Below are 45,888 nucleotides of genomic sequence, written 5' to 3' on the forward strand. Positions count from 1 at the left end.
AACGACATTACCGACGAACTGGAATACCAAAGCATTCCCGAATGGGATTCCGTATCGCACCTGGTGCTGGTAACAGAACTGGAAGCCGCCTATGGCATCACCATCGAAATGGAAGATGTGTTGACCATGGGCAGCGTTGCCAAAATAAAAGAGTTGCTTAAGAAATACCATGTAGAACAGGTTTCCTGATCCTTTACCATTAACATTAATGCCATGTCATTATACGAACACATCCAACAAAACAAGGACCTGTTTTTCATCGATGCACAAACCGGGCACGCTGTTCCGGTGCGCGCCTTTCACCAATCCCTGCCGATCGACAACCGGCAGGGGCTGGTTTTTATTTACAGCGATAACGGCATCGGGTCAATAGAAGTGCTGTTGAATTTCCTGAACAGCCAATTCACCGTAGTATTGTTAAGCACCCAATTGCATCCATCGTTCAAACAAAACCTGGAAGCCCTGTATACCCCCTACTACATTTTTGATCCCGGGCGGGTGGCGGCCTTTGGTTACAACAGCGTTGCCGCCTCTGACAGCATTCAATTACTAAAGAGAAAAGTTCCGGCGGAGTACCTCATTCATTCCAGGATAAAATTATTGCTGAGCACTTCCGGCAGTACGGGTTCGCCCAAATTTGTAAAACTCTCCAACGACAACCTGGTACAGAATGCCTGGTCCATTCTCGATTACATGCCCATAAAAAAAACGGATGTAGTGCCGCTGAATGTTCCCATTGTATTTGTATTTGGGTTATCCATCTTCACTACCAATTGCATGGCCGCAGGCGCCATTCTTTGTACGAATAAAGATATTCTGCAACCTGATTTCTGGACCGACTTTACCAAATACAATTGCAGCACCATTGGCGGCGTACCCTATGTATATGAAATGCTGCAACGGATCGGGTTTTTTAAAAAAGATCATCCCGGGCTGCGGTATATGACGCAAACCGGCGGCATCCTTAACCAGGCATTGCGGCAGGAGATCGTGCGATACGTTACCACTTACAACAAACAATTTATTGCGCAATACGGACAAACCGAAGCAGCGGGCCGCATGGCCTGGCTGCCCCAGGATCAGCTGTTGACAAAAGCCGCTTCCATTGGCCGGCCTATTAAAAACGGGCGGTTCGAGATAGATGCGGAAACCAGTGAACTGATCTATTATGGACCCAATGTATTTGGCGGCTATGCCAATAGTCCGGCCGATTTAAGCAGCTGGAACGAAACAGACAAACTGTATACCGGCGATGTGGCCCGCCAGGATGAGGAAGGCTATTATTATATAACAGGGAGAATCAAACGCATCATAAAATTATTCGGCAGCCGCCTCAACCTCGACGAAGTGGAACTGATCCTGAAGAATGCGCTTGGTGGTCAAACTGTGGTATGCACCGGCATTAACGACAAATACCTGCTGGTGTCGCACGTAAATGACCAGCTGGAAGCCGAGCCCATCAAACAGATCTTAAAAGAAAAGCTGAACATTCATCCCACGGTTGTTCAGGTAAAATTCCTACCCACAATGCCATTGACACCGAATGGGAAGATTGATTATCCGGCTTTGATGCTGAATATTGTCTGAACTGGGATGGAATGGATGAATGGGATGTTTGGGATACCCTCCCACCCACACTACCGAATACACGCAGCTTCCCGAAGCCATCGCACCCATTGTATTACAGGAAATTACCAACTGGCTGAAAGCAATTTAACGCCGAGAGCTAAACGCGTAATCTGAACGCTTAATGCAATGCGTCTTTTTCAAGTGTATTTGCTTTAAGCGTTTTGCCCGTCCGAATGGATTCATCCTGGCGGACGTTCGGGGTTCAGCATTCTAACTCCTTATGCAGCAATTACCGGGGGGTAATTGTCTCCCATGAGAACACTACCTTCTTCCACTGCAACCTTCTTATTTTGACAAGATTGGGCAAATCCGCCTTGAAACTTCCGCAATATCCTCGTGTCTTTAATCCATTCCCCCTGCAAATGATCCAGGTATTTGGTATGCGATAGCTGCTGATCCATGCCCTCTTATTTATTGTTCACATCAAAATTACCAGCATGCAAAACTACAAACGATTGCTTCTTTTACTCTGTTTATCTGCTCCGGTATGGGTTTTTGCGCAAATCAGTGTGTCGGGAACGGTGGTTGATAGTAAAAATAATCCCATACAGTTCGCTTCTGTAAAGATCAGGAATTCCAACGCCGGCACTTCTACCGATGCCACTGGTAAATTCAGTTTAACCATACCCGGCAAAGGCGGGGTACTGGACGTTTCCTACATAGGCTTCAAAGCCACCTCCGTTAATGTAACCGCTCCTACAGCTGACCTTAGCATCACTATGCAGGAAGATGTAGGCCACCTGGAAGAAGTGGTGGTGACCGGTTTGGCCTCCTCTACCAAACGCGCCAACGTGGCCCATGCGGTAGGTACCATTTCGGCCAAACAACTGGTGGGCACAACGCCCCAGGCTACGGTTGATGCCGCCCTCTATGGCAAATTCCCCGGAGCTATCGTTTCCTCCAATTCAGGCGCTCCCGGCGGCGGCATCTCCATCAAATTGCGGGGGATCACTTCCCTGGTGGGTAACTCCCAACCCCTGTTCATTGTAGATGGTGTTTACTACGACAACTCCTCCATTAACAGCGGACAGAATTTTATTTCAAAGGCAGCCAATCAGGGTAGTACGGATTTCCAGGAGAACCCCAGTAACCGCGTGGCCGACCTTGACCCGGAAGATATTGAACGGATAGAAATTCTGAAAGGCGCCTCTACCGCCGCCATTTACGGGGCCAGGGCATCAACCGGTGTGGTGATCGTAACCACTAAAAAAGGGAAAACTGGGAAACCAAAAATTGAGTTAGGCCAATCCGTTGGCTGGCAAATGCAGTTGAGAAAGCTGGGGATGCGCTCATGGGATACGGCAAAAGTGCGGGCCATTGCCGGCGCCAACGGTCTTGCCATCTACAACGCCAATGGCGGCAAGACCTATAATTATGAAGATGAATTATTTGGTGTGCACGGATTCATGAGCAATACCCGGGTGGCTGTTAGCGGCGGAAGTGATAAAACCTCCTATTATGCGGGCATGACTTACCAGGATAATGCGGGCATTATAAAACATACCGGTTATCGCAAAACTTCTTTCCGCGTGAACCTTGACCAGGCCCTTACCAAATTCCTTGACCTCTCGGTAAACGCCAACTATATTGAATCGAGCGCTGACCGCGGTTACTTCAATAACGACAATACCGGCACCTCCATGGGTGTTGCCTATGTATCAACGCCTTCCTGGGTAAGTTTATATCCCGATGCCAACGGCAACTACCCTAACAATCCCCTGGCGCCCAGTAACTGGATGCAAACGCGCGATCTCACGAAAAATAATGAGACCGTAAACCGGATGTTACTGGGCGGAAGGGCTACCTGGAAAGTGCTCAAAAACAACATGCACGACCTTAAGATAATTGCATTGGGTGGCATTGACTATTACACCCTCAATACAAAAGACATCTTCCCGGCAGTATTGCAGTTTGAAAAAAATGGCAACGGCACCAATGGCGCCCTGCTTTATGGAACAACCGTGACCCATAATGATAATTATTCTGCCCTGGCGGTGTATGAATTGAATCCGAATAATGGCCTGATCTTTACCACTCAGGCTGGCCTGAACGCAATCAACAACAATCTCAATACGATCGTGAATACGGCCACCCAATTGATAGGCACCCAAACCAACGTTGACCAGGCCGGTGCGATACAGGTTGAACAAAACCGGGTCATTTCAAAAGACCGTGGCTTTTTCGCGCAGGAAGAAGTGAATTATAAAGACATGCTGATCGGGACCGTTGGGATAAGGGGCGATAAATCGAGCCGGAATGGCAATGCAGACAAATTATATTATTATCCCAAATTTTCGCTGGCATTTAATATGACGTCGCTGCTGGATGTAAAGGCACTAAGCCTGTTGAAAGTGCGCGGGGCATATGGCGAAGCGGGCAACTTTGCTCCTTTTGGCGCTATTTATTCATCACTGGTGCCGATCAATTTCAATGGCACCACCGGTTCCATCGTGGATGTTACCAGGGGCGACGCCAACCTGAAACCGGAAAGGCAAAAAGAACTGGAACTGGGTTTGGATGCCGGCATTCTGAATAATCGCGTTGGCGTGGAATTTACCTGGTATAAAAAAGATGTGGAAGACCTGATCCTGAAAGTACAAACGCCGACTTCAACAGGTTTTTCAACCGGCTGGAAGAATGTGGCGGCTATTCAAAATAAAGGTGTGGAAATTAGTTTGAGCGCTGTTCCGGTGCTCACCAAAGAATGGCGCTGGAATGCACAGGTAAACTGGTGGAAGAACACCGCCAAAGTAACCAGGTTGGATGTGCCGGCCTTTAACGTAGGCGCATTCGGCGCTTCCCTGGGCACCTATCGAATTGAAAAAGGCAAAAGCCCTACACAGATAGTAGGCATTGGCGACGCCAGTGATAAAGTGGATCCCGTCAGCAACCTGGCTGTATTCGGCAATTCAGAACCAGACTTCAACCTGTCATTCAACAACAACGTTACCTGGAAGAATCTTGAATTGAATGTGCTGATGCACTGGAAACAACACGGCGACAATATCAACCTCAGTTCTTTACTGAGTGATTTTGGGGGCACTTCGGCCGACTACGATAAAAAGTCGCTCGATCCCAAAGGAATATTGTCAAATGGCGATTACCGCATAGCTTCTTTTGGTAAAACTGCCCGCCCGTTTGTGGAGGATGCTTCTTACTTCAGGGTTCGGGAAATTGGGTTGAGCTATACATTCCCTAAAGAACTGTTCAAGGATATAGCCCGGGTAAAAATTGGTTTTTCGGGCAGGAACCTGATCAATGCATTCAAGTATAACAGTTATGATCCGGAAGTTTCCAATTTTGGTATCAATGCTATTTCCAGCAATGTGGAAGTAACCCCCTTCCCATCATCGAAGAGTTTCCATTTTAATGTATCAGTTACTTTTTAATCATGAACCCAAAAAGATCAAATATGAAATATCAACATAAATTAAAGCAGTTCATTGCCTTCACAGGTTTGTTTGTAATAGCTATGGGCTGGTGGGGCTGTAAAGTGGAACCCATTCTTGATCCCAATAACCCTAGTATAGGTAGTGTTACGCAAAGTGCGCAATTAGGAGAATTGCAAAACCTGGTGGTGGGAACCGAAGCAGGAATGAGAATTTATTTAGGCACCTACCTGGATGATGTGAGTATGATAGGCCGGGAATATTATCGCTTTGCCGCCAGCGACCCCCGGGTAACCGGTGACCTGTTGGGCAAAGGCGGCGCCACCCTCGATAACAATACTTTTTACACCACCAACCCGTTTGCCGGACGGTACCGGGTAGTGAAAAATACCAATGTTCTTATTCAGGCATTACAAAATACAAAAGCAGGTATTTCCGACGATCAGCGAAAAGCCGGTATCGCTTATGCCAAAACGGTACAGGCTTACGAATTGCTGATGGTCTTCAATCTGGAGTATGAGAACGGCATCCGGGTTGATGTGAACGACCCCGACAAACTGGGTCCTTTTCTTTCAATGAAGGAATCGCTGGACGCCATTCAGAATTTATTGAATGAGGCCAACAATGATCTAAAAGGCAATACAGCCGACCTGCCCTTTACCACCACGCTGTATAGTAAGAAAGCCAGTGATTTCTCCAAATTCAACCGGGCGCTGGCAGCCAGGGTGGCTGTTTACCGTCAGGACTGGGCGTTGGCCAATACCGCGCTTTCAGAATCGTTCCTGAGCCTCACCGGCAGCCTTACAGACGGTTCGTATTATCTATTCTCAACGGGTGGCGGCGACCTGTTAAACCCGGTGTTTTTTCCAACAAACACGCCGGCTGCCGAAGTACGGGTTACCCATCCTGGTTGGATAACCGATGCAACACCCGGTGATGCCAGATTGAGCAAAGCGCCCAAACGCACCACTACCGCCACGCAGGATAACCTGAACAGCGATTATGATTTTTTTGTATACACCACTAACGTTGCGCCGATCCCAATTATCCGCAATGAAGAACTGGTGCTGTTGTATGCAGAAGTGAAAGTGTGGCAAAACAGTTTTCCTGATGCGATTGTAGCCATCAATAGAATCCGTACGGCGGCGAACCTGCCTCCCTACGCAGGGGCTGTTACTCACGATGCGCTTATTACGGAAATATTGTACCAGCGGCGGTACTCCCTGTTTGGCGAAGGCCATCGCTGGATAGATATGCGCCGGTATGGTCTTTTAAATACATTACCTATCGACCGTGCAGGCGATGATGTGTGGCAGCAGTTCCCAAGACCGGCTACAGAAAATTAAAGAATAAACATAATATGTAAAAGACAGATGTGTAGGTCGTCCGCCGGCTGGCGGACGGCTCACCCTGGAATCAAAGGTGAGCCACTCTGAAAGAGTGACCCACCTTTGATTTTATTTCGATAATTTCAGTAAAACACCTTAACATGACAAGTAGCAACCCATCCAATTCATTTTTGGGCACCGACCAGGTACCTGCTTACACCCCCACCAGTGATGAAAGAACCCTGGCTCTCCTCAGCCATGTGCTGACCATTTTTTTCTGGATCTTTCCACCGCTGATCATTTATCTTATAAAGAAAGATGAATCGAAGTTTGTGGCAGAACACGCGAAGGAATCATTGAACTTCCAGATCACCGTAGGCATCGTTTTCATCATTCTATTCCTTACCATTATTGGTATCTTTTTATTGTGGATAGTTGGAATATTAGTACTGGTGCTGGTAATTGTGGCCACCGTAAAAGCAAGCGAGAGCAAATTATACCGCTATCCGTTTACGTTAAGATTGATCAAGTAATTGTTCAGGAATAAAAAAGTCCCGCTAGACAGCGGGACTTTATACTTACTCCTGACTACGTCAGGATTCATCACATGATCACATTTGGGGCCTATTAATGCGTTACTACGAATCGAATTGTTTGAATTCTTCCATCATCCCCTACTCCGCGCAGCGTGTACACGCCATTGGCTAAACCTGCCAGCGACACATTGATATCGTTTATGCCAGCACTTAACGAAGTAGTGAACTTTTTGACCTTGGCGCCGGTAGCATCGAGCACCGCCCAGGTCATCGTCATAGTACGCCGGCTGGTAATGCGCAGTTTTGCATTGCCTGTTGTAACCACCGTTGGTAATAACTGCACACTGAATTCATACACCGGCGCCTTCAACATTCCCTGGTTGGTGATCACGATGGATCCCAATTGAGTAGTTGATAAAGCTACCAGCCGTGCAGTGGAGGAACCTGTTGGCAGCACGCCGCCTGTGGGTGAAACAAGCGCCCAGGTTATCCCATTGTAAGCGCCCGCATCCATATTGGCGCTTGGGTTACAAGCGGCGTTGGCATCTGCATCTGCGTATTGCAAACTAATGTTCACCGGCGCTGCAGGCTCCCTGGTGGTAGTCACCGTCCAGGTTCGGTTAATGGCTTTGCTGTTATCAATAACCGAAGCGATCAATCCTTCCATTACCCGCACCGTATACGTCATTCCCTGGCCATTGCTGAGCATTACCGGGTTATAACTGGTGGCAGTAGGTCCAACCGGAACGGTGATGGCGCCGGTGCTATTGGTAACAATTGCCGAACCGGTTCCATTGGTGATGATATGGCTGGCCACACTGCCGGTGGTTGCATTTTGCAGATAGATATTGAATGAGCCAACTGTTATATTTCCATTGGTCATGGTTAATGTACTGCCTATGGTCAGATTGCCATTGAGCGTAACACCCGCACCGTTCACAATCACATTGCCAACCGACAAGGCATTGATGGTTTGATTGGCGGTACCGCGGAAGGCAATGGTACCTGTATTGGCATTCAGTGTTCCTGTGTTGGCGAAATTGCCATAGAGGTTTAAGGTGCCGGTTCCATTTATGGTAAGCGTAGCGCCTGTACCAATGGTAACCGAATGCGCATGGGCGGCGCCACTGATCACCGGACTAAACGGCGTGCCTGACGTAATGCTTACATCGGTAGTAGCCACGGGTACGCCACCGCACCAGTTGGCCGCCGTGTTCCAGTCGCTGCTTACTGCGCCCACCCAGTTGTTAGATGATTTCACAGCCAGTGTAGCCACATTAGAGATCACCAGTCCGCAGGCATTGGTGATCACCACATCATAATCACCCGCATCAGCGCCCACAGCGTTGGCAATAGCATATGTATCGGTGGTGGCATTGGTTATATTCACGCCATCCTTCCGCCATTGATAAGTTAAGGCTGAACCATTCGCCGCCACACGCAGATTAACCGCACTGCCCATACACACACTGGAACCGGCGGGTTGTGTAGTGATCGCGATCCGGCTGTTCACCGTTGCCACCACCGCCGTACGCGGGGTTGTACAACTACCTGCCACAGCCGATACATAATAAGTGGTGGTAGCAGAAATTGACGGTGTTGTATAGGTTGAACCAATACCGATCGGACTCGTTGTAGCAGGATCGGGATACCAGTACAGGGTTGAACCGGCAGAACCCGTTGCCTGTAAATTTACCACCCCGGCATTACAACGCGCTGCTGGTGTAGTGGCGGTCACCGCCGGACTGTTCACCTCTACTTTTATGGCAGGTGTAAACACAGTATCGGTGATACATACCGAAGCCAGGCGATAATAAAGGGTTTGTGTAGCCGCAGCCGTTGTATAAGGCGAAGTAATACCGCCGGTAATATTGCTATAGGTAGCGGAGTCGGTGCTTTGCTGCCATTGAATACCGGCGAAACCATCGCCACCGGTAACCGTTAACACCGGCGCGCCATTGAAGCAATAACTGGTTTGCGAAGCGTTGATGATGCCTGACACCAATGCTACCCGGGTACGGGTAACCATCGACATGGCATCGTTCGAGGCCTTTGCATCACCTGTCACTGTAGTTTTAGCGTTAAAGATATAAGTACCCGGCACGCTCATGTTCACCGAATCAGTTGTACCATTCAGCAGCACATTCATAGTGGCGCCGGCTGCCAGCGTACCGGTATTGATAATTTTTGTAATAGTAGCTGTAGCAGCACCCGTTACATTTACAGTTACCGTAACAGGGTTCACCGCAAAATCAATAATAGCAGCACTGTTGTTTCTTACTTTGATGGTAGCAGCTTCTTTGCCATAACATCCTTTTCCTGTCAGCGGAGTTTCCAGTGAAACCGCCTGCATATCTATGCCATTCAATTGCGAGAATTCATCGGCACCCACATCAGGCGTAGTGGCATTCCTCGCCTCGCCATCTATATCGTCTGTTACCAGCGTAAAAGGAACAGCAGCGCCATTGGCCGGCGACACTGCAGCCGTGGTAATATGCAGATCAACAGTTGTGGCAGCGCCGGTTGCATCAATAAACAACGGATCAGCTGCCTGACTGGCCAGATCGCCGCCTATATTCCAGCCACTGGTATAGGTAGCCGCAAACGAAGCGCCGCCCGGAGCTGCTGCTGCAAAGTTGCCGCCGGTTCCACCATAGCCATAAATATTATGGTCAAAGGTCATACCTGCTAAAGCATTTACCCATATCGCATTGTGCAAACCACCGGTTGTGGCATTCGAACGGTTGTTGACAAAGATGTTGTTTTGTACATTATCAGTTCCGGTATTGGTTTCCTTGCGGAAGGCATTCGAACTCATTGCATTGGTGCCTATACCGGTTCCCCCAATATAAATACTGTTATAGAAAATACTGCTGTTCAACCCGGAGCCCTTCATGATCCCATCTATACGAATGGCATTGGTCAAAGAAGTGCCATCGGGTTTAATACCCAGCCGCACCATATTATTGTATACATCTGCCTTACCCTGGTTGATCTCTATACCCCTGATATTGGCGTTGGTATTGGCAGTGGTGATATCAAAACTATGCACCTTGTTTTTTGAGATCGTATTGGTGATGGTGGCGGAATTGGCGCCCCAGAAAAAGATCCCTTCCATATACACACTTGCCGTAGCAGCGCCGGAAACCAGGCTATGCACCGTATTATTGGTAACAGTAACCGGATTGCTGGTAGAAGCGCCCATATAAATACCCAACACCGCTGAATTACCACTACCCAACGTATACGTGGTAGCAGAATACAGGTTGCGGACAGTATTACCTGCCACCGTTGATACCGTGGAAGTAGCTGATCCGATATTGATACCAGCTACCTGGGCGCCGGCATTGGCCGAAGTAGCGTTATTGGTAAGGTTGGCAATGGTATTGTTGGTGATCGCAAACACGCCATTACCAGCGGGAATATTGATCCCGCGTACATAAATACTGCTGGTACTGGTATTCACGGCATTGATGCTGTTGGCAGTTGTAACACTACCGATCTGGTTGCCATCGATATTCACCACACCCGCCGTGTTATCATAAATACCGGAGAAGTTATTACCCGCATTGGAAAGGGTAATACCACCGGTGTTGTTTTGTTTCAGGTTTATTACCGCAGTAGTACTGGTGTTACCGGAAATATAATACGGGATCGTATGCGCCCCATTGCCGCCGGCAATGGTGATGGCATTGGTGCCGGTAACAGCCCCCACTGTATTACCTGTTATCGTACCCACGTTCACACTACCGTTTGAACCGGTTACCCCAATACCATGGAATACATCGCCGGTAACCGTACTGGTTATAGCTATGTTCGTAATGGTATTTCCCTGTACCGAGCTTGGATTCGCCGAAGTACCATCTGCAATCTCCAGTCTGATACCATCGAATGAATTACCCAGACCCGACAACGTATAAGGCGTGCCGGTACATGCGGGAGCAGCACCACCGATAGCGTTATTGGTAACAACAAAACCATTACCTACACTGCCTGTGTTGCGGTTAGGGATGATCCAGATACCCCGGTTAAACGCAGCCGCCGAATAAATACGGGCGCTGGTTTGGAAGAAATGGTTGCCGAAAACAACCCAACTGTTCACCCCGTTGTTCAGCATTACCCCGGCAGAGTTACCATTCACCAGGAAGTAATCGTAAATATTACAATTGGAAACCGTATCGTTGTCGTTAAAGTTGGCATTCACGCCGGTATTGTTGGCTCCCAACGCATACACGCCTATCGATGGTATGGAAGGGCCGGTACCGCTGGAGTGAATATTACAATGATCGATCGTATTGTTGTCGTTACCATTAGCGCCGTTGCTGCCAAAGAAAACCACGCCGCCTCCGGCGCTGGTGGTAGCGGCAGGTACCGCATTCATTCCCTGCAGATCGCAATATTTTACTGTATTGTGGAAGGCGCCGTTATCGAAGCGAATGGCAGCACCCAGCGCACTGGTGTTTATAATGTTCAGATTGATCGTGTTCAAATTGCCTGCTGTTGTTACGGCTATGGCTGCTCCTGTTCCACCAGGTCTTCCATCGATAGTAACATAGGTACCACCAGTAAGATCAATGGTGGGCCCGGGTATAGAGCTGGTGATCACCAGTCCGCTGGCATTGGCTGCCGGTCGGATCAACACCGTATTGACAGGACTAAAACAGGCATTGGAACCAATAGTGATCGGGAATGTTTCATTAGCACTTGTATAATCGCCTTTTAATTCTACAATCACCGGGCCGCTGATACCGCCGCTTAAAGAAGCCAGTGCAGCGGTAAGTGTTTGGAAGGTGCCTGTTTGTCCAACCGTGATTAACCCGCTGGGGCCTGTACAACCGGCCGTGCTTTTTGAACCGGATACCGCTGTACTATATTTGATGGCGCTGATACAGGCATTGTTGTAGGCGTATACATAATAATCGTACGCAGTGCTGGCCAGCAGGTTGGTATTCGCAAAGTTCTGGGTAGAACCGGTGGCTACCACTGTACCTGTTCCCAATGAGCTGCCAACAGAATAGATCACGCCATTAACCGGCGCCACCGGCGTGGCGCCAGCCAGATAGCGTACGATCATATAACCATTGGCGCCGCCTGCAGAAGCAGTAAAGCTACCATCGATCTCTGTTGCGGAAACCGCCGTCAACACCAGCCCGGTGGGCGCATTGGGGGTGTTACAGGTAGCAGCGGCCGCTACAAAATTGCCGGCATCTGCCCCGATATCAACCGGCGTTAACCCGCTGCGGGTATCATTGTCGTAATCATCGGTTATTGACGCGATAGCCGTACCGGTTCCCTCCGCCACAGAAATGCCCGTAGTATTAATATGCAGATTGACTGCTGATAGATTTCCTGTTGGATTGATAAAATTCGGATCGCCCGTTATACTGTTCACATCGCCCGCGAGCCAGCCGGTTGTTGGCGTGCCCCCATTCATATAGGTGGGGATCTCCACCGCGCCGCTGTTGGCAAACCGTCCGCCGGAGCCATTAAACTGGTACACGTTGTAATTAACGGTAGCGCCGGTAGTAGCACCGCCAAAGTTGATGCTGAAATGTTTACCGCCGCCGTTGGCATTGGACCGGACATTCGCAAATATGTTATTGCGGAGATCGCAGGTACCGGAAGTAGACAGCCTGCTAAACGCATACGTATTGTTTGTGCTCATCCCTACGCCACTGCCGCCAATATATACACTGTTATGAAAGAAACTATTGGCAGAAGTAGTATTGCCCACCATACCATTTATGACCAGCCCCGTGGTAAGCGGCGTGCCATCTGGTTTAACCCCCAGCCGGATCATATTATTGCTGTACACCGAAGAACCGCCGTTCACCTGGATACCGGTAAACACGGCGCCAATGTTTACAGCCGTCGCATCAAAACTATAAATGAAGTTTTTTGAAACAGCATTGGTCACGGAAGTAGTACCACTGTAATACAACCCGATCGCATTGACCGCCGCATTGGTTGCCGTACCCGACAATACCAGCGAATGAATGGTATTGCCACTCACCGCACAGCCTGCCGCATTGGAGCTGTTCATATTAATACCAATAATAGCGCTGCTGGTGGTGGTACCCGTACTTTGGGTAGCATTCACCAGGTTGCGAATGGTATTACCGGTTATACCTCCGCTCATAACAGCAGTAGTAGAAGCGATATTGATACCGATCACCTGAGAGGCAGCTGTTCCCGTGGTGGCATAATTACAGGTGAGGTTTTGAATGATATTGTTGGCAATGGTCAGCACCGGGCTTCCGGACGGAATATGAATACCGTTTATAAACCGGCCGGTGGTAATACCGGTATTGGAAGCGGTAATATTGGTAATGGTATTATTACTGAAATTCCCGGTTATGGCGCTGTTGGCGTAAATGCCGGAGAACGAACTCCCCACGGCGGTCAGCAGCACGTTGCCGATGGTATTGTTCTTTACAATGGTGTTGTACGTACCGCCAAAGAAGATCATATGACTGGGTACCGCGCCCGTTGCATTGATGGTGATACCGCCATCGCTACTACCATTGCTACCGGTTGCCGCACCAATACTATTACCCGTATTATTTCCTATCTCTACATTGCCTTTGCCAGTCAGCACCGCAATGGCATGCATGGCATCATTGGTAGTAGAAGTAGTCAGATTGATATTCGTGATCGTATTGCCCTGTATAGAGGAGGCTGCGAGTGGTGTTGCGGCATCGGCCACTTCGAGCCGGATGGCTTCAAAGAAACCGGCCGAACCATTCGCAAACGTATAGGGCGTACCGCCGCAATTGGGCGCACTGCCACCGATAAAATTACCTATGATAATAAACCCATTGCCTATCTCTCCCGCTGAAGCAGCGCGGTAGGGCGCCACCCAGATGGCGCGGTTAAAGGCACTGGTAGAACCAGACACCGTAATAGTTTCTGTTTGAAAGAAGTGGTTGGCGGCGATCGTCCAGCCGCTGTTACCCAAATTCAATTCCAGACCCACCGAATTACCGGTTGAAAAATAATCGTACATATTACAACCCAGCACCGCGTTGTTGTCGTTGAACTGAGCGGCATAGGCAGCCACCGCACTGGAATTGTCATACCCCAGTGAATAAACGCCGATGGAGGGTTTTGTAGCACTAGTACCGGTTGAATGGATGTTACAATGATCGAGGGTATTATTATCGTTACCATTCGCCCCGGTATTACTAAAATACACCACGCCCGACAGCGTATTGGGCTGACTGGCATCATTGGTATTCTGCCCCTGCAGGTCGCAATATTTGATAGTATTATTGAAAGCACCATTTTCGAGTGCAATAGCAGCACCGGTATTATTGGTGTTGATGATATTCAAATTAGTATTGTTCAAATTGCCGGCAGCAGTAACCGGGATGGCTGAACCGGTTCCACCCGGACGCCCATCGATGGTTACATATTTAGCGCCGTTGAGATCGATCGTAGCGCCAAAACCCGAACTGGCAATCACCAGTCCGTTGGCGCCGGCAGCCGGCCGGATGGTCAACGTATTGGCAGCGCTGAAACAGGCATTGGAAGCTATTACGATCGGGAAAGTTTCTGTAGCACTGGTATAGTTGCTTTGCAGTTCAAGCGTCACGGGACCACTCACCCCACCAGACAAAGCAGCCAGGGCTGCAGTTAATGTTTTATAGGTTTCATTAGGGCCAACGGGAATTACTCCGCTGGGACCGCTACAGGTATTGGTTGCCCGCGTCCCTGTTAACGGAGTTGTTGTATTATAAACCGGACCAATGCAATTGGTATTGTTATAAGCATACACATAAAAATCATAACCAGCGCCACCGATAAGCCCACTGGCACTGAACGAAGTGGCCGTAGTGGCTTGCACCACTAAACCTGTTCCAAGAGAGCTACCCACCGGATAGGTAGTGCCATTCACTGGTGCAACCGGTGTAGCGCCGGCAGGATAACGCACAACAATGTAGGCATCAGCAGCAGGAGATGCAGTAAAAGAACCGTTGATCTGGCTGGTAGAAATAGCATTCAGTACCAATGCAGTGGGCTGATTAGCGGGCGCCACACAGGCATTCATGATACTCACCGCCATCACATGCAGAATTCCGCCCGTGGCAGGCCGGCTGATCGTTATTGAATTGATCTTCTTCGTATAATTGGGACCATTCACAGCCATGGCTACCTGGTATAAACGGGGGTTGGTAGTACCTCCACTATTATCGAGGCCGGCCGGCGCATTTCCATTCACCCGGCCAATACCCTGGATCGCAAAACCGGTACCCCCGAACCAGTCGGACACCGTAACGCTGGGGTTGGTTTGCGTTGTACCATCAGCAAAATTTAACGTAACCGACATAACCGTAGCGGAACCGCCTGAGGTGGCCAGGAAGTACACTACACCAGCTGTTTGTGGGGTGGTCAATGTCAGGGTGCCGGTAGTAAGCGTAGTGGGCAACCGAAGTGAGTTGTTAACCGATGCATCTGCCAGTTGAAAGGTTACCAGGCTGGAGGCCGCACTATTGATGAGCCCTGAAGTGGGCAGATAATTGGTGGGTGCGCCAAATGCGGTAAAACTCTGGTTAAGAAAATAATATTTGCCGCCGTCTACATCATCGGTAACAGCACCCGTAAAGGTTGGGCCATTGGCAATTACATCGGCATTGAAACCAGTAACAGGAACGGGTGTTACTGTTTGGGCAATACCAGCACAGGATAACAACGACAACACGATACCCAATAATTTTCTCATAATACAGTATTGTGAATGGTGTTTAGGATTTGCTTGCTGCTTTGCCTGCAGCACTTACTGCTTTAAACTTTTAACTTTAAACTTTAAACTGTTTAAATAAGGGGTCGCCCCGGAAGAGGCAACCCGATTTACATTTTATGAAACAATCGGGATGTTATTCCCGAGTGTTTCTATCTGTAAATAAACTAGTCTTTCAACCCCAGGTATTGCTGTACCTGTTTGTAGTCGTTCCAGTTTGTTGAAGAACGGGCAGCCACAGCACCAGGAATGATCACATAGCGATATTGCCAAACTTTGGTATTGGGATCGCTTGATGAAGGGCGGGTGCCTACATTATAAGTTGATTCGATAAAAATTTTACCTGTTTGTACGATCGGGAATACAAAGAGGTCCTTTGCACCCAGGATCAAACCATTGTCCTGGTAAGGCAATGTCACAATACCGGCAGATGAGGCACTACCCAGGTTCCAGAAAACTTTTACTTCCCCTTTTTGGATAATACTGTCAACGATCTTTGGTGCATCGATGGAAGCTTCAAAAGACGTATCCACTGCATTGAAGGTTACATCGATCCAGGGCGAATAAATAACGTTGGCGCTTCCGGCTTTACCAGTGGCGCCTGTAGCACCGGCATCTCCTTTATCACCTTTGTCACCTTTGTCGCCGGCAGGGCCGGTATCTCCTTTTTTACAGGAAGTAACCAATAAAGCAACGAATAACACTACAATAGAAGAGCTCCTCAGGAACATGTGTTTCATAATCGAATTTTTGAGATTTTATTAAAATGTTTGATGATTACCTGATCAGGGCGACCCAACCGTTATAATTGCGGGTCACTGTTTTTATTATATAATAGAAAGTTCCTACCGGCAATGGCTTGCCTTTCCAGGTGCCATCCCAGGGAACACTATATTCATGACTGTTATATACCTGCTGCCCCCAGCGATTGAAGATCTCCACCGAACAATTGGTCACACCACGCAAACCGGCAATCTCCCAGGTATCATTCACGCCATCGCCATTCGGACTAAACACATTGGGGATCACCAGCACTTTATCGGGGATCACCATCATGAATTGACGCACGGCCGTATCTTCACAACCAATATCATTGATCGCATGTAAAGTGACCACATAGTTACCTGGTGCCTGGTAATGATGTGATGCGTTGGCAATGGTCTCAGTAGTATTATCACCGAAATCCCATTTATAGGTAGTGGCGCCATCACTGCCATTCACAAAAGAGAAAGTAGCTTCATGCAACTCAAGCGGTTTGTTGGCTGCGGGGTTTACCGTAAAAGCAGCATTCGGAAAATCTTTTACTGTTATCAGGTTTGTTTTGGTAAGGGAATCAGAACACTTCCCTTGCTCAACAGCAACCAGCTTTACCGTGTATACACCCGGATTGTTATAGGTGTTGGATGGATTGATGCTGGTAGACGTATTGCCATCCCCAAACTCCCACTTGTAGGCGTCACCGTTTTGTGTGTTGTTGGTGAAATTGACGACAAAGGGAAAACAGCCGGCCAATGCACCGGGCGTAAAATCCACCACCGGTTTTGGTGTCACATTAATTACTACAGATGGCGCATTCGACATACAGGCGCCGTTTTTTACCGTCAGGCTGATGAGGCCGTTCCTGTCATATTTCACCTTATAGGGACCAAAGCCACTACCCGACTGAACAGTTCCTCCACCCCAGCTCCAGGCAGCAGTAGCAGTGCCTGCTCCACTCCCTGTATACGTGGCGGTAATGGTTGAACCGGCACATACGGAAGATTCACTAACGGTAAAGGACGCATTTACCGGGGCGGAAATAACACCCGGGTTTGTTGTTATTGCCGACACGCAACCGTTTTCGGTTACCTGCAATTGCAGGTTATAATTTCCGGGATTGTTAAATAATATTGAGTAAGGGCCTTGTCCGCTCCCATTCTGCACCGTAGCTCCCGCAAAACCAAACCAGTTGTAGGTGGCGGTATTGGCGGCATTGCCGGTGTAGGTGATCGTTTGTGGTGTATTCAAACAAACATTGGCCGGCGTTATAGTAAAGGTGGAAACAGGCGTTGGTTTTAAAGTTACCGGAACTGAAGCCGATACAGTACACCCGTTCGCATCCATCCCACTCACCGTATAAGTGGTGGCTGCAACAGGCGTCACTGATACATTTGTACCGGTTACATTGCCGGGGTTCCAGGTATAGGATTGTAATGTTCCTCCTGAAGTGGTTACAGATAATGTTACCTGGTCTCCTGCACAAACCGCCGTTGGACTGGCCGCAGCGGTCAATACCGGCATGGGCGATGCAGGCACCGTTCCTGCATAGGTAACCTGGCAATTATCCCCTTCGGTTATGGTGCAGGTATAGTTACCGGGCGCCAGTTGGGTAGCCGTAGCCGTTTTTTGCACCGGGGTGGTGTTCCATGCATACGTATACGGACTGGTACCACCGGTTACAGTTAACCCAATACTACCATTGGCATTGGTACAGGTTGCCTGGGTAATAGCCGGCGTAACAACAGGCGGGGTATAACCAACACCAGATAACGCCAGGGCTACCAACCGGCCAAATGCCGTAGCACCATTTAAATAATTGATAGTAACTGATTGCAGTAATTTGTTCTTATTAATACAACTCAAAGGCAGATCGACCTGGTAGAACCGGGGATTCTGGGTGTTTACACCATCTGTTAGATACGTTCCCCCCGTTAACCGCGTTGTTCTACCGTAAGAACCATACACCGAACCATTGCCGTCGAACCAATCCTCTATAGTAAAGTTGCCGGCGTTATAGGTAGAGCCATCGGTGAAATTCAGCACTATATTAATGGTACTTGTTTTTTCCGTAGAGAATACCAACAGGTTAACCGCTTTATAACTGGCCGGTGTCGCCAGCGTAAAGTTACCCCAGGCCATGGTGTTAGGTTGAGCTGCAGCGGCCGACAAATACATGACGTTATTGACCGTGTAAGGTTGTAACTGCCAGGTTTTGGTACCTGATACTATGGTGCCATTCATCGGCAACCCGCCGCCCAAACCATTGATGGCTGCAAACAGCGTTGAATACATGATGTTGGTCGACAGGTCGAGCGAGGTGGTGGTCACTGCCGTTGCATCCGTACCGGTTTCAGCAATAGCATCCTGGTTAAAGCCGGTGATATTTATGGGCGTATAGGTTTGCGCCAGGGAACCGGTTGCAATAACCAACCCACCAAACAACAGGCCGATATGTAGTCCGATCTTACTCATTTTGCTTTGTTTAATGAATCATTGCGCATGCATTTCCCGGTTCAGGGTATAAGGGTTATTTCAATCAATGCAACAGGTTTACAGATCCCTTCCTGATGCTTTCTGAGCCGTTAGCCAGTTTTATTTTCATCACATAGAAGTATACGCCCATGGGTTGAACCTTTCCTTTTTGTTTGCCATCCCAGCCAGTATTGGCATCGTTGCCTTCATACAAGAGTTCTCCCCATTGATTGAATATTTTCATATTGATAGCCGAGATAGACATGCCGTAGGCGCGGAAGATCTCATTCCTGCCATCGCCATTGGGTGAAAAAGAATTGGGAATAAATACTTCATCGGTAAGTGTAGTGCCTTCCGCCTTGCCAATGGCGCTGTTGAGGCAGCTTTCAACACCTAATGCGATCACGCTGATAGTTATTTTTTCAACCGGCTGCAGGTTGATAATATTATGTGTTGTTCCCAGACTACCTGAGGTTGGGGTGATATATGGACTGCCATTTACCGACACGATATAACCGGTGGCGCCGGGAACGGGTTGCCAGCTAAAGCTGATGGTGCTGCTGGTAACCGATGCTACTGAAACCACAGGAGTCGCCAATGGGGCATTTATAGTTACTTTTTTAGTAGCTGAAGAAGTACAGCCGTTTACGCTTACCTGTAATTGTAAGGTATAGGTGCCACTGTTGGGAAATTGAATGCCATAGGGACCCGCACCGCTGCCATATTGCACTGTAGCGCCCGCAAAGGCATTCCAGTTAAAGGTGGCGCCGGCGGATGCATTGCCGGTATAGGTAACTATTTGCGGGGTATTCGGGCAAACCGCATCGGGATTCACGGTAAAAGAAGCCGTGGCCGCTGGTTTAACTGTTATTTCAACACTATCAACAGATGTACAGCCATACCTGTCTTCAGCGTTCACCAGGTATTTGGTGGTGACCGCAGGCGATACAACCACCGCGGAGCCGGTAATACCCCCGGGGTTCCAGGTATAGGTAGTTGGCGTATAATTCGATGTATCTGCATAGACGGTGGTAGGCATACCAGCACATACCTGCATACTGGTGGCTTTTGCATCTACCGGCGCTGGTGTTACCAGGGTTACAGTACCAGTATAGGGTCGTACACAACCGTTTGAATCTGTTACATCGCACGTGTAGGTACCTGCCGCCAGCCCTGCCGCAAATGGCGTTGTTTGCGCTGGTGTCGTATGCCAGGTATAAGTAAACGGTTTTACCCCACCAGTAACATTTAATAAAATATACCCATTATCGGCACTGCCGCAACGGGCCGGCAGTACAGTTGGTGTTATTGTATAAGGTTGAATTTGTTCGCCAGAGATGGCCAACACCAATGCCCGGGAACCGGTACCGGCGCTGGTATCGATCACGGTTACCGATTTCACCATCTTGTTTTGATTGGTACAGCTGGTGATAAAATCGTGATTAAAAAAGTTTGGCCAGGCGCCTGCCCCATCAACAGAAAAAGGCCCGGTGGTGTCGCGGCCGATACGGCCAGGGCCGGAATACATCACATTGGTGGTTCCCTGATACCAGTCGGCCAACGGTGCATTGGTGAGCGCCCGTTCACTGGTGCCATCTGTATAATTGATATCGATATTTAAACTGCTGGAACCTTCTGTTGAGAAAGCCAGCAGGGATAATCTTGCATAATAGCCGGGCTTAACAAAAGTGAGGGTTCCATCATTTCTGGTACTGTCAACCGTACCAAACCTCGACAAATACAACGCATTTTTGCCATCATAGGGCGCCATTTGATAGGTACGGTTCCCATTTACAATGGTGCCGTTATCAACCATACCGCCCGTTAACAAATTCGTAAGGGCAAATGCCTGGGTATACAACACGTGACGCGCCACCAGGGGACTACCATCGATCATGGTGGAAGTAGTAGCCAGCACACTTGTTCCAGACTCGGCCACAATATCATGATGATAGCCGGTTACCGCTATCGGAATATAAACGGGTTGCGCATAGCTACTTATTTTAATGATCAGCAAACCCAATAGCATACAGAATCGAATGCTGTTAGGGCTGAGGTCATTCCTGTGCTGTGTGTTCATCAGTAAAGGCTTTGCTTTTATTAATTATTTTCAAAATCGTTTTATATGCGGACCCCGATACTTCTATTTACGAATGATCTTCCTGGATACAGTATGATCACTATAAACCAATCTTACAACATATACCCCGCTGGCATAGCCGTTCAGGTTGAATTGATACAGGGTTGCCGGCGTATTGTTATTGATAACTTTCTCCGCTACTTTTTGACCGGTACTGTTCAGCACAATGATCGCCTTCAGGTTTACCGGGGTATTTATGAATTGTACAGCAAGCGGGCCACCTGTCGGATTTGGCGTAATCTGCCAGCCCTGTTTTTCCAGGTTGGCATTACTGCCTTTTGTATACAGGTTGATATCGTCCAGGTAAATATTATTTTCATTGCCGGTTGAATTGGCAAACGCGATCATCACCGGTCCTTTGTTGATCCAGGGAGTGAGGTTCACCGAATCCTTTCTCCATTCACTGGCGGTTGGAATAAATTCACTGGTAGTAAGGGCGCTGCGGGTAGCCAGGGCGCCGCCCCATTTCTTATACAAATTGGTAAAACTGTTACCGCAATCTGTACTAACCAGCACCTGCAGGGTGTCCCAATAGTTGAACAAGGTACCTGTAGCGGTTTTTATCGCAGCTGCCACCTGGAAGGTCAGGAAAGCAGAATCGCTATTGGCCAGCGTGATCTGCGGCATTCGCAGGTAATCTATTTGTCCGTTTTGAGTATAGTCATTGTTGCGCACCACTATAGCCCCATGGCCTGTTTTAGCTATGCCGGTCACTCGTTCCCAGGTATAGGAACCATCGGCATTGATTATCTCCCAGCCGGCTGCTGGAAATGTTTCCGATTCAAACCCTTCGGTCAATGGCGGCGCCAGAGCTGTGGGAAATACAAATGACTTGCTTAACGTATCATTCGCCGGTCCCAGATCAGCAGTACCGTTGGGTAAGGTCAATTGTATTTTGAGCGTATGAGAACCATTGCTCCCCGTTGTAATTGGATTTAAGGTAACAGCTGCGGTCGACAAACTGGCCAGCGATCCGGTCCATTGGGTTTGCACCGCGGGGCCATTGTCAACACTGGCATTGATCACCAGGGATGTCAATGGCAGGGCGCCGTAATTGCGAATGGTAATAGAAGGCTGGAATTTTGTATCGCACACGCGGTTTACCGGGTTATCGATGCTTACCATTTGCGCATCATTATCTTTCAGGGGCGATACCGCGCCATTGGAGGTAGTGAGCGATAACCGGTAACCATTCAGCGCAGCTTCCATCCTGGTTACCTGTTGCAGTGTGAACAGCGCCATACAACCATCGCTGCTGTAATCCATATAATTCTGATACATGATGCCAGGCGCTGCAGGCGAACAGGCATCTGTAACTACGCCACTGTGACAACCCGAAGAAGCATCTGACTGGTTCGGCGTGTCGTTTACATTATCACTGCCGGTACAGGCGCCATCATCATCGCCCCAGATATGGAACAAGAAAAAGTAATGCCCGCTTTCATGGGTAAGGGTACGACCATCATTATAACCAGCGAGTAAACCTCCTGGCAGGGTTGCACTGTACATAACAACCCCCTGTTCATCTGCGGATGAAGTACCGGGAAAAGTTGAATAGCCCAGTAACCCGCCACCCAGCGTACACACCCATACATTCATATACTTCGAGGAATTCCAGGCATTGGCTCCCCCCGTACTGGCATGCTTTACATAATTATTTGCCTGAGTAAAAGATTGCTGCGTAGTCACCACCCGCTCAATACCATTGGTAGGTTGATTGGCTGGTGTACGTTTGGCCAGCACAAACTGGATCTTTGATTTACCAAACAAGGGTTTGAATGCTGGCAAAATATTTACCGAATCGGCATTCAACCCGGCAAAATCCCTGTTCAACACCTTCATTTGATCTTCGATCATTTTATCCGTCACCTCATTGGGATCGGACAGCACAATATGAAATACCACCGGAATGTATACCGGTGTCGCTTCTACCCGGGCGCCTGGATCACTGGCCCGTTCAGCCGCCAGTTGTTGAATAAACAGTTTGTCGTTTTCATATCTCGCGCGCAGGGTCTCGTCTTTTTCAAGGGAACGTTGCAGCACCTCCATGGTTGCACATCGCTTAACAGGCATTTGTTGCCCAATTGCACGGATAAAAAATCCCTGCAATAAAACCAGCACCGCTACACAACCATATTTCTTTAAAAACATCGTTTATTAATTTCTTTTAGCTAATGAATTTTTACCAAACATTTCTCGGACATCCATCGTCGTATTTATTGCCGATGATAAACCCAATTACAAGCTCATGCGTACCATGACTATACTGGTTCAGGGCGGTGGTAGAATAATCATAGGAGTATCCCACCTGCACTCTGTTCGATACATTGATGCCCACCATGCCGGCAAACCCATATTTCATGCGGTAGCTGGCGCCCAACCATAAAAAATCCTGGTATTGCAGTTTGGCGTTTACATCTACCTGCACCGGCAATGGATTGATGTATTTCACCAACACAGAGGGAATAAAATTGAGATCTTCATTCAATAAAAAACGGTAGCCGGTTGTAGCGAACACATGAGGAAGTAACCGGCCACCGCTTTGTTTCACCGTATTTTCTACAAAATCAATTTTCTGCGGAACGATCTGTTGAGCGGATAACCCAACAAAATAATCGGCTGAATACAGGTATAATCCGGCGCTGAAATCAGGGTTGAATTTGTTGAGCGTTCCGCTGTTATACACAGCCGGATCAACCGGTACAGCAAATTGCAGCTTATCAGTATGCAGTCCTACCCGGGAAAACCCGGCGCCAAAACCAGCGGCAATGCTTGTACGCGGACTGATACCAATATGATAAGCATAGGTAACATACCCAGAGAATGTAGCAAGCGGCCCGGCCTGGTCATTGATGATCTGCAACCCAATACCATGGTGCGGTTCTGCCGAAGTATATTCTTCCCAATACCGCTCCCCTCTTGGGTTTTCACCCGGCATTGCAAAAGAAGTGGGCGTGGTGCGATAATCTTTTTTACCTAATGGCGTATGAACCGTGAGATAGGTAGTAACCGGCGCGCCATCGATACCCGCCCATTGATGCCGGTGACTCAACTTGATATCCGTATAATTCTCAATACCGGTTAATGCCGGATTCAGAATATACTGATTCAGGATGTATTGGGTGTAGTGCGGTTTTTGTTGTGCATTTAGTTTCAAACAGACCACAGCTAAACCAAGCGTCAATATCTTTTTCATGTGCATTTGTTTTTTCGGCAATCGGCAGTTTTAGCCTCGTCAACTCGTCAACTGATCAACTATTTACTCAACACCTTAAACTCCGTACGCCTGTTCTTCTGTCTACCGTCAGGATCATCACTACCATCTTCATGTTTATTAGGAGCGACAGGCATGGAGGCGCCATAACCCTTGCTTTGCAAACGGCTTTTATCAATGCCTTTGCTTATCAAATAATCCACCACTGTTTTGGCACGGGCTTCGGATAAGTCCATGTTATATTTATCCTCCCCCTTGCTATCTGTATGCGCCCTGATCTCTATCACCAGGGTGGGATATTGATTCAGCGAAGCAACCAGTCTGTCCAGTGCAGGGAATGACTCCTTTTGCAGACTTGACTTATCAAAATCGTAGTACACATTTTCCATCACGATCACTGCTTCCACTTTTGGTTCTTCTTTAAGCAGCGGAATAACAGGAAGAGGCACACTGTCTTTTTTCACCACCTCAACGGGTTTGTAGGTAAGCGTAAACAATTCCAGGCAGCATTCTGCAGAACGGTCAGAGCTTAACAATACATCCTGCAACAAATTCTTTTCGCTGCCGCGGCTGGCAAAATAGATATCGTCTTTTATGGAGTTAACCGGGTAGCCGAAGTTCACCGGCTCGGCCCAGGCATCAAACGTTCCTTTGGTGTAAAAGAAATCAAAACCACCCATGCCCACCCGGCCATTACAGGAGAATACCAAGGTGCCGGAGGCATCGTGATAATAAGGAGCCTGTTCATCTTTGATAGTATTGATCGTACTGCCCAGGTTCACCGCTTTCTCCGGTTTACCGGTGGCATCCAATGTAGCATACCACAGATCAAATCCACCCATGCCTCCTGGTCTATCGCTGGCGAATAATAAAGATTTGCCATCGGCCAGCATAAATGGTTGCTGGGCGTTATAACCGGGCGTGTTCACCATTGTATCCATTAATACCGGTTCGCCCCAGCCCTTATCTTGTTTTTTGCTTACATAAATGGCCGATGTTTTCTTTCCCCCAACAATCAACCAGCGTGTCAGGAACAAGGTGTTGCCATCCGGTGAAAGACTGGCGACACCCTGGTGGATTCCTACGCTTTGTGGTAACTCCAACCTGGTAACCTCCTTAACTGCATCATTATCGTAAACCGCTTCATACAGGCGGTTAAAAAAGGGTTTGTTCTTTAGGGAATCTTCTACCCGGGTAGAAGTAAAAAGCAGGGTATTTTTATTCAACCATACCGGTGCGTAATTGGCGCCGCCGGGATTGATGGCCGGGCCTTGCTTTTCTACCGTATATAATGACAGATCGATACGCTTTAACTGCTCCCTGATAAAATGCAGGTTCAGCACTTCGCTTTTGGCGGAATTGGCATACCCATCTTCGGTTTTATAATTGTCCAGGAAACCCTGAAAGGTCTTTTCCGCTTCATCGTATTTACCCAATGCCCGTAAAGTGGCGGCATAATAATACTGCGCCAATGGCAGCTGACTGTTGTTGTAACTAACCGCCTGTTCATAATACGTAACCGCTTTCACCGGGAAGTTCAACAACCGGTAGCTTTCGGCCAGGTTGTATACGGCCTGTTGTGAATTGGGGATGGCGGCTTTCCCTTTTTCCGCTACTGGTTTTACATTATATGGATTGTATTCGTCTGGTTTTTTCTTTGTGTCTTTTGAGCTCAGGTATTTTTCATAATACCGGGCGGCAGAATAATAGTCGCCTTTTTTATAGTACGTATCAGCAGCCTTCAGATAATCTGTTACAAACTGGCCCCGGGCTCCGATGAAACCGGGCACTATAAGCAGTATAAGAATTATTTTTTTCATCACAGTATTTTCGTGAATGGTCAATGGTGAATGGTCAATACGTTCCCTGCCTTAAAGATTCTTCACAATAGCTTCCTCGCGAAGCTCAACCGCCCTTACAATCGCGGACAGATGAAATGTTCTTCAGGCGTCTTGATCTTTTTCCTGCCCGTAATGGAAAGTGAGAGCTCAAAACTGTTGCTGCCATGAGCCATTTTGCCCAGCTCTGATGTATTAACATCGTAGCTAAGGCCCAGCACCATGTTATTGTGCGTAAAACCAACAAATGGTGAGATGGCATCATTAATGCGATAGTTAGCGCCGAGCATTACATCTGTGCCAGGGGCCGCATTCAACTGTACATAAGCGCCGGCCATTTTCTCCTCTGCAGTTCCCTGCTTTGTATACAACACATTCGGGGTAACACTGAACACCTCCGATAAAGTAAGGCGCACACCTGCGTGACCGGTATACCGCATCGGTAATTGCGCATTGGCATTACTGCTGAAATAATCTTTTGGTTTGGTAAGATGCGACACGGAGAACCCGGCATACACATTGGCCATTTTGCCCGGCGTAGCATCAAAATAGAGCACACCGGCGCCGGCATCGAAAGAGGTTGTTTTTGTTTTATTGAAACCATCGGTGGAGGAACCGGGGTTAAAACCGGTAATAGGGTCCCATTGATCACCGAATGTGAACTTGGAGGCATTGAATCCACGCCGGATCATCCCCAGCTGTAAACCCATTACGATGTGATGGTTCTCATTGGGGCCGAAACGTACTCCTGTATAGGCTATATTGGCATAAGCAGTCGTATAATAATAACCACCATCCCCGGCAGTCTGGTTCAGCAGGTTGAGGCCCAGGTTCACATTATTATTGGTAACTATCTCACCGCCTAACCCAACCGTAGAAAAGGGTTTGCTGATATTGCCCCATTGATTACGGTAAATACCTGAAATGCGGTAATCCCCATCGAAGGCGCCGGTAAGCGCCGGATTCAACCAGGAGGGATACACGTAATACTGCGTAAAATGCGGGTCTACCTGCGCCCGCAATGCCTGGGCCCCGGTGATAAACAGTAACAGCGTCAATAACCGGCTGATAAATGGTGCTCTCATAGCAGTTTAATTTTGTAGTTTTTTACATCACAAAAATGGTTTTCACAGGGCCGTATACATGGGGTGGTTTTTCTTCTTAATATGTTTTTAATGGCAAACAATCGTTGTTATTAATATTGCCAGGAGATCCAGGCCTTTCCATCTTTTGCACTCACCATGTCGTAGTGAGTAGAATCGATACGCACCAGGTAATACCCGCTGGCATCGGTGAACTGGATAGCTGTTTTATATACCGGGATTGAATCTGCCGTTGGTACTGTACCCAGCGTACCAAAATAAGAGAATGATACACGGCCATCACCGGTGAAATTTGGTGGTCGGTAAGCAATACCGTAGGGTAATGACAAAGCATTGTTCACCACTTTTACCGTACCCGCCAGGTCATAGGCAATACCTGATTGGGTGCCACGTTGCGGCTGGTACATCAGGAAATAAAAATTGGCTGTCTTTGTAATGCCATAGGCATCATCAACACCATTCACATGAAAACCTTTGGGGGAGATCCAGTAACCATCCTGATCGAGCGCATACTGCCACCAGCGCTGCGGCGCATCCGGATCAATGTTTATTGGCTCAACGGCGCCTACAATAGAAGAAGCCGTACCATTTATTGTAAATGACATCGTAGGACCTGTGCCACTCCAACTGATATTATTCAACGATGAAATTACATTGGCGCCAGCTACAATAGCCGGTGACAAGACAATACCATCCGTGGTATAATAATAACCGGTGGTAACTGAATGTACCGCACCTTTATCATCCACCCAGGTAAGGGTGACGGTACGCGTTGTTTGATCCACCTTTATCTCATATTGTGAACTACCAATTACCAGTCGTTTGAAATAGGTGGTGTATTTGCTGATGTTGGCAAACAGCCGGTTTGAATATTTCTTATCATAATAACTCTGCATCTCCGCCTGCGTGGCTTTTACCAGGAAGGCCTTGCTTTTATTAAAGCGGCCGGTCAGCTTTACAGAATCTTTTGCCATGCTATCGATGGCAAATTCAAAATCAGAGCCCAACCCGGCGCCATAATCACCGCCATTCACGCTGCCATCAGGATCGGCCAGCACATGTACATAAGAATAGGTATCGAAGATCAACGAAGGTTGTTGTAATGCTTTCAACCGGTAACTGGCCGTCATGGGCGTAACAGCCGAAGCGGCATCAAAATCAGAGAACATTTCCACGCGGTTGCTGTCGTTGAATTTAAAGTAAAAGGCTACTACCCCACCCTTTAACCCTGCGGGGTAGATAAAACCTTTCCAACCGTATGGAGCACCTGTCAATGCTTTTTGATCTGCAGCCAGCGTTTCATTCAGCCGTTCATCGATTGATTTATCGAAAACTTTATCTTCTTTTTTATTACAGCTATTGAAAGCTATTGCTGCCAGTACTATATATGATGCTATTCTTTTCATTGTTGCTTACTTGATTAATTTTTCAACTTGTGCACGCACGCGGGTTTGAAGGCTATAGAAATTAATGCCCCAGGTATCCTTGAAATAATTAACTACGATGGCTTCCTTCTGACGCAACTTATTCACCGCCTGGGCCTGGGTAACATTATTAGCACTGGTGCCTGGTGGAATGCGGTTCACGATGGCGTCAAAACCGCCTTTTCCTTCTATCAGCATCATGGCGATCATTTCTACAAAATCCTCATCGGGCGCCGATTCCGCATAAGCCGTCACAAACCCGTCCTTATTGGCATTGGCGTCTGAGACGTTATTCCAGTTCGAGGTATAGAAGCCCACGGTAATAGATTTGAAATCCTGCGGGTACATAATGGTCTGGTGAAGAATATGCCCGAACTCGTGTTCAATGGTGTGGAACATTTGTTTGATATTGAAAGAGTCGGAAGGCTTGTAATCCGGGCTGCCCTTTATCCTGAAATCATTCAGCACATACAAAACCACTTTTCTTCCACCCTCGGCTGTTCCCAGGGTGATAGTACCATCGGTATTCCAGCTGGCGCTGCCGGCCAGCGCAAAGAACTTGGGCACATATTTTTTCATGAACATCGAATCTTTTTCGGCGATGTACGTATCGAGCCACACTTTCTTTATGGAACTTAATACCGGGATGATCTTATCTTCTTTTGGCGGCACCAGTGTTTTGTTCAGGCTCAATTCAAACTGGTCCCATTTATACTTTACGGCTATATTGAAGGGTATGGTTAAACTATCATTGATCCATTTGTCTATTGGAGTTGCCCCCCAGGTGTCGCCGCCGAGACCGGGAATGCTGTCTACCTTATCAAGCGAGTCCTTTTTGCAGGCCGCCAGCGATGCAATAAGGCAGAAAAAGAAGACTATTTTTTGCGTATGGTTCACCAGGAAATTTTTTACATGTTTAAGTCTTTCCAACAAGGGTACTAACCAACGGGGCACCCTGTTATCCATGATCAGCTCGTCGTACGATGGGTACATGTGTTTCCAGCCGCGGGCAAAAGTGATAGGTATTACTTTGGCTATGGGTTGCTTGTTGGTTTGTATTTTGCTCATCATTGCTGGGTTTAACGTGGGTTTAATTCTACACCGGATAATTTTGCCGACTCAGGTATTTGAAACACGCGGCGTTTGTCATTTGCTTCAAGCACCATTTTTTGTCCGTCTGTAGTGGTGTGGGTAACCGGCAGGTTATAGCGCAACAGATCGAACCAGCGCATGCCTTCCTGTACAAACTCTGCCCTTTTAAAATCGAGCAGCGTGGCCAGGGTGGCCTGCCGTTCATCACCGCCATAATAATTCTGCATCTTACTGGTGGTAATCGTGTTACTGGCCGGATCGTAATTGAATATGCGGGTGGAGGCATAGTCATTGAGGTCCTGTACCGCTGCCGGAATATTATTCAGGTAGATGTTGGCTTCAATCCGGTTAAACAACACTTCTTCCGCCGTGAACAGGGGCACCATTACATAACCTACACCAATGGTTGCGTTTACTGATACCCGAACAAAATATTCGTTGATCTTTGGTATCATATAGTTGTTGGTACCCAGTGTATAGGATTGCCGGGTAAAGGCATATGTACCACCGGTAACATTGGAACTCAGGATCTCCGCTTTTTTATTAGCATCCATGGCATACCGCTCGCTGAAATAATTTCTTGCCCACCAACTGGCAGTTTCCACCAGCAACAGGTTAGCCGGCTCCGAAGCTTTTGCATACCGGGCCCAGAGTTCATTATAGGTGAGTGTTAAATACGTGCTGTTCCATGGGCGTAAAATGGCCGTAACATTACTACCGGGAAACACCGCATTGGCATAACTGAGCGACTTTGCATACTCCTGTTTGTACAGATAAAAACGGGCGGCAAATGCATTGGCGGCAGCTTTGGTAAAATGATAACGGGGAACAGTATAGCGGGTATCATCCAGCAGGGGCAAACCGGCCAGCAGGTCCTTCTCGATCATCTCATACACATAGCTTACCGTTTTACGGGTATATTTCTGAAACACTACTTTCTCGGGCGTGAGCACATAAGGAATACCCAGATCTGTTTTAGCGCTATTGGGATCATAGGTTTTTGCAAATAAAGTAACCAGCATAAAATGCGCATAGGCACGGCATAACAACGCTTCGCCTTTTTGCGAAGAATAGTTCGCTGTATCAGGCGCTTTAAAACAAGACTCTAAAGCCTGGTTGGCGGCAGAAATAGCCGAATAACAGGCGTTCCAGTATCCCTCCGGCGAGTCCTGTGAATTCTCGGTTACGTCCTTGAAAAAGTAAGGTTGTACTGTGGTAAGGTCCTGGCCGCCGGCCCCTTTATCATTTACGTTATCTGAAATAGATTCGGTAAAAGCCATGTAATTACTCTGCGGGTAGGCAGTGGCCAGCAACTGGCTTACCTGCTCCGGCGATTCGAGGGCCGCCCGGTTATCGGGGTTCTTTCCTAAAAACTTTTTGCACCCCGTTATTCCAAATAATAATATGAATGCTGTATATGATAATGTCCTTTGCATAATTCAAGTTTCTGTTACAAGTTTCAGGTTACCAGTTGCCGTGTTTCTGGCTGCCGCGACGAGGCTTTTGCCTTCTGCCCTCTGCCTTTAAAATCCAACTTTCAATGATAAAGTGAGCTGCTTTTGCACCGGCTGCGCTACGCCCCCGGAATTAAAGAACTCAGGGTCTTGTCCACGAAGTTTTTCATCGCTATATATTAACCAGGGGTTGGTAGCAACAGCAGCTACACTTGCACTGGCCAATCCAAAACGGTTCGCCATTGTATTGGGCAGCATGTATGCCAGCGATACGGTTTTCAATCGTACCAGGTCGCCTTTGGCTACCCGTTGTGTTGAATAGTTATAGTTGTTATAAGGATAGGCACCGTTTAACTGTGACTGGGCAAACGCATCCAGTATCGAGGGAACATTGGTATACTTTTCATCACCAGGCATACCCCAGCGATCGTAAAATTCTCTGGGCATGGCATCCAGATCGGAGTAACTGGTTTTGAAAGCCGGGTACAACCGTATTCTGTTACCAACCTGGTAAGTAACAAACACATTCAGTGAAAATGCCTTATAGCTAAAGGTGTTTGAAAAACCGCCAGTGATGGTAGGATCAACCGGGCCTTCATATTTCAAATTACCAGTTGACTCCGACTGCATGTAAACGGTTGAACTGGTTTTGCCTTCATCATCAACAAACTGCGGATAACCAGAGAAAGGTTCCAGCCCTTTGTATTTTAAAGAAAACAAACTGCGAACGGGATAGCCTTCTTTATTGCCACCTTCTGCGCCTACCAGGCTAAAGATGTTGGGCGAATTTTTCGCATTGGTGATCTTCGTAGTATTATAACCAAAGGTCAAAGTTGTTTTCCAGCCCCAGTTCCTTTGATGGATGATCTGTCCGCTTACCAGTACTTCCAGGCCCCTTGAATCCATATCGGCGTAATTGGCCGCTTTATACGCTTCCCCACCGATACCGGAAGTTTTGACGTTGCTGATAAGGTCAAAACTTTTTCGCTGATACACGTCAAGGCTCACGTTCATGCGTTTGTTCAGAAAGCCGGCATCAACACCCAGGTTGGTGGTATATAATTTCTCCCAGGTCAAATCACTGTTCTCCAGATTAATCAGCTGGATCACCGACTCGGTTTCGTTTGCATAAGGCCGGTTGGAAGTAGCATTCTTCAATACAATGCTCGAGTTGGTGGCAGGCCCCATACTGGCAGTTAATCCATACGTACCACGCACGGTCATAAAATCAACAAAGGGATAATTCTGCATAAACGGTTCCCTGTCTACATTCCAGGAACCGGCTACACTCCAGGTAGGCAGCCAGCGGGCTTTTGATGATTGTCCCAACCGGTTGCTGCCATCGTAGCGTACTGTACCGGTGAAATTATATTTTGAATCATAGGTATAGGTGCCTGATGCATACATTGCCACAAACCGATCGTATTCTTTACTCATTTCATAATAAGGAAAATTCGACTCGATCGTTTGTTTCAAAATTTTGTAATTGACGAACGGCACCCCGCCATTATCATACTGATATCCATAACCGGTATTGGAGAAATGTTGTCTGTCGGCATATTTTATCTGCTGACCAACCAATGTATTAACAGCGTGTTTGCTGCCAATGTTTTTTGTATAGTTCAAACTGTTCCTGACATCAAAGTTCACCAGGCCGTCTTCGGCACGATTGTAGAAACCTCCATAGGGCAACACTACCTCCGGTAAAGCTTCGGGATTGTCGGGATCGCGGTACAGGAATTTATTGTTATTTCTGATAGTGGATGTTTGATCGGCCCGGTAGGCATTCGCCATATTTGAATGCTCGGTGATCTGGTGCTCACGGGTACTCTTTACATACCGCATAGCGCCTACAAACTCATAGCGGAAATCCTTTGCAAACTTGTAAGCCAGGTCTCCCTGTAACCGCAGATCAATGATATTCAGATCGAGGTAGTTGTTTTTTAACTCGTTCAGGATATTGAAATCGGCAAAATTCCTTCGGAAATATTCCAGGTTACCTTTTTCGTCATAAGCGGTAAGGGTTCTACTGGTATTCAGCGCATAGCTGAACGGGTTGATATCAAAATCACGATCATACTTCCCTTCTACGGGATTGCCACTACGGGTAAGCGAGCCAGGCGCTTTTTGCTGACGAACAGAACCCACGGTAGCGAATCCGCCGCTCAGTTTATCGTTGAACTTATAGTTATTACGATAGTTCAGGGTATAGCGGCTTACTTTGTCGGCGATCGTCCAGCCATTATCGCCGTAATAACTGGTAGAAAAATAGGACTGGGTTTTATCAGTACCGGATGAGATGGCAAGAGAATGCTCCTGCATAAAATTATTCCGGAATAACAGGTCGAACCAGTCGGTATTGGCATTGGCATACCGCAACAGGAATGATTCAATGTTTGCCGGTGAATTCTTCAGCACGAAATTGCCCCTGGCATCCATCTCGTTCAGCTTCGAATACATTTTACCAAACACGCCTATATCACCTCTGTCAAGAATGTCGGAAGTTAGGATCCCCTTCCGGTACAGTTCCCCCAGCACCGACATCTGCTGGGCCGAATTCATAATATTGTAATCGTTGTAAGTTGGTTTAAACTGGGTGCTGTAGTTACCTGTATAGTTTACAGATGTTCTACCCGCCCGGCCTTTTTTGGTAGTAATTACCACTACCCCGTTCATGGCCCGGGCGCCGTATAAGGCGGTTGCAGCGGCATCTTTCAGAATATCGAAGCTTTCGATATCGTTGGCGTTCAAACCGGCTACAGCAGACCCTAACAGCGTGGTAGGATCACCGCTCGACAACTGGTCGTTTGAAATGTTCACAATGTCTTCCAGCACCACGCCATCTACCACCCACAACGGTTTGTTATCACCATTGATAGAAGTGGCGCCGCGGATCCGCACTTTAGGCGCTGCACCAAAGGTGCCTGACACGTTTTGTACCGATACCCCGGCTGCACGGCCTTCCAGCATGCGGCTCACATCGGTAGTGCCATCCATTTTTATATCATCCATCTTCAGTCGTACGGACGAACCGGAAAACTTTTTCTTATCAACATTCTGATAACCGGTCACCACCACCTGGTCCATACTGGTGGCTTCTTCTTTTAGTTTTAATTTAATAAAACCATCCTTGTAGTTACTCACTTTTACTTCTTCGGTGCCATATCCTGTAACTGAGAATACCAGCACCGCGTCGCTGCTGATATTTTTCAATTCAAACTCTCCTTTCTCATTCGTGGCCACACCCCGGTTGGAGCCTTTTACGAGGATCGAAACACCTGCCAGGGGCACCTCCTTTTCGGAGGTCACCACTCCCTTTACGGTTATTTCATTCATCGAGTGCGTGGGTTCGCCAGGTGACGCAGAAACCTGCCGCACCGGTACGTTGTTTTCGGGCCGCACAATGATGCGGTCATCTACCACGATCCAGGATAGTGCATAGGGAGACAATATTTTCTTCAGCACATCGCCTACAGTTTGCCTGCGTGCTGAGATACTTACTTTATTCTTCAGCAATACGTCATTATTGGTATGAACAAAATATACTTTTGCCGTGCTGCCGATCTTATCCAGCGCATCTTTCAATACCACATTCTTTAATTCAATTGAGATGATCTTATCCAGCACATTCTGTCTTTTCTTCGCATTCACGCCACCAGCCATCAGCTGGGCGGTTGCGCCACATAGTAGCAGCATCAGGAGCCATAGGGTCTTTAGCCTTTTTCCGGCAGGGCAATAAGATGCATGTGGTATTGTTCTGTACATACCGTTTCTGGGTTAATATTTGATAATAAAGCTTCTAGGAATTCAATGCCAACTGAGTGAGTTACCGGCAATTGCCACCGGTAATAATATATCCTTTATTGTTAGTTGTCTTTTGTACTGTTGCGTTCAACGACAGGGCTACCAGGCTCAATGCCCTTTCTACGTTGTCATTCAACCTGAAATACCCATAAAAAACACAGCCGCTCATATTTCCCTGCAAGAAGACTGTGGTATGATAATACCGTTCCATTTCCTGTATCACCTTTGCGACCGGCACCCCGGCATAACTGAACCGGCCACTGTTCCGCTGTTTGTAATACACCGCTTCTTCGGGCACATTTCGCTTCTCAATTTCATTGATGGTGATATTATACGTTACGCTTTGGTTCGCATTAATGATCACGGCCTGCAATTCATTGGAAGCATTCACCGTTTGTACTTTCACCCGGCCGGTGGCCACCACTACTTTGGCAATTCCATCGGGATACGCCTCTACATTAAAGGAAGTGCCCAGTACGGTGGCCATGATGTTGGCCGTATGAACAATAAAGGGTTTTTCATGATTGGGTTTAACTTCAAAAAAAGCTTCTCCGGTTAACTCCACCTCCCGGGTGTTCCTGGTAAACCGGTTTGGATACATTAGCCTGCTATTCGGTTCCAGCGTTATCATTGAACCATCAGGTAACCTGACTGTTTTTCTTTTACCTGTTATAACGATCTCCTGATCCGCCGGCATAAACAACATGCTTTTATTAAGATACCAATACCCTGTTCCTGCTATTATAATGATCAATGCTGCAATGGCCAGTTTCATGCGATGCAACCTGATAACCTGTGTAAACGTTGGGGTCGGGATGTAAATACGGCTGTGGATCTTTTCCAGGATCGCTTCTGACTGCACTTTATCCAAACTCTTCTTCATGTACGTGATGTCAGTCTCAAAATCCTCAGCCGCTATTTTTTGAATGTCTGAAATATCTTTATCGTTCAGATAATTCAGCAACCATTCTTCCTCTTCACTGGTCAATTTCTTCTGTGCCAACAAGTATTTCAAATAATCCTGTCTGTCTTTCACCAGTTAGATTTTATATATTATAAACACGGTTTACCGGAACTTTCGGGGGGAGGATTGTGCTTCTTTTTTTAGCTCTCTCTCTTATATACCGGCCTCCCCCCAACCCCCTCCGGTGGAGGGGGAGTAATACAACCTCGCGAAAATATTCAACCTGTCAACCTGTTAACATGTTAACTTGTCAACTTATCAAACCTCTCTCAACTCATCAACTATGTCAACTCGATCAACGTCCCTGGTCAACTCGTCAACTGGTTAACTGATCAACTTGCCCCCTACAACGCATACCCCATCCCGGATGCCTTATTCATATGCTGACGCATATATTCGCTTAAGCTGGCCATGGCCGCCGACAAATATTCCTTCACCGTATGTTTTGAGATCTTCATTTCCGCAGCCGCTTCTTCATACGTATAGCCTTCCAGCTTGCACAGTTTTATGATCCGTTGTTTTTGGGGAGAAAGGTTATCTATAGCCCGTTTAAGTAACTGGTAATATTCTTCATATACGGAGGCATTTTGAGGGATGGCTTCACTGTCGACCAGCAGCTTCCGGTGCAGCTCCTGTTCCCGCAGTTTTTTGCGGGTAAAATCTATTGATAAATTAAAGCTGATGACAAAGATCCAGTTCACAACAGGCTGTTCATAATTGATATCCTGCCGTTTTTCCCATAGCCTGATGAATACTTCCTGCAGGATGTCTTCAGACACCAGTGGGTCTTTTGTGAGTTTCAGAATGTTGCGGTATACCACCTGGTAATAACGCCAATACAAACTATCAAAGGCTGACACATCGCCTGCACGCATTTTTACTACTAGTTTAGAATCTGGGCTCTTCATAAAATGTACGTTTTTTTGTGTTAACTATCGGATTAAGGTTGAACGAATACAATTTCATATAGTAGCAACCAGGCTTGGTTTATAGCTTAATTATTTTCCTGGCAAGCTTTTGTTCCGCCGAGCGAATAACGATCGTATATACACCTGCCGCAAACCGGTTTGCGTCAATAGTGATCACATTCAATCCTTTTGACAGCTGGCTGGTGGTTGCATACAAGGGCCGTCCCTGCACATCATACAGGGTAATGCCGGCCGTTTGCGAACCGGGCGAAGTAATACGAATGGTTAATGCATCATCGAATGGAACAGGGCGTACATCTACTGCATATTCACTACTGGCTACCGGCGACAAACGAATGTTATTACTGTATTTCCAGGAGCCGTCTGTGTAATACAGTTTTAACCGGTAATAGTAAAATGCTGCGTGTACGGGTGGTTTATGTTCAGCGTTATAAGTTGACTTTGTATTGGTATTGCCATTGGCTTTCACATTGGCAATGGCCGTGTATATGGTATCATTGGTGGAATACTCCACGACAAAATGATCGGTATTGGTTTCTTTCGACGTTTCCCATGTCAGCAGGTTGCTGGTATCTTTGGCTTCACCATGTAACAACAATTGATCTGCCGCCACGGTATTTGACACCCGGAAATATTGCGTGAACCCACAACCAAAATCAGGCGATAAGGCCGCGGGATAGGCAGGCAAACCATTGGTGAAAGGAATAATGGCGCCATCTCTTTTGGCAGCATATAGGTAACCTTTTCCTGCAGCGGTATTGGCCCACCACGACAAGCCATCACAATTGGCATCGGTCACTACCAACCGGTAACAACCATTGGGCAATTCAAGGGAATCGGTGTAAACTGTCAATGCTGCGGTTGGACTGCGTTGTTTAATAACAGTTCCATTCAGATCTTCAATCCGCCATTTGGTTTGCGCAGCATAATTATTACTTTTTATAACCATTGCAAACTGGCCAGGCCAGTCGGGCGCCGCTACAAAAGAAGAGCCCATACTGTTATTAACAGCATATCCGTCAGAATTCCTATTTACCTGTTGAATAGTAACAACAAATTTGTTTATGGAACCAGCCTGCAGGGTTGTTAAAGCGGAAAGATCGGGCAAAATGATGGTGGTATCTTTTGAGGAAGCCAACGCCATGCCTGAGAGCGTATACGTTTGCAGGGTTTGTCCAACAACCCCATATTGAAGATCCACGGAATTAATGGTAGTGGCGCCGGTATTCTTTATAACCACCACCGGGTTGCCGCAAATAGGATTGGCGCGAAAATTCCCTTCATAGTCATTGGGCGCTATGATGTTTTCAACAGCTGCATCTACAGTTTGATTATACGCCCCATAAAAGAACAACGCCGATTCAATAATGTAGGAGGCATTGCCATTATCGGTGTATGTTTGAAAATTCACATCTACATTCAATGGATTGCCCACAGTGACGGCACCCAGGGGATGAACATTAGTAGTCACCTGTTCTCCGGGGCACCAGCCGGCCCGGTTGTACACCCAGGTGCCCGACTGCGGATATAAATTATTGCTGCCGCAATTGTCCTTCCAGATTGTTTTGGTTTCCTTTAAACTGTTGTTGGCATACACCTGATAATATTTGCTGCAGAATTCTGAACAACCGGTATTGTCGCTGCCATGACCGGTAACGGTAAAATTCATGTTAGCCTGCTGCGTGTTGGCAGGCACGGTTAAGGTCGTAGCTGGCAGGTAATTCTCTATGGGGTCGGTGGACCGGCCAAATGGAAAAGCGCCATGCCACAATCTTTTAATACCAGTTACATTGCGGGGCGGTACACCTTCGATAAAAGCGAATTTTATATTACCGGTAAATCCGCCGGAGTAGTTATGATAACTCAACCGGATAGTCGCTGCATTTTTCAGCAGGGGATAAAAATCTGTTACATCAAAATAATACCGCTGCTTCCAGCCCAAGGGTGTTCTGGGATAAGAGGCATTGGCGTATGGAGTAATTAGCCGGGATAATTCAAACGTATCGGTAGGCGTCATTAAAAAATTCTGTACTGTATAATCCCAGTCGCCACAATATTGCGTACCGGCCGGGCACTGGTATTTACCCAGTGTAAATACCATAATTATTTTGCGATAAGAAACAGTGCCGGAAGGAAAATTTACAGGGGAGTCGAAATCATTGTACCAGTCGAGCTGTACATCATTTTGCGCCTGTACCCAGGTAGTGTCGCCGGGGTTGGCTAAACTTTTTGCAGATAGCAGAAAAACAATAATGAGCAATAACATAACTGCCCGTACAAAATGGCTCATTTGTTACAGTTGAGTTTTGGTTGTCAAATTATTTATATCTGATCCGGGAATCTGATCTGTGTTTCGAAAACCAACAGATCATGATCGTTTTTCAAATAGTACAGTTGGGCTATATATTATTATTACGTTAATAGAGTAAAAAAAGGGGGAGACAGGGTGACTACAATACCGGGACAACATCGGGACAAACGGGATTTTCCACATTTTCATCCCCTCCTATACAGGTATTCACTTAACCATAACACATAACATAAATGTGTCACATTAACGTTTGACCCAAAGTTGTAAGCAAAAAGCAATACTTTCTCAACCCCACGTTAGTGAGGCTGCAGCGCTTAGGTAACCGCTTTAGGCGTTGAACTTTTGGCCTTAAGCCTACAGTGAGGCTACCAGCTCTTCGAGGGCCGCATCATCCGCCACATTAATTTTTTTGCGAATACGCTGTCGTGTTTTTTTAATGGAGTCGGGCGCAATGCCAAGCATGCCGGCCATTTCCCGTTTCGACAGTTGTAACTTCATCAGGGCAAGTAAACGTTGTTCCGAAGGTGTTAAATCGGGGAAGCGTTGTTTGAGTGTAGAAAAAAATCCTATTTGTACTTTTTCAAATAAGTTCCTGAATTCATTCCAGTCGTTTTCTGTGAGGATAGAATACTGTTTCAGCTTCGCAGCAATCGCCTCTTTTTCCTGCAGCAACATGTACTGTTCAGGTTGCGCGTGCAACTGTTCAATTTCCAGTTTAAACTGGTTTATCAGCTGGTTCTTTTCCCGCACGCTGTCGATATAATAATGCAACTGCCTGACGGCGTTATTCAGCAGCTCTTTGTTTTTCTTTTGCTTTAATTGCTGGCGGAAGATGAGCTGGGCGGCAATGATCAACACCAGCAGGATCACCACAATTATAAAATTACGTACCAGCACCATTTTGCTTTTCTCGCTCTCCAGCAACTTCATTTCCGACAAATGCAATTCCACCGCTACTTTCTGTTCGGCCTGACTGAACACGACGGCATCACGCCGCTGGTTCAACTTGTTCACCACCCGCCGGGCAGTATCCAGATAGGTAAAAGCACTGTCGTACCGCTTCAGGTATTTGAATAAGCGCGCCTTTTGTAAAGCATAATACACAAAAGGCCGCCGGTCGGTCTGTCTGTTTATCACCTCCCGCGCTTCTTCCAGTTTTAAGGCAGCAGCCTGCACCAAATGCTTATCCAGATCCAGATCGGCCAGCATGATGATGGTATTGGCGGCGCTGGTCCATTCTTTACTGGCCATGCTTAGCTCGTAATCAGTTTTTAATAAAGGAACAGCTTCGTCGTTCTGCTTTAAAAAGTAATACACTGTTCCCAGGTTGCCCGAAAGGATACCCGTCCAGGCAACATTATGGATGACGCGGGCAGTATCCAGTCCCCTGGTGAAATAGAAAATAGCGCTGTCATACTGTTTCAATTCCCGGTAAGCCAATCCCAGGGTATTCAGCGTGCGAACGGCATACAATGAATTGCTGTATGGATACCTGATGGCTTCCGATAAATACAGTTTTGCTTTATCGAAATTTCCAAAGTCGCAATAGATATAACCCAGATCATATAAATAACGGCTTGCATATGGATAATTCTCATATCCTATCTTCTGGATAATATTATTGGCTCTTATCATATATTCAAAGGCCTGGGGAAATTTATCCTGTTTGTAATACAACCACCCCATATTGTTATAGATCTCCGCTTCAGCTTCTTTCATCTCCAGCCGCAAAGCCATATTGAGTGCAGTAGTAAAGAATTCCAGCGCTTTGCCATTGCGCTGGTTGCTGAAATATTCTTTGAGATAATCGCCCATGGCCATCACCGAAAATATTTTCAGGGGCATATCATGTATGTTGGTAGCCCATTGACTGATGTGGTTCAATGCAACAAACGCCTGTGCAGAATCGAGGTGAATGATCTGATCGTTATAGATCTTCCGGGCAACAGTGAGCCGGTCTTCCCGGTTGGCATTTTTCAGTACAGATAAAAAATCGGTTTGCCCGGGCCTGGCTATAACCAGTGCAGGTAATAGCTGGCACAATAGCACAATAATAGTTCTCATGTTCGTTTAGTTCAGTTAATTCAGCCGTTCTGGTTACATACGATGACCTGCTCCATCTGCCATACGGCCGGGAGATTGCAGGCAGCATCATTATTTTAATAGTTAATGCAGGCAAGAATCTGATTCAACATCGATCTTGATAAAAGCGGAGAATAACAGGAATTGAAAAACAGTCAGTAATGCGATAATAAAAAATTATTGGCAATATAAAAAACTATTTTTTTACTAGTACCATGCAACCCTTTTAATAGTCTATTGTTCGATGTTATTTGCTAAATAGTAAGCATACACATAATCATAACATTAAATTCATTTTGAACAGAAACCAGACCATTTAAATTCGCGCTTAATTATGAAGAAATTTCTTTTTGGAGTTGGTGCTTTTTTGTTGTGCCATTCACTCGCTGCACAGGAATCGCATGTTGTGCTGATCAGTATCGACGGGTTAAGGCCTGAATTTTACAAAGACCCTTCCTGGAACATGGTGCACTTGCGGCAGGCTATGGAAACGGGTTCTTACGCCGATGGCGTAGAAGGCGTTTTCCCAACGGTCACCTACCCTTCTCACACAACCATGATCACCGGCGTAAAGCCGCTGAAACATGGTGTTTATTATAACACCCCTGCTGAACCACTCGGTGTTACGGGCAACTGGTTGTGGAAATATGAAAATATAAAAGTGCCTACGTTGTTCAGCGTGGCAAAAGAAAAAGGGTTGAAAACGGCCGCTGTTTTCTGGCCCGTATCTGTAGGCGGACCAGCAACCTACAACATTCCTGAATACTGGTACCTGCCCAAAGAAAAAGGACAGGACCGCGTGATGTCGAAAGCCCTGCAGGAAAATGCAACGCCCGCTGGATTGTATGAAGAAGTGGAACAACATGCGACAGGCAAACTGGAAGAAATTGATTTTAACGGCGACTACCTGGGCATAGATGAAAACCTGGCCCGTATGAGCTGTTATCTTATTCGTCAATATAAACCCGCTTTACTCGCAGTTCACCTGGTTACGGTTGACCATTTTGAACATGAGCAGGGCCGTGATGGTGATAAAGTTCGCGCGGCTATTGCCGGAGTCGACAGAGCCATCAAGAGTATCAGGGAAGCTGTACAAAAAGCAGGCATTGCCGATAACACCACATTTATAGTTACCGGTGATCATGGTTTTGTAGATATTCATTCAAACATTGCGCCCAATGTGTTGCTGGTAAAAGCCGGTTTATACGATCCGCAAAAACCAGAAAACTGGAAAGCTTATTTCCATCAAGCCGGTGGTGCAGCATTTCTGCAGTTAAAAGACAAAAACGACAAACAAACCAAAGAGAAAGTACTGCAGTTACTGAACAGCCTGCCCCTGGCCCAACAAAAGACGTTCATAATAAAAACAAGGGAAGAGATGGATGCCATTGGCGCCGATGGGTCTGCTACTCTGGCGTTAGCTGCCAAACAGGGATATGCTTTTTCCGGCGCCACCAGTGGTGAATTCATTCGAGCCGGCAAAGGCGGCACCCATGGTTTCTACCCTGACTTCAAAGAAATACAAACCGGTTTTGTTGCCTTTGGTTATGGTATTAAGAAAGGCGTGGTAATACCGCAAATGGGTTTAGTTGATATTGCCCCGCTGATCAGTAAATTATTAAATCTGAACATGCCCGCCGGTGACGGCGTATTGCTGGAAGGATTATTAAAATAGCTCTACCCACTCTTCGATTATTGACAGAGGGCCTACCGTTAGCGGTTGGCCCATTTTTATATTAGCATTATATTTCTATTTCCCCGCTTTCAATAAATGGTAGGCATGGTCGTTCTTGGCGTCTAAACCATTTGATCCTATGCGTTATTCCGTACCTGGCATATGTGTATCCCTGTTATTACTGTTTACCCATGATATTTTTTCACAATGTCCCGCCCCAATCCCACTATCCATCACGAAAGTAACAACTACCGAAAGCCGTTGCCAGGCATCAGGCACAGCTGTTGTACAGCTAACGGGTGGCGCCGCTCCTTTTAATTTTAGTATTACAGCCGGCCCTGTACTGGTACCAACCCAATCATCAAATCAATTTCAATCACTCTCAGCCGGCAGTTATACCGTTCGCGTTACAGATAATTGTAATACATCCAGTACCGCCAACTTTACGATTACCGGTTCATATGGCGTACCTGTGCCCACAGAACAGCTTACATCGCCCACCTGCCCTGGTGGTAACGATGGTAAAATCACGATAACCGTTACAAAAGGACGGCCCTCCTTTACCTACGCATTGGTAAATCCATCACCGGTTATCGTACCCGCACAACCGGGCAACGTGTTCACCGGTTTGCCGGCTGGTTCTTATACGTACCAGGTAACTGACTCTTGTGGTAATTTTCAAACCAGGACCGTTACTTTACCCGATGGGAATATCGGCTCATTTTTTGCAAACCGGGAGAATCCCAAATATGAAGGGTGTGATTCTTTTTCCATTCCTTATGCTATAGCTAACAACGGCTCTGTACGACCGCCCTATACCATTACATTGACATTGCCTAATGGTGTTACGCAAACCCATGTGTTCAATAGTAATGAACTGCGCCCGCCCAATCTCGGCTATATAATTATAGATACTTTCCGTTTCAGGTACCACCACGTTCCGGGTGCATCGGATCCCCTTCCCTTCACTATGTCGAATGGTTGTGGGTACACTACATCTGCTAATGGCTATTTATATGGACTGAATATGGTCGCTACCAGGATCCTGAGTGGTTGCCAATCGCTTACCTATACATTTGATCAGAATTCAGACAATAGTCCTGGCGCTACTAACAAATATCATTGTAACACTATTACCTATAACCTGGTTAGTCCGGCGAATGTAGTAGTAGCCACACAAACCAATAACTCCACGTTCTCCGGTTTTCCGCCTGGCAATAACTACCGGGTAGTGCGACAGGATTGTTGTTCAAAAGACAGTATTTATTTCAACTGGGAACAACGGCCTGCGTTGCAGCTATATGTTGGCCGCTCTTCCGGTTATGTTTGTAAAGAAGGGACAACCGCTGTCACAGTATCCCTCAACAACCCCACCCAGGTTAATATCATTATAGCATCGGGGCCGCCTTCCGTTACATTTGCCGATGGCACGGTGCATAATTACACATATCCCGATACGATAAAGAACCTATCCTTTAACAATAGCAACGCAACGCTCAATTATTTTACCGCAGGCACGTATACCCTCATCGCGGTGGACACCTGTGGCGCACGTTCTACTGTAACCCTTACCATAACACCGGCGGAATTGCGGCATTCTACCTTTTCCACTACGCTAAAAAAAGGATGTATCAATGACAACAAGATCATCTTTACAGCTCAATCCAGCACAGGCTTATATGATGGTCAAATCCTGGTCGGTAACCGGTTTTTCAACGCATATCATTTTCCATTAACTGATTCGGTTGTGAATTTGCCGCCGGGCACCTATGACAATTACTATGGTTATAGCAAACAGGGATCTCCCTGGTATTATTTAAAAGGCATGAGCACTTATAGCTGTGACACATTAAAATCGACCATTGTGATACCGGCTTATACACAACCCGCTTTTGCAATGGCGCCGGCGATAGCTGTTTGCAACAATCTACGCACGATAGCACTGTTGCCAGACAGCAATTCAGGTGTTTCGCCATACAGGTACCGTATCTCCGCTGGCGCCACCACCACACCTTTACAAAACAGCAATATCTTCTCAGGTTTAACCGCGGGCGCCTATACCCTTCAGCTGGCCGATGCCTGTGGCAACAGCTTCTCAAACAGTGTAATCATCGATACACTCAGTGTACCGGCAGTACATGTTGCCGGAACTGTTTGCGTGGGTACCAACACTACCCTTTCGCTGCCTGTGAATCCTTATTATACATACAGCTGGCAACGTCCTAACGGAAATATCGTAAACGGTAATACGCTTGGGCTGACCCCGCTCACGACGAACGATTTCGGGAATTATGTTGTTTCTGCAACCAGCAACATCAACGGCTGTATCAATACCAAAACGCACAGGCTTGTGGTAACAAATTGCTCTATAACCGGCATACTGCCCATGACACTGTTGCAATTCAACGGAAATCGCCGGGGTAATACCGTTGTATTGCAATGGGAAACCGCTGAGGAACTAAATACCAGTCATTTTATAGTGGAAAGAAGTACAGATGGCATCCATTTCAATGCCATTCAAAAAGTGATGGTATCCGGTGAAGGTACCGGCAACTACACAACAGCCGACTATCAACCATTGCCTGGCCTGTTATATTATCGCCTGCAAATGGTTGACATAGACGGTCGGTTCACCTACAGCCATACGCTTTCTATAAATAATGATACCAATACTATTACGGTAGCGCCGCGGCTGATCACCGACAACAGTGAGATAAAAGTTACACATGCAGCCAGTACAAAAACTGCCGTTATTCAAATTACAGGCATCGATGGCAAGGTATGGTTAACCCAACCTGTTGCCAAAGGCAGCCAGCAAACCACCATTAACACGAATTGGTTGGTCAAAGGAAATTACCTGGTAGTGTATAGTGGAGATGGAGGACGTACTGCAGTGCAAATAGTGAAACTATAGGCAGAAGGTACCAGATACAAGAATCAAGGCACAGGAATTTACAACTCAGGTTTCCCGAATATTACCGGAGACTCCGAATGTTAAGACTTGT

The 45,888-nt window shown here is 47.0% G+C and carries 23 protein-coding genes; 7 read left to right on the top strand and 16 right to left on the bottom strand.

The window, feature by feature from the left end; genetic code table 11:
• From ACJ751_RS21580 to ACJ751_RS21600, 5 genes are all read left to right on the top strand, one after another.
• Nucleotides 1-189: acyl carrier protein (locus tag ACJ751_RS21580; protein ID WP_407747596.1), on the top strand; the 189-nt coding region annotated here is incomplete at its 5' end.
• Nucleotides 190-213: 24 nt separating this feature from the next.
• Nucleotides 214-1,587 (top strand): AMP-binding protein, encoded by a 1,374-nt coding sequence (locus tag ACJ751_RS21585; RefSeq protein ID WP_407747597.1) that lies wholly within the window; start codon nucleotides 214-216, stop codon nucleotides 1,585-1,587.
• A gap of 479 nt (nucleotides 1,588-2,066) precedes the next feature.
• Nucleotides 2,067-5,018: a SusC/RagA family TonB-linked outer membrane protein gene (locus ACJ751_RS21590; protein WP_407747598.1), complete on the top strand. Its 2,952-nt coding sequence runs from the start codon at nucleotides 2,067-2,069 to the stop codon at nucleotides 5,016-5,018.
• 23 nt (nucleotides 5,019-5,041) lie between these two features.
• Nucleotides 5,042-6,364, top strand: a complete 1,323-nt coding sequence (locus ACJ751_RS21595; RefSeq protein ID WP_407747599.1) for a RagB/SusD family nutrient uptake outer membrane protein — start codon at nucleotides 5,042-5,044, stop codon at nucleotides 6,362-6,364.
• 143 nt (nucleotides 6,365-6,507) lie between these two features.
• Nucleotides 6,508-6,879 (top strand): DUF4870 domain-containing protein, encoded by a 372-nt coding sequence (locus ACJ751_RS21600; RefSeq protein WP_407747600.1) that lies wholly within the window; start codon nucleotides 6,508-6,510, stop codon nucleotides 6,877-6,879.
• A gap of 94 nt (nucleotides 6,880-6,973) precedes the next feature.
• Here ACJ751_RS21600 and ACJ751_RS21605 read toward each other — a convergent pair whose 3' ends face one another.
• The 16 genes from ACJ751_RS21605 to ACJ751_RS21680 form a co-directional block, all read right to left on the bottom strand.
• Nucleotides 6,974-15,604 (bottom strand): beta strand repeat-containing protein, encoded by an 8,631-nt coding sequence (locus ACJ751_RS21605; RefSeq protein ID WP_407747601.1) that lies wholly within the window; start codon nucleotides 15,602-15,604, stop codon nucleotides 6,974-6,976.
• Between the two features lie 185 nt (nucleotides 15,605-15,789).
• Nucleotides 15,790-16,362, bottom strand: coding sequence for a hypothetical protein (locus ACJ751_RS21610; protein ID WP_407747602.1), 573 nt, complete (start codon nucleotides 16,360-16,362; stop codon nucleotides 15,790-15,792).
• A 37-nt stretch (nucleotides 16,363-16,399) separates the two neighbouring features.
• Nucleotides 16,400-18,853 carry a PKD domain-containing protein gene (locus tag ACJ751_RS21615; RefSeq protein WP_407747603.1) on the bottom strand — a complete coding sequence of 818 codons (2,454 nt, stop codon included), beginning with the start codon at nucleotides 18,851-18,853 and terminating at the stop codon, nucleotides 16,400-16,402.
• A gap of 64 nt (nucleotides 18,854-18,917) precedes the next feature.
• Nucleotides 18,918-20,933 (bottom strand): gliding motility-associated C-terminal domain-containing protein, encoded by a 2,016-nt coding sequence (locus tag ACJ751_RS21620; protein ID WP_407747604.1) that lies wholly within the window; start codon nucleotides 20,931-20,933, stop codon nucleotides 18,918-18,920.
• Between the two features lie 63 nt (nucleotides 20,934-20,996).
• Nucleotides 20,997-23,144: a M43 family zinc metalloprotease gene (locus tag ACJ751_RS21625; RefSeq protein ID WP_407747605.1), complete on the bottom strand. Its 2,148-nt coding sequence runs from the start codon at nucleotides 23,142-23,144 to the stop codon at nucleotides 20,997-20,999.
• 31 nt (nucleotides 23,145-23,175) lie between these two features.
• Nucleotides 23,176-24,189, bottom strand: a complete 1,014-nt coding sequence (locus tag ACJ751_RS21630) for a type IX secretion system membrane protein PorP/SprF (RefSeq protein ID WP_407747606.1) — start codon at nucleotides 24,187-24,189, stop codon at nucleotides 23,176-23,178.
• 59 nt (nucleotides 24,190-24,248) lie between these two features.
• Nucleotides 24,249-26,027, bottom strand: a complete 1,779-nt coding sequence (locus ACJ751_RS21635; RefSeq protein ID WP_407747607.1) for an OmpA family protein — start codon at nucleotides 26,025-26,027, stop codon at nucleotides 24,249-24,251.
• 95 nt (nucleotides 26,028-26,122) lie between these two features.
• Nucleotides 26,123-27,130, bottom strand: coding sequence for a PorP/SprF family type IX secretion system membrane protein (locus tag ACJ751_RS21640; RefSeq protein WP_407747608.1), 1,008 nt, complete (start codon nucleotides 27,128-27,130; stop codon nucleotides 26,123-26,125).
• A gap of 110 nt (nucleotides 27,131-27,240) precedes the next feature.
• On the bottom strand, nucleotides 27,241-28,554 hold the full coding sequence (locus tag ACJ751_RS21645; protein ID WP_407747609.1) for a DUF4302 domain-containing protein: 1,314 nt from the start codon (nucleotides 28,552-28,554) through the stop codon (nucleotides 27,241-27,243).
• 6 nt (nucleotides 28,555-28,560) lie between these two features.
• Nucleotides 28,561-29,640 (bottom strand): putative zinc-binding metallopeptidase, encoded by a 1,080-nt coding sequence (locus ACJ751_RS21650; protein ID WP_407747610.1) that lies wholly within the window; start codon nucleotides 29,638-29,640, stop codon nucleotides 28,561-28,563.
• A gap of 11 nt (nucleotides 29,641-29,651) precedes the next feature.
• On the bottom strand, nucleotides 29,652-31,100 hold the full coding sequence (locus tag ACJ751_RS21655) for a RagB/SusD family nutrient uptake outer membrane protein (protein WP_407747611.1): 1,449 nt from the start codon (nucleotides 31,098-31,100) through the stop codon (nucleotides 29,652-29,654).
• 87 nt (nucleotides 31,101-31,187) lie between these two features.
• Nucleotides 31,188-34,883, bottom strand: coding sequence for a SusC/RagA family TonB-linked outer membrane protein (locus tag ACJ751_RS21660; protein WP_407747612.1), 3,696 nt, complete (start codon nucleotides 34,881-34,883; stop codon nucleotides 31,188-31,190).
• A gap of 61 nt (nucleotides 34,884-34,944) precedes the next feature.
• A complete protein-coding gene (locus tag ACJ751_RS21665) occupies nucleotides 34,945-35,958 on the bottom strand; it encodes a FecR family protein (RefSeq protein WP_407747613.1) in 1,014 nt (337 codons plus the stop codon).
• A 272-nt stretch (nucleotides 35,959-36,230) separates the two neighbouring features.
• Entirely contained in the window at nucleotides 36,231-36,794 is a 564-nt protein-coding gene (locus ACJ751_RS21670) for an RNA polymerase sigma factor (protein WP_407747614.1), read from the bottom strand.
• A gap of 79 nt (nucleotides 36,795-36,873) precedes the next feature.
• Nucleotides 36,874-39,105 (bottom strand): peptide-N-glycosidase F-related protein, encoded by a 2,232-nt coding sequence (locus tag ACJ751_RS21675; protein WP_407747615.1) that lies wholly within the window; start codon nucleotides 39,103-39,105, stop codon nucleotides 36,874-36,876.
• Nucleotides 39,106-39,480: 375 nt separating this feature from the next.
• Nucleotides 39,481-41,190 (bottom strand): tetratricopeptide repeat protein, encoded by a 1,710-nt coding sequence (locus tag ACJ751_RS21680; protein ID WP_407747616.1) that lies wholly within the window; start codon nucleotides 41,188-41,190, stop codon nucleotides 39,481-39,483.
• Between the two features lie 352 nt (nucleotides 41,191-41,542).
• On the opposite strand from ACJ751_RS21680, the gene ACJ751_RS21685 reads away from it, so the two are divergent.
• Together ACJ751_RS21685 and ACJ751_RS21690 are read left to right on the top strand one after the other, a co-directional pair.
• A complete protein-coding gene (locus ACJ751_RS21685; RefSeq protein ID WP_407747617.1) occupies nucleotides 41,543-42,883 on the top strand; it encodes an alkaline phosphatase family protein in 1,341 nt (446 codons plus the stop codon).
• A gap of 139 nt (nucleotides 42,884-43,022) precedes the next feature.
• Nucleotides 43,023-45,797 carry a SprB repeat-containing protein gene (locus ACJ751_RS21690; protein WP_407747618.1) on the top strand — a complete coding sequence of 925 codons (2,775 nt, stop codon included), beginning with the start codon at nucleotides 43,023-43,025 and terminating at the stop codon, nucleotides 45,795-45,797.
• Nucleotides 45,798-45,888 lie beyond the last annotated feature (91 nt).

Origin of the sequence: Niastella sp., assembly GCF_045805085.1 — a bacterium.
GTDB lineage: Bacteria > Bacteroidota > Bacteroidia > Chitinophagales > Chitinophagaceae > Niastella.

Excerpts from the sequence above, each read along its gene's own strand:
- ACJ751_RS21585 (WP_407747597.1), top strand. The coding sequence starts at position 214 with ATGTCATTATACGAACACATCCAACAAAACAAGGACCTGTTTTTCATC.
- ACJ751_RS21590 (WP_407747598.1), top strand. The coding sequence starts at position 2,067 with ATGCAAAACTACAAACGATTGCTTCTTTTACTCTGTTTATCTGCTCCG.
- ACJ751_RS21595 (WP_407747599.1), top strand. The coding sequence starts at position 5,042 with ATGAAATATCAACATAAATTAAAGCAGTTCATTGCCTTCACAGGTTTG.
- ACJ751_RS21600 (WP_407747600.1), top strand. The coding sequence starts at position 6,508 with ATGACAAGTAGCAACCCATCCAATTCATTTTTGGGCACCGACCAGGTA.
- ACJ751_RS21605 (WP_407747601.1), bottom strand. The coding sequence starts at position 15,604 with ATGAGAAAATTATTGGGTATCGTGTTGTCGTTGTTATCCTGTGCTGGT.
- ACJ751_RS21610 (WP_407747602.1), bottom strand. The coding sequence starts at position 16,362 with ATGAAACACATGTTCCTGAGGAGCTCTTCTATTGTAGTGTTATTCGTT.
- ACJ751_RS21615 (WP_407747603.1), bottom strand. The coding sequence starts at position 18,853 with ATGAGTAAGATCGGACTACATATCGGCCTGTTGTTTGGTGGGTTGGTT.
- ACJ751_RS21620 (WP_407747604.1), bottom strand. The coding sequence starts at position 20,933 with ATGAACACACAGCACAGGAATGACCTCAGCCCTAACAGCATTCGATTC.
- ACJ751_RS21625 (WP_407747605.1), bottom strand. The coding sequence starts at position 23,144 with ATGTTTTTAAAGAAATATGGTTGTGTAGCGGTGCTGGTTTTATTGCAG.
- ACJ751_RS21630 (WP_407747606.1), bottom strand. The coding sequence starts at position 24,189 with ATGAAAAAGATATTGACGCTTGGTTTAGCTGTGGTCTGTTTGAAACTA.
- ACJ751_RS21635 (WP_407747607.1), bottom strand. The coding sequence starts at position 26,027 with ATGAAAAAAATAATTCTTATACTGCTTATAGTGCCCGGTTTCATCGGA.
- ACJ751_RS21640 (WP_407747608.1), bottom strand. The coding sequence starts at position 27,130 with ATGAGAGCACCATTTATCAGCCGGTTATTGACGCTGTTACTGTTTATC.
- ACJ751_RS21645 (WP_407747609.1), bottom strand. The coding sequence starts at position 28,554 with ATGAAAAGAATAGCATCATATATAGTACTGGCAGCAATAGCTTTCAAT.
- ACJ751_RS21650 (WP_407747610.1), bottom strand. The coding sequence starts at position 29,640 with ATGAGCAAAATACAAACCAACAAGCAACCCATAGCCAAAGTAATACCT.
- ACJ751_RS21655 (WP_407747611.1), bottom strand. The coding sequence starts at position 31,100 with ATGCAAAGGACATTATCATATACAGCATTCATATTATTATTTGGAATA.
- ACJ751_RS21660 (WP_407747612.1), bottom strand. The coding sequence starts at position 34,883 with ATGTACAGAACAATACCACATGCATCTTATTGCCCTGCCGGAAAAAGG.
- ACJ751_RS21670 (WP_407747614.1), bottom strand. The coding sequence starts at position 36,794 with ATGAAGAGCCCAGATTCTAAACTAGTAGTAAAAATGCGTGCAGGCGAT.
- ACJ751_RS21675 (WP_407747615.1), bottom strand. The coding sequence starts at position 39,105 with ATGAGCCATTTTGTACGGGCAGTTATGTTATTGCTCATTATTGTTTTT.
- ACJ751_RS21680 (WP_407747616.1), bottom strand. The coding sequence starts at position 41,190 with ATGAGAACTATTATTGTGCTATTGTGCCAGCTATTACCTGCACTGGTT.
- ACJ751_RS21685 (WP_407747617.1), top strand. The coding sequence starts at position 41,543 with ATGAAGAAATTTCTTTTTGGAGTTGGTGCTTTTTTGTTGTGCCATTCA.
- ACJ751_RS21690 (WP_407747618.1), top strand. The coding sequence starts at position 43,023 with ATGCGTTATTCCGTACCTGGCATATGTGTATCCCTGTTATTACTGTTT.